Origin of the sequence: Campylobacter sp. IFREMER_LSEM_CL2151 (genome assembly GCF_025771725.1) — a bacterium.
In the GTDB taxonomy this organism is placed as follows: domain Bacteria; phylum Campylobacterota; class Campylobacteria; order Campylobacterales; family Campylobacteraceae; genus Campylobacter_D; species Campylobacter_D lari_C.
The window spans coordinates 1-57,671 of the sequence record NZ_JAKMQT010000008.1; the positions used below are offsets into that span (position 1 = coordinate 1).

A 57,671-nucleotide genomic window follows, 5' to 3' on the forward strand; every position below is an offset into this window, starting at 1 on the left:
AAGTACTTTTTCCTTATCTTCGTGGAAGATTACTACACCATCTTTATCATATACACCTGCATAAGAGCTTTCAGAATGTCCTAGAGCTAAAACATCTTTAGAGAAAGTGTTAAGGTTGTAATCTCCCCCAACTACAGCTAAAAGTTTATTATTTTTGTAAATTGGAGCTGTATAAGAAAGAGTAACCGAGCCATCTTCAATGCTTTTATAAGGATCAGATACTACAAGTTTTCCTGCTGCTTTAGCCTCTTGGTACCATGATCTTGTTCTTGCGTCAAATCCTGTATCTTCAGGGCTTCTTATAATTCTATTAGATTGATATAATTTACCATTACTTTCAAATCCAAGATAAACCACATCAAAACCAGCTGATTCTTTTATGGTGCTTAAAGCATCAAAAATTTCCATTGTATCCGCATTTGGATTTCTTTCTACAAATTTAACTATAGAAGCAATAGCAGTTCTTTTGCTATTAGAGTATATTTTATATGCTTCATTAACATCATACATAGTTTTTTTCTGAATTTCTTCAAGATAATAACTTGTACTTTCTTTAGATTGGTAATAGTTAATAACATTAACCACTATTAATATAACAGCTATTAAAAAACAAGCTATTATAGTCAGTTTATTAGATAAACTGTTAAATTTAAACATTCTTGCTCCTTTATTTTTTGTTTTTAATCAAGTATTTTACTTTTAAAATAATTAGAAAAAAATAAAATTTTAATCTTTTTAAAATGAAAAATAATAATTAAAAAACGAAAAAAATTAATGTTTTTATATATCTTTAAGCTTTAATAGATATAATTTCAATTTTAATGCGGGAATAGCTCAGGGGTAGAGCACAACCTTGCCAAGGTTGGGGTCGCGAGTTCGAATCTCGTTTCCCGCTCCATTATCACCCGCCCGGGTGGTGGAATTGGTAGACACAAGGGACTTAAAATCCCTCGGAATTTTTCTTCCGTGCCGGTTCAAGTCCGGCCTCGGGCACCACTTTTTGGTAACTCAAGGCGACATAGCCAAGCGGTAAGGCATGGGCCTGCAAAGCCTTGATCTCCGGTTCGAATCCGGATGTCGCCTCCAATGCGATGTTAATACTTGATATTTTTATTCTTTATACGGGAGATGGCTGAGTGGTCGAAAGCGGCGGTCTTGAAAACCGTTGAGGGTCACACCTCCAGGGGTTCGAATCCCTTTCTCCCGGCCACTTTAACATAATTTTTCATATTTTTGTTTTCACATTTAAAAAGATATTTCTTAATTTCTTAAAGAAATTAAGAAAATTATTCTAAGTCTAAAACTCCACCCTTGCTAGCATTACTTACAAGCTTTTGATACATTTTAAGCCATCTTGAATTTACTTGTTTATTTGGCATTTTAAAGTTTGCTTTGCGTTTGGTAATTTCATCTTGAGTTAAATTTGCATTGATACTGTAAGTATCTACATTAATCTCTATTTCATCGCCATCTTCTAAAAGCGCTATAAGCCCACCTTCGGCAGCTTCAGGAGAAATGTGACCTATACTAAGTCCTCTTGTAGCTCCACTAAAACGACCATCTGTTATAAGTGCAACTTTAGCACCAAGTCCCATACCTGTGAGCAATGAAGTTGGACTAAGCATTTCTTGCATACCAGGTCCGCCTTTTGGCCCTTCATAGCGTATTACGCATACATCACCTTCTTTAACTTTACCTTTTATAATGCCTTTAATGGCTTCTTCTTGAGAGTTAAAACAAACCGCTTTTCCTTTGAATTTACGCTCACCCATAATACCTGCAGTTTTTATCACACAGCCTTGCTTGGCTAAATTCCCAAAAAGTATAGCAAGCCCACCTACATTTGAATAGGCATTGTCTATTTTTCTTATAATATTTTCATCTTTAATGCTAGCATTCTCAATGCGTTCTTTTAAAGTTTTTCCACTAATATCTAGAGTATCAAGTTCTAAAATATGGCCTGGTTTTTTAGCTATTTCAGCCATTACTGCACTTACCCCACCTGCTTTATGTATATCTTCCATATAAACAGTATTTAAAGATGGGGCGATTTTAGCTATATGAGCTACATTAGCACTGATGTGATTGAGTTCTTTTATATCTAAATTTACACCTGCTTCATAAGCAATGGCAAGCATATGTAAGATAGTATTTGAGCTTCCGCCCATAGCCATATCAACAACTAAAGCATTGTTAATGGACTTTTTAGTGATGATATTACGAATTTTAAAACGCTCATCTAGAGCAATCTCACAAATTCTACGCGCAGCCTTTCTTAAAAGCTCTTCTCTTTCTTTGCTAAGTGCTAAAATAGTTCCATTTCCTTCTAGCGCTATGCCCATAGCTTCACATAAAGTATTCATAGAATTTGCAGTAAACATACCCGAGCAAGATCCACCGCTAGGACAGGCCTTGCATTCTATATCTTTTAAATCATCTTCATCGATTTTTTTAGCCTCATAAGCTCCCACTGCTTCAAAAACAGAACTTAGGCTGATTTTTTCTCCATGTTTATTTACTCCTGCTCTCATAGGCCCACCACTCACAAAAATAGTTGGCACATTAACTCTTAAAGCCCCCATGAGCATACCTGGAGTGATTTTGTCACAATTTGGGATACAAATTAGTGCATCAAGTTGGTGTGCGTTCATCACTGTTTCAATAGAGTTTGCGATGATTTCACGACTTGGTAAAGAATAAAGCATACCATCATGCCCCATAGCTATACCATCATCAACACCTATGGTGTTAAATTCAAAAGGAATGCAACCATTTTTGCGGATTTCATCTTTAATGATTTTTGCATATTCATTTAAGAAAAAATGCCCCGGGATGATATCTATATAGCTATTTGCCACACCTATAAAAGGCTTGTTAAAATCCTCATCATTTAAGCCACATGCTCTAAGCAAAGAGCGATTTGGTGCTTTTAAATGTCCTTTTTTGATCGCGTCACTTCTCATTTGTATCCTTTTTTAAAGTAAAAACTATCATTTTATGCTTTTATTTTGCAATTTTTGCTTAAATTTTTTAAACTTAAATGGTATTTTAAAGAAAATTATTTAAAATGTGAAATTATTTTGATTTAAGGAATGTAATGCTTTTAACTAATCCAGTATTTATAGGCGTTGTGTTAATGACGCTTTTGTGTTTTTTTAGGTTTAATGTTTTGCTTAGTGTTTTGCTTTCTGGGCTTTTTGTGGGCGTTTGGTCTAAATTTATGAATGTAGAGCATTTAACTTTGATGGAGTTTTTTACCCAACTTCCACAAGCTATGATGGATTCTATGAAAGTTTTAATTGACGGTATGCAAGGAAATTTACAAACAGCACTAAGTTATATTTTACTTGGAGCAGTGGCTGCTGCTATATCAAAAACTAATCTAACAGCATATTTGATTAAAATAGTTTCGCATTATATTTCACATAAAAAATACTTACTTATACTTTCTTTGGCGTTTATTGCTTGTTTTTCACAAAATTTAATCCCTATCCACGTGGCTTTTGTGCCTTTATTGATCCCACCTTTGTTAAAACTTTTTAATAAGTTAAAAATAGACCGTAGAGCCATAGCTTGTGCGCTAACTTTTGGACTTACAACTCCTTATATGGTAGTGCCTTTAGGTTTTGGACTTATTTTTCAAACTTTGCTTGTGGATAATTTAAATTCAAATGGAGTGCAAATTAGCCTAGGAGAGGTTTCTCAAACTATGGCTTTTGCGGCTATTTGTATGCTAGTTGGTTTGTTTTTGGCTGTGTTTGTATTTTATGCTAAGCCAAGAGAATATCAAGAAGAGCAAATTGCTAAAATGGACTTTGAAAATCTAAAAATGAGTAAAAAAGAATGGGGTGTTTTAGCTGGTCTTGGGCTGACTTTGATTTTGCAAATTTTAACGCAAAATTTACCTTTATCAGGGCTTTTAGGTTTTGTTTTGATGGTAATTTTGGGTGGAGTAGAGTATAACAAAGTTAATTTAGTTTTTGATGATGGGCTTAAAATCATGGGTTATATAGCTTTTGTAATGCTTGTTGCTTCAGGATATGGAGAGGTTTTAAAGCAAAGTGGGGGTATAGCTGAGCTTGTAAAAACAAGCGTGCCTTTTATGGAGCAAAGTCACTTTTTAGCTATTTTTATCATGCTAGCCATAGGGCTTTTAATCACCATAGGCATAGGTAGTTCTTTTGGGACTATTCCTATCATCGCTGCTTTGTTTTGTCCTATATGTATAGAGCTTGGTTTTTCACCTGCTGCGATTATTTTTATCATCGGTGTTGCTGGAGCTTTAGGCGATGCAGGATCGCCTGCTAGTGAAACAACTTTAGGAGTGAGCGTAGGGCTTAATGCAGATAAGCAAGGTGATCACATCAAAGATACTTGCATACCAACCTTTTTATGTTTTAATGGCTCTTTACTTATCTTAGGTAGTGTTATAGCATTTTGTTTGCTTTAATACATTAGCAAAATTCCACTTGAGAGTCTGCTTGAAGATTTATTATACTCAATAAGACTCTCACCATAACCATTAAAATACTGAGTGTAAATATACAAGCCATTGTTAGAAATTTTATAAGCTCCGCTTATTTCCACTGCACCGCGGTTATTAGCAAAATTTAAATTATTACGCCATAAGATATTGATAAAATAATCATCTTGAGTATAAGCAAGATTGATATCAAAATTGCCCAAGTATTTTTCTATATCAGGATTATCATCTTCTGAGCTTTTTTCAGGAATTCTTAGCCAAACTCTAGGTATAAACACAAAGTCCCCAAAAAACCATGCATTGCTTAGATAAATTCTATTCCAAGATCTTGATTTTGGATCATCTTGCCCGTTTGATTCGTGTAATAAACCAACGCGTACATTTTTTAAATTTTCAAAAGCTCCATGCCCACTTATAGGAAAATTGATGAAAAATTCAGGTAAATAATTAGTCTCTCTAAAAGGCGATGAATGTTCATAAAGTTGCCACCACGAAATTTGTGTATAAGCTATGTTGTAACTTTCATTTAAACCCAAAAGATTTTCAAAAAGAGTTTTTTTAAGACTTACTTGAAATTTAGTTTCAGTGCTTTTATAATCTCTTTTGCTAAAACTATAAGAAATAGGCATAAAATAGCTAAGATTATGCGTGCTAATACCAAAAGGATTATATGATTTTTCTGTGCCAAGGTAATTTGCCAAAGCTTCGCTTCTTGGGTTAAAATCATCTATTTTGCGTTCTTTTGTTGTATTTTGCTCATTATTAAGAGAAAGTTCCAAATTTTTTGTTTTTGCTGTATCTTTTAAAACTAAGCTTTTATAAATTTGCATAGCTTTTTTGTACTTACCTTGCCTTTCATATTCTAAGGCTTGATTGATTAAATCCTCATTTGCTAAAGCACTAAAAGCACATAGTATGGGTAGAATTATCCTTTTCATGAAGCCACTTTTTGTATTCGTTTAAATAATTTAAATTTATAAACTCATTTTCATTTTTAAAATCTATAAATTCTGCTTTCATTGTATCACAAAAAAGAGCTAGTTTATGGTTATTTTCTTGTAAAAATTGCAAAGTTTTTTCAAAATTTCTACCATGATAAAATCCACATAAATAATGCTTGTGTTTTTTTGTGCTTGCTAAGAGTATATTTTGTGATTTTAGATGATGAAAAAGTCTAAAAATACTTTCTTTGCTTATGTTTGGGCTATCCACGCTAAGGATAAATACATAGGTGTTTTGAAAATGTTTGAGTATGGAATTTAAGGCAATGAGCGGGGAGTAGTTGTTTAAATCCTCATCTAAAATAAGTGCTAAGTTTTTTTGATGAAATTTATCTTTTTTGGTGCTAATAAAAACTTGATTAAAAATCCTTGACATTTTTTCATATTGATAAAGAGTTAAGTTTTTATCATCTACTTGCAATAAGCTTTTATCTTCTCCCATGCGTGAAGACTTTCCACCACATAAAATCACACAAGGATAGGGAATTTTTTCACTCATAAAAACCTCATAAATTCATCAAAATATTTTATAATACATTTATGAAATATACAGATTTAATACAAATAAAAGATTATTTTAAACAATTTCAAAGGCTAAATTATCTCAAACGCCTTGATGATAATATCTTAGAGCTTAGCTTAGATCATCAAGCTTTTATACTAGATTTAACACGCGGAAAAAGTGGAATTTACCAAGATAAGCTCCAAGCAAAAGTCTATAACGCACCTTTTGATTTTATGTTAAAAAAATACTTTTCTAATGCAAAGATTTTAAATTTAGAAGTATTAGAAAATAATAGAATTTTATCTTTTGAAGTTTTATCAGAAAAATCTTACAAAGCTTATGGAGCTAAGATTTATTTTGAATTTACAGGAAAAAACACTAATGTAATCATCACAGACGCTAATGATATTATCATAGAAGCTTTACGCCATATAGATAAAAGCTACCGTATTGTAAAAATAGGCGAAAAACTTCAAGCTTTAAAAGCTTATGAGATCAAAGAAAAGTTTGTAAAGATTGATGATTTTAATGTGTATTTTAAAGAAAGTGCTAAAAAGTTACAGCAAGAGCGCTTAAAAGATATAAAAGAAAATAAACTTTTAAATGTAGATAAAAAAATCTTTACCCTTAAAGAGAGTATAGAAAATTTAGAACAAGAAAGCAATTTATTAAAAAAAGCTCAAGAATTAAGCCAAAAAGCAGATGTTTTATTTGCTAATTTAAATTCTTTAAAAGATTATCAAAGAGAATTTATTTTGCAAGATTTTAATGCAAATGAACTTGCTTTTAAACTCGAAGATACACCTAAAAATAGTGCGAATGAATTTTATAAAATGGCTAAAAAGCTAAAACAAAAGGCTAAAAATATCAATATAGAAAGAGAAATTTTAAGTGAAAAACTTGATTTTTTAATCAATTTAAAAGATTTAATCACTAAAAGCACTTCTTTGCGAGAATTAGAAGTTTTAATGCCTAAAAAAAGTAAAAAAACCAAAAAAGAAGAGTTAAATGCAGGGGTTAGTAGCTTTTATTTTGATGAGTTTAAAATCAGCGTAGGACGCAATGAAAAAGCTAATGAATACTTGTTAAAAATAGCTAAAAAAGATGATATTTGGCTACATGTGAAAGATTATCCTAGTGCACATGTAATCATTACTTCAAATAAATTAAAAATAAGTCAATTAGTGCTAGAATTTGCAGCAAAACTTTGTGTGGAATTTTCCAAGCTAAGCTCTGGAGCTTATTTGGTCGATTATACGAGTAAGAATTTTGTTAAGGTTAGAGAAAAGGCTTTTGTAAATTATACAAATTATAAGACTATAAGCATTTTAAAGGAGTGAATATGCCTATAAGTCCCATAGGTGGCGTTAATTATGCTAACCAAAATGCACCGGTACATTCAGCACAAGTAAGCAATGAGCTAGCAAAAGATTCTTTTGCGACTTTAGTGAATATGAGTGAGTTTCAAGCAAAAGAAAAAACAGTTGAAAAACTTGAAAAAGTCAATCAAACTCACGAAGTAAGCGATGAGGTAAAAGAAAGACAAGAGGAAGAAAAGAAGCATTCTAAACATCATCAAGAACAAGAGCAAGAAGATGAAGATGAACAAGAAGAGCAAGAAGTAGTTAAAAAAAGCTCTCATTTGCTTGATTTAAGTATATAGAAAGGATAAAAATGTTTTCAAAGACAAGAATTCTTAGTGCTATTGTGATGATAGCTGTGATAGCTGTTGTTGCTTTAGTGGATAATTTTTTGATTAATTTTGCTATTTTTGGTGTTTTATTGTTTTTGGCATTTAATGAAGCAAAAGCTATGTTTAAAAGCAAACACGCAAGTGCTTTTGTGGCTTTGTGTATTTTTGCAATAGGAGCATTTTTAGATAAACCTTTCTTTATAGGTCTTATGGCTTTGATTTTGATTTTGGGGTATTTAGTTTATAAAAAAAGTGAAAATTTAAATGAGCTTATGCCTTATATATATCCTACTTTACCTATTTTAATGCTTTATCAAGTATTAAGCTATGAGGGTATGTTTGTATTGTTTTGGCTTATAGTGATTGTTGTTGCTTGTGATAGTGGGGCGTATTTTATAGGAAAACTCATTGGCGAGAGAGCTTTTTCTCCAACAAGTCCAAATAAAACTTTAGAAGGTGTAGTAGGTGGCATAGTTTGTGCAGGGATTTTAGGAACTATTATAGGTTCTTTTGAATTTAGCTTAGTAAAAAGTATTTATATATCTTTAATCGTAGCTATTTTTGCTGTGATAGGGGATTTGCTTGAGAGTTATTTTAAAAGACAAGCAGGCATTAAAGATAGCGGTAATTTAATCCCAGGACATGGGGGAGTTTTAGATAGAATTGATGCTGTTATCATTGCAGCATTTGCAATGGCAACTTTAGTATGATTGTACTTGGAAGCACGGGAAGTATAGGGGTTAATACTCTTTTTATTGCTAAAGAAAAAAACATAAGCATAGAAGCTTTATCTTGTGGTAAAAATATCAAGCTTTTAAATGAGCAAATAGCTCTTTTTAAGCCTAAATTTGTATGTATACAAGATGAAAAAGATAAAACCTTAGTTGATCATGATAAGATTTTTTGTGCTCAAGAGGGCTTAAAAGCGATGATAGCTGAGTGCAAAAGCTCTTTAGTGGTAAATGCTATAGTAGGTTTTGCGGGGTTAAACTCAAGTCTTATGGCACAAAAGCTTGGTAAAACCTTAGCCCTAGCAAACAAAGAAAGCCTAGTAGTAGCAGGAAAATTTTTTGACACTTCTAAGGTTAAAGCTATAGATAGCGAACACGCAGCACTAAAGTGTTTGATAGATAAAAGAAAAGACATTAAAAAACTTTTCATCACAGCAAGTGGCGGGGCTTTTTATAATTATAAAATCAAAGATTTAAAAAATGTCAGCGTAAAAGAAGCCCTTAAGCACCCCAACTGGAGTATGGGAGCTAAGATCACCATAGATAGTGCTAGTATGTGCAATAAGCTTTTTGAAATCATCGAAGCTTATCATCTTTATGGCATTAAACAAATAGATGCCTTGATAGAAAGAAAATCTTTAGTACATGCTTTGTGCGAGTTTAAAGACGGTGGTATAAGTGCGTATTTTTCTCATGCAAATATGTGTTTGTCTATAGCTCAAGCGATTTTAGATGAGCATGATCAAAGCTTTATAGAAAATTTAGATTTGTTGGCTATACCAAGTTTAAAATTTGAAAAAATTAGTTTAAAAAAATATCCTATATTTTCACTCAAAGATGAACTTTTGAAAGAGCCTGATTTGGGTGTGATTATAAATAGTGCAAATGAATATATGGTGTATCAATTTTTAGCCCAAAAAGCACAGTTTTTAGACATAGCTAAAGGAATTTTTAAAGCATTAGATCATTTTGGTGTGCCAAAGATTAACCAAATTGAAGATGTTTTTGAGTACGATAAACAAGTAAGGCTTTATTTAGATAAGGAAATGAAGTGAGATATTTTTTAAGTGTTTTGATTTTTATAAATGCAGTTTTTGCTTTAGAATTTAGTGTGAAGGAAAATGGAAAAAGTTTAGATGATAATAACACAGTTTTAATCCTTGGAGGCATACAAGGAGATGAGCCAGGTGGATTTCATGCGGCTAGCTTGCTTTTGAGTGATTATAATATCACTAAAGGTAAAATTATCGTTGCGCCAAATTTGGCTTTTGAAAGTATTATTGCTAGAAATAGGGGAAATTTTGGAGATTTAAATAGAAAATTTGCCCATATAGATGAAAACGATCCTGATTTCCACACCATAGAGCGTATAAAAAAGCTTATTTTAGACCCTGAAGTTAATATGGTCATAAATTTACACGATGGAAGTGGTTTTTATAGACCACAATATGAAAGCAAAGATAAAAATCCAAACCGCTGGGGTAATACTAGCATTATCGATCAAAGTGAGGTAAATTCTACAAAATATGCAGACTTAGAAAGCATAGCTAAAGAAGCGGTAGAAAATATCAATAAAGCTTTGGTAAAAGAAGAACATCAATATCATTTAAAAAACACCAAAACCCAAGAAAGTAATGACAAAGATATGCTAAAGGCTTTAACTTATTTTGTGGTGTCAAATCACAAAGCAGCCTTTGCTAATGAAGCGAGTAAAAATTTACCAACACATTTAAGAGTGTATTATCATCTTTTGGCGGTGGAGTATTATCTAAAAAAGGCAAATATAGAATTTCAAAGAACTTTTGAGCTAACTCCAAATGGGGTTTATAGAGCCATTGAAAAGCCTTTGGAAGTAAGACTTTTTAATGATAAAATTTTACTTTATCTTGACAAACCCGCTAATAGAGTGAATTTTTTACCTTTTCCCACCAACCAAGCTTTAAATTATGAAGCAAGCAATGAAATTACAGCAGTGATTTCAAATGCCAATTCATACTCAGTCAATTACGGCAATCGCTTGCAAACTAGACTATACCCTGAATACTTTGAGTTTTCAAATGCCCTAGATAGTGTTGAAATGATAGTAGATGGAAAAAATATACAAACAAATTTTGCTCAAAAAATCATGGTAAAAAATAGTTTTAAAATTCCTCCTATTGTAGGTGTAAGGGTTAATGTCATAGGTTTTGATAGGGGTAATGATGAAAGCGGTATAGAAATAAGTAAAAATCAAATGCAAAGTCGTTATTCTTTAGATAAAAAAAGAAAAATTTATAGAGTGGAATTTTATGAGTTAAAAAATGCAAATTTAGCCGATCAAGCCTTAGAAAAAAAGACAAATTTTAAAGAAATCAAAAAAGCAAACATACCTGCAAAAGCCATAGAAAAAGCAGAAGAAAAAGACAAATTTATCGGCATGATTTTAGTGGAATTTCAATGAAAAGCCTAATCCTTGCCATAGAAAGCTCGTGTGATGATAGTTCTATTGCTATCATAGATAAAAACAGCTTTGAATGCATTTTTCATACAAAGATTTCTCAAGAAAATGCTCATAGTGTTTATGGAGGGGTAGTGCCTGAGCTTGCAGCAAGATTGCACAGTGAAGCCTTACCTAAAATCTTAGAAAAATGCCAAAAATACTTTGACAAACTTTGTGCCATAGCAGTTACAAATGAACCTGGTCTTAGTGTGAGTTTGATAGGTGGGGTAGCTATGGCTAAAATGCTTGCCATTAGTTTAAATTTACCACTTATAGCGATTAACCACTTAAAAGGGCATATCTACTCTATGTTTTTAGATAAAAAAGCTAGTTTTGATATGGGTGTATTGCTTGTAAGTGGTGGGCATACTATGGTGCTTTTTATTAATGAGCAAGGTAAAATCACAGAACTAGCAAGAACAACCGATGATAGCTTTGGAGAAAGCTTTGATAAAGTAGCTAAGATGATGGGGCTTGGTTATCCTGGTGGGGCTATCATAGAAAATTTAGCTAAAAATGTAAAAGAAAGCGATTTAGAATTTAGCATACCTTTGCTTCATTCTAAAGACCTAGCTTATAGTTTTTCAGGACTTAAAAACCAAGTGCGTTTGGAAATTTTAAAAGAAGAGTTAAGCTTAGAGCGTAAAAGCAAAATCGCCTTTGCATTTCAAAAAGCAGCCATAGCTCATATTTTAAACAAGCTAGAAAAAATTTTTAAAGAGTATAAATTTAAGCGTTTTGGCATAGTAGGCGGAGCTAGTGCAAATTTAAGCTTAAGAAGTCAAATAGAGCATTTATGCCAAAGCTATCAATGTGAGCTTTTGCTAGCTCCACTTGAGTATTGCTCAGATAATGCTTTGATGATAGCAAGGGCGGCTTGTGAAGCTTATGAACGTAAAGAATTTGTAAGTATTGAAGATGATCTTATAAGCCCTAAAGTAAAAAACTTACAAGGCGTATTATGAAAAAGGCTTTTACTATTATAGAGCTTGTGTTTGTGGTGATCATACTTGGGGTTTTAGCTGCGGTTGCTTTGCCAAAATTTAGCACAAGTAAAGATGAAGCAAGTACAGCTCAAGCTTTGGGAAATTTAAAAACTTTTATCAATGATATAAGTGCTTATGTGTTAAAAAATGAAAGTCTTTCAAGCATAGCTTTGATGAGTAATGTAGCAAATGTAAAAAATGAAGATTTATCAACTTTGCAAAATTCCACCAAAGAGCTTGATTTTAGTGTAGGAAATGATGAGCAGTGTTTTAAAGTACTTTTTGTGGATAAAGAAAGCATTTTGCTTTTAGCACTTATAGTAGATAATGCTCAAAAAAGCAAAGCCCAAAATATAGCAGATTTAAAAAATAAAGCTTTGAAAGATCCTAAAAATCAAAGTATAAAAACTCAACTAGATGAGGCTTTAAATGCTTTTAGTCAAAGCGAATTTTCAAGCACTTCAAAGTCTAAGGCTTGCCAAAGTCTAATCCACTCTAAAGCTTTTAAAGACTTAGCTACTAGGGTGTATTTTTTAAGTGGTAGTTAAAGTTGCAATTTATATTGATACTTTTTAAAGAAAATAAACTTAAAATCATTCTTTTTTTGCTTTTTAGTATTTTTACAAGCTTGCTAGGCGTATTGACTTTAGTTTTTATTAATGAGTTTTTATTAAAAACTAGCCTTGAAAACTCAAATATTATCGTGTATTTTGTGCTTTTATTGCTTGTATTTTTTGCGAGTTCTTCTTTTGTAGAAATTGCTCTAAGTTTGTTTGGGCAAAGTTTTATTTTTAAAATGCAAAGAAGGGTTGTAAAGCAAATTTTAGATACAAGTGTTTTGAGTATTTTAAACACTACTAAAGCAAAAATTTTAGCTTCTTTGAATAATGATGTGCGTAGTATTTCTTTCGGGCTTTTAAGGCTTCCTGAATTTATACAATCAAGTGTTTTGATCATTTGTGTAAGTGCTTATATAGCTTATCTTTCTTTAGAAATTTTCTTTTTGTGTTTAGCGTGGATAGTGTGTGTTTTTTTGGTGGATAATTTTTTGATGAGCAAGGTGTATTTTTATTTTAAAAATGCTAGGGAAAATGATGATGCTTTGCAAAAAAACTATCAAAATATTTTACAAGGACATAAGGAACTAACCTTAAATCCTTTAAGGGCGAAGTATTATTATGAAAATGAGTTTGAAAAAAATGCTCTGAAAAAGAAAAAAAGCTCTACTATGGGAAATATCTTGCATATTTTATCTAACAACTGGAGTAATAGTGCTATGCTAGCCTTAGTAGGAGTGGAGTTTTATATAGCTTTAAGCTATGAACTTGCTAGTTTGCAAAGTGCTACGACTATCGCTTTGAGTGTGCTTTTTTTAAGAGCGCCACTTGGAGCTATGATAGGAAGTTTTCCTACGCTTATGATGGCAAAAATCGCTTTAGATAAAATTTCAAATTTAAATTTAGAAAACTATTCTCATGAGTTTAAACTCAGTCAAAATAAAAAAACTTGGCAAAAACTTTCTTTTAAAGATGTGTCTTTTGCATACAATGAAAAATTTGCACTAAAACCTGTAAATTTTGAGCTTAAAAAAGGCGAATGTATATTTTTAATAGGTAAAAATGGTAGCGGTAAATCTACTTTTTCTATGATTTTAGCAGGGCTTTTTACAGATTTTAAAGGAAGTATTTTTTTAGATGATGAAAAAATAACTTCAGAAAATATGTATGAGTATAGAAGTTTAATTAGCGCGATTTTTAGTGATTTTCATTTATTTGAGCATGTTTTAGAAGATGAAAAATTTAGCAAAGAGGACTTAGCATACTGGCTTGAAATTTTAGAACTTAATGAAAAAGTAGAGCTTGTAGAAAATACTTTTAGCACTATAAAGCTCTCAGCTGGACAAAAAAAGCGTCTAGCTATGCTTAATGCTTTGCTTGAAAAAAGAGATATTTTGATTTTAGATGAGTGGGCTGCTGATCAAGATCCTATGTTTAGGAAGTTTTTTTATACTAAACTTTTGCCACTTTTAAAGCAAAAAGGTATTACTATATTTGCTATAACTCATGATGATGTGTATTTTGATATGGCTGATAGAATTTTACTCGCACAAAATGGTCAAATTTGTGAATTAAAAGGCGATATAAAAGAATTAGCAAAAAATGCGGTAGAAAAATTTTAAAGGAAAAAAATGAAAAAATTACTTATTTTATGTGTATTTTTAGGAGTAAGTTTGATGGCAAAATCTTTTGAGCTTGTAAAAGAGCCTGTGCTAACTACACAAATGGTTGAAGGGATTTTGGAGCTTGCAAAGAAAGAAGCAAGAAAAAATGGCTTTCATGTAAGTATTACCATAGTAGATAAATCTGGTCAAATTTTAGCGGTTTTAAGAGATGATAAAGCAGGTGTGCATACGCTTAATGCTAGTTATAAAAAAGCTTACACAGCCACTTCGCAAAAAAGAGAAACAGCTGTTATTTTTAAAGGTGTAAAAGAGGGTAAAATACCTGAGGATATTCGTTATTTAGATGATAAGTTTTCCATTATGCCTGGTGGGGTGCCGATTTTTATAGATGGAGTTGTTGTTGGTGGTATAGGTGTGGGTGGAGCACACTTAGATGAGGATGTAAAAATAGCTAAAGCAGGGATAGCATTTTTAAAATAGGCTTTGAAAATCAAAGCCTATGATTACTTAGCTTTTGCATAAATTTCTTTTTCAATGTCTATGTAAAATTGCGCGATAGCTTTGTAAGCTTCCTCCCAAGCTTTTAGTGTAGTTTCATCTGCATTTAGCACTACTTTAATAGCCTTTAAAAGACAAGCACCTACTATAGGGTAATGTTCTTCTTTGACATTTAATTTTGTATGAGTGATAGCTACTTTATCAACAAAGCTTCTCATATTTTCTAAATTTTCTACATTTTTTGCTGCCATTAAAATAGCCATTGCTAAAGCTTTTGGTTGCTCGCCTGAAGCTTGTTTTTCCATATTAAACATAGGTTTTACTTCAGGATATTCTTCAAACATGATTTTATAAAATTCTTTAGTTAAAACTTCGCCATTTTTTTGTAAAACCGGCACACAATCTTTGATGATTTGAATTTGTTCTTGAGTCATTTTTTCTCCTTTGTATATTGTATTTTTGATGATTATATAAAAATAAGATAAAAAATATCTTGATTTATGTTAATTTTGTATTATTTTATTTTAAAATGATTATGTGTATCAATTTAAGTAAATATAAAGTGAATTATTAATATAATAATCCTTATCAATTTCAAAATTTAAAATTAAGGAAATTTATAAAATGAAAGCAAAAGTAGTTTTACTATCTTTACTAACTGCTATGAGTTTAAGTGCTCAAGAGCTTACGATTTATTCTCATCGTCATTATGATTCTGATAAAGGAATTTTCAAATTATTTCAAGAAAAAACAGGCATTAGTGTAAATGTGGTGCAAGCTAAGGCTAATGAGCTTGCTAAAAGATTGGAAGTTGAAGGTAAAAATTCAAAGGCAGATTTGTTTATGACTGCTGATGCGGGAAATTTAGAGCAAGTTCGCACAAATAATCTTTTTGTATCAGTTAGCTCGCCTGAGTTAGAAAAACTTTCTCCAAAAGAATTAAGAGGTAAAAACAACGAATGGTATGCTTTTACAACAAGAGCAAGAATCATCATCGCTTCTAAAGATAGAATTAAAGATGGAGAGATTAAAACTTATGAGGATTTAACTGATCCTAAATTTAAAGGTAAAGTTTTAGTAAGAAGTTCAAATAATGTTTATAATATCTCTTTATTAAGTGCTATGATAGATACTTTGGGCAAAGAAAAAGCAAAAGAATGGGCTCAAGGCATAGCAAATAATCTTGCACGCACTCCAAAAGGTGGGGATCGTGATCAAATTCGTGCAATCTATGCAAAAGAAGGCGATGTAGCTATATCAAATAGTTATTATCTAGGTCATTTAGCAAATTCAAAAAATCCTAAAGATGTTGAAGCTGCAAATTCAGTAAAAGTGATTTTTCCAAACCAAGATGATAGAGGAACGCATATCAATGTAAGTGGTATAGGTGTTTTAAAAACTTCTAAAAATAAAGAAGCTGCGGTTAAATTTATCGAGTTTATGCTTTCAAAAGAAGCACAAGAAATTTTAACAAACCAAAACTATGAGTATCCGGTAAATAAAGAAGTAAAACCTGCTAAAATTTTACAATCATGGGGCGAGTTTAAAATCGAAAAACCAAATTTTGAAGCTTACTGGGGTAATGCTAAAGAAGCTTTAATGATTTTTGATGAAGTTCAATGGAAATAATTTTAAGGAAAAATAAAATTTGAAATTTTTAAGTCTAAGGTGGTCTTTTGCCACCTTTTTTTTCTGTAGTTTAATCATACTGCCTATACTTGCCATTATCTTACACCTTCCTTTTATAGATATTAACACCTTAAAACATTTGAGTAAAAATGTCTTGCCACGATATATTTTTGGTAGTGCTTTTATATTGTTTGGTACTTTAGTGCTGTGTTTGATTATAGGTTTAGTTAGTGCTTATTTGATAGCTTTTTATAAATTTTTTGGCTCGAAATTTTTTGAATGGTTTTTGATTTTACCTTTGGCTATACCTTCTTATGTGATGGGTTTTGTTTGGATTGATTTGTTTGAATTTCAAGGTTTAATTCCCACGCTTTTAGGGGTTGATAGGCGTATAGATATCATGAATGCATATGGGGTGATTGTGATTTTATCTTTTGCGCTTTATCCTTATGTGTATTTTTTTGCTAAAAATACTTTTGCTTATGGACTTGGAAATATCATTTTAAGTGCTAAAACGCTTAAGGCTTCTAATTTAAAAACATTTTTTAAAGTGATTTTGCCATTTTGCCGTGTGGGTATAGTGGGTGCTTTGCTGTTGGTGGCTATGGAAGTTTTGAGTGATTATGGCTTAGTGGCGTATTTTGGTGTAGATACTTTTAGTGCAGGAATTTTTAGAACATGGGGAAGTGGCGGTGATGAAGTCAGTGCTGTGGCTTTGAGTGTGGCTTTGCTTGTATTTATCGCACTTTTAATGCTTTTAGAAAAAATTCAAAGAGGTAAAAAAGGCTTTAATCAAAATGTATTTTTACCTACTCCAAAAGATGAGTTAAAAGGCTTTAAGGCATTTTTAGCCTTTTTGTGGTGCTTTTTAGTGGCATTTTTAGCTTTTGTCGTGCCTATTATATGGCTTGTTTATTGGGCTGGGTTTGATTTTATGCAAAATTTAAGCAATGTATTAACACCTGCATTTTATAGCCTTAGCGTGGCTTTGGTGAGTTCTTTTGCTATTGTGGGAGTGGCATTTTATTTGTGTTTTGTGGTACGTTTAAATGATACAAAAGCTTCTAAAATCATCCTTTGGCTTACGACTTTGGGGTATTCTTTACCTGGAGCTGTGGTGGCTGTGGGAATTTTAGTGATTTTGGGTGTGTTAAATTATATTTTTGATCTTTTATCTTTTGAATATGCCATAGGTGGTGGATTTTTGGTGTTGTTTTTTGGGTATTTTGTGAGGTTTTTAGCTTCAGGGATTTTTGCAACTCAATCAGGCTATGAGCGAATTTCTAAAAATATAGACTATGCAAATTTAACCTTAAAATCAAAACCATTTAAAATTTTCACTCAAATTCATTTTCCTTTGATGAAGCATTATTTAGCTTTAGCTGTGGTGATTATTTGTGTGGATATTTTAAAAGAATTGCCTATTTCGACTATACTTTCACCTTCAGGTTTTCAAACGCTTTCATCGCTTGTATTTGCTTATAGTGAAAATGAGTTAATTTACAATGTTTCTTTGCCATCTTTGATTATAGTGTTATTTGGGATTATCCCTACATTTTTAATGCATTATTTGCAAAATAAAAACAACCAAAAAGGACAATAATGGAAATCTTAAAAATTGACAATCTCTACAAATCTTTTGGAAAAACAGAGGTTTTAAAAGGAATTTCTTTGAGCTTAAAAGAAGGTGAGATTGTCAGTATTTTGGGAGAAAGTGGCTGTGGTAAGAGTTCTTTGCTTGGTTGTATAGCAGGTTTTTTTGAAATCAATGATGGTAGTATTTATATAGGGGATAAATTAGTTGCTTCTAAGAATGTGTATTTAGCCCCACAAGAGCGTGATGTGGGGGTTTTGTTTCAAGATTATGCTTTGTTTCCGCACTTAAATGTAGAAGAAAATATATGTTTTGGTATAAGCTCATTAAGTAAAAATGAGCAAAAACAAAGACTTGATGAAGTTTTAGAAATTTTAAATTTAAATACACTTTTAAAGCGCTATCCAAATGAGCTAAGTGGCGGGCAAGCCCAAAGAGTAGCACTAGCAAGAACCATAGTTGCAAGGCCAAAAATCATACTTTTTGATGAACCTTTTTCAAATTTAAATCACACTTTAAGCGTTAAAATGCGCAAAGAAATCAAAAATATCTTGAAAGAACATAAGCTTAGTGCTATTTTTGTCACACATGATAAAGACGATGCTTTTTATTTATCAGATAATATCGCTTTGATTAAGGATGGGAAAATTTTAGACTATGGAAGTGCTAAAGAGCTTTTTTATAAGCCTAAAAATATAGATAGTGCTTGCTTTTTGGGCGAGGCATTTTTTATAGATCCAAATACAATTTTAGATGAGAAATTCAAAGCATATTTGCAAAGTAAAAACGGCATTTTACGCCCTAATGATATACAAATTTCAACTTCACAAACCCCTTTAAAAGCCAGTGTTTTAGAATGCGTGTTTTATGGGGATTTTTATGAGATAAGTGTGAGTTTGGAAGGGCATATTTTTAGTATTTATCATCATAAAGAACTTAGTAAAAATGATGAAATTTATCTTAAGTTAAGCGAAACAAAAGAGTTTTAAGTCATAAATTTAATAAAGTTTATATTAAATATCTTATAAAATATAAACTTTAAAGGTTTAAAATGATACTTACAAATAAACTTGGTATAAAAAATCAACTAGAATTGGCCAAAGAAGAAGAAAGAATAAGCAAACTAAAGGCAAAAGCTTTATTTGAAAGTGGTTTTTTAGATACATTAAAAGCAGGAAGTTTTGAAAGCTTAAGGATAATTCATCAAAAATTATTTGAAGATATTTATGATTTTGCAGGAAAAATAAGAGAGGTAAATATTTCAAAAGGAAATTTTAGATTTGCTCCTGCTGTTTATTTACATGAGGCAATTAAAAAAATAGAACTTATGGAACAATCTTGCTTTGAACAAATTGTAGAAAAATATGTAGAAATGAATGTAGCTCATCCTTTTAGAGAAGGAAATGGCAGAAGTATGAGAATTTGGCTTGATTTAATACTTAAAAAAGAGTTGAAAAAGGTGGTTGATTGGAGTTTGATTGATAAAGATGATTATATAATGGCTATGCAAAGAAGTCCTATTAAAGATGTAGAGATAAAAATTTTACTTCAAAATGCTTTGAGTGATGACATTCATAGTTTTAATATTTTTGCAAGAGGGATTGACGCAAGCTATTATTATGAAGGATATACACTCTATAAAACAAAAGAGCTTTTTAGTTAAAATAATGATCAATAATATTTTTTCTTTATATAAGAAAAATATTTTGTATATTGTTTATTTTGTTCCAAAATTGAAATTTAGACAACTGTATTTATTTGTTAAATTGAGAGTTGTGTTTTAGTTGGGTAGAATGCTATAAAAGATAAATTTTTATTGTAAAAATTATAATTTTAATCTCATATTTAAATTTTTATAATATAAACTTTCTTAAAGTAGTGTTTTAGAATGTGTGTTTTGCGGTTTAAATAATTTGCGATATTAATTAATGCTCATTAAAACACAAGTTCTAATTAAAATAACATAAAATTTATAAAAATTAAAATTTTTTTTAAGATTGTTTATTAATTTTTATCGCAACTTTCGCATATCCTTCTTCAAAATCTCCAACTTCATCAAATTGTGGTTTTATTATAAAATCCCCATTTTTGTCTATAAATCCCCATTTTCCATCAATTTCTACTCCAGCAAACTCTTCTTTAAAGAATCTAACATCGTTAAATTTAGGTTTTATTAAAATCTCTCCAAGGCTATTTATAAGTCCCCATTCACCGTTTAGTTTTATTTGAAAAAAGTCCTCGCAAAACCACTCTATATTGTCAAATTGTGGCTCTATTATAAATTTACCATTTTTATCTATAAGTCCCCACTCATAATTTATTTTAACAGCTACAACTTTTTCAGAAAAATTTTTAATATCATCAAATTGTGGCTCTACTATAAAATTACCATTATTCTTATCTACAACTCCCCATTTGCTATCTGAAAGCACAAGCATTGTATCTTTTGTAAAATACCCAATATCATCAAAAAATGGCTCTATTGTGAAATTTCCTTTTTTATCTAAAAAGCCATATTTATGGTTTGTGTAATCCCATTCATATTTAAACCATGATATTCCATCGATAAAATCTCCAACTTCATCAAATTGTGGTTTTATTATAAAATCTCCATTTTTGTTTATAAAACCATATTTATCATTGAATTTTGCAACGGATAATCCATTATGAAAATCTCTAACTTCATCGTATTGCGGTTTTATTATAAAATCTCCATTTTTGTCTATAAATCCCCATTTTGTGTTATTTATTAAATCCAAATATTCCTCAAAATTATTCACAGTAGCCTCGTATTTATGTTGATGATAAGTTTAAAAATATTTTACAATAAAACATTAAATCATAATATCAAAATAAAATTTGCTAAAGATTATAAAATAAAGTAAAATCACAGCAAAAAAAGGAAATAAATGATTAGTGTAGAATTAGTAGAGCATATTTTTAAAGCAGCTTCTATATCAAGGTGGAATGATTATCCTAGAATGACAAATTTAGTCGAGCTTGATAAACAAGCACATAAATTTATCATTGCTTATTTTATTGCTAAAATGGAAAAAGATGTCAATATGCGCTTTATCATAGAAGCTGGGATTTTTGAGTTTTTAAGTAGGGTAGTAGTGACTGATATACGCCCTGATGTGTATCATGAGATAACGCGTGCAAAAAATGAGCAGGTAAGCGCTTGGGTGTTAAGTAAAATCGCACCGATGATTCAAGATATTGAAAATGGTGAGTTTTTAAAACGCTATGAGCTTTTTTTACAAGGTAAAGATTATGCGAAAGAAAGGCTTATTTTAAAAGCTGCTTCATATTTTGCGACAAGGTGGGAGTTTAATATAGTTTATCAAACTAGCTCGTTTTTAAGTGATATTGATGAGATTAAGGCTAAGGTTGAAGAAGAATTAGAAGATTATTATGAATTAATCGGTGCAAGAAAAATAGCTCTTAATCAAAAAATTTCTAAAATAATCGATCTAAGCGGACGCTTGCGTTTTCAAAAAAGATGGGCGCAAACTCCAAGGATTCCTGAAACTGCGGTTTTAGGACATATGCTTGTGGTAGCTATTTTGTCTTATTTTTATTCTTTAGAAGTAAAAGCATGCGATGGTAGAATAGAAAGCAATTTTTATTGTGCTTTGTTTCACGATTTGCCTGAAAGTTTAACTAGAGATATCATCTCTCCGGTAAAATATGGCATAGATGGTTTAAATGAAATCATCAATGAGTATGAAATGAAGCTTATTAATGAGAAAATTTTACCTTTTATACCACTATCTTTTAGAGAAGAATTTAGCTATATACTTGGTATTAGAGAAGGACAAAATGAAGAAAGTGCCTTTGTAAAAAATGAATTTGAAAATCGTATTTTTAATAACAAACCAAGTGTTTATAGTGGTAGTTTAGATGCGGTTAATGAGGATCGTTTTAAGGCTATTGATGGAAAGGCTTTGAAGTATTGTGATAAATTAGCAGCTTTTATAGAAGCAGCTTTATCGATTAGCTATGGAGTAAAGTCTAAAGAGCTTGAAAGTGGTTTTGTGGGAATGTATGAGTATTTTAAAACAAATCCGACTATTAATGGGGTAAATTTCTTTAGAATTTGTGAGGATATTAAAGGGTATTTTAAACTTTAAAAACCCTCTCCCAGATGACTGCGGCACACACTAAGTCTAAGTGCTCTGCTGTGTTCCCACCCTGAAGCGGTGCTTAAAAATAGCATTGCACAGGTCTAAGAGAAGGCAGTTGAAATAATACCTTAAAATATCTTAAAAAACATTGAGGTGAAGTATGTTGAGTATATTTGCAAACTTTTTATCTAAATTTAGAGAATTTTTTGTTCCTAGTCATTTGTCTTTAGAATTTAGAGCAAAATCTTTTGCTGCTATTATCGTGGCAAATAAAAATATAAAAGCAGAAATTTGGCAAGTTTTGGCTGATATTGCAAATGAAGTTTATCCAGATGATAAAAGCAGGCAGGCGATTTTAGTACAAACTTCTAAAGAATATGTAGATAGAGTTTTAAAAAATGAGCTTAGTTTAGATGCTTTACTTAAAAATATTGCTTTACTTTTAAAGAAAAATCCAAGATATGCAAAAAAGATTAATTTCCATAGGCTTGAGCGTTTAATGGATAAAAATGAAGAAGAAGCTTTAGTGCAACTTAGGGTGTATGAGTTTTTTGAGCAAGAAATAAAATATATTTTAGAAAAAAATTCAAAAGAACCATCATGAAAGGCTAAAATTAGCGTTTCATGTTGATTGCTTTTTGTATCATTTGATCAGCTGTTGTGATGCTTTTACTACTTGAATCATAAGCTTTTTGTAAAGTAATTAAATTTGTAAAAGCTACCGATAAATCTACATTGGATTGCTCTAAATAAGAGCCTTTAAAGGTTGCTGTGCTGAAATTTCCATTAGCATCAAGCAAAAAGGTTGGATTGCCACTGTTGCTAGTTTGTCCATAAAGATTTTCTCCTAGCTTTTCTAAGCCTTGTTCGTTTGTAAAATTAAACAAAGCAAGTTTTGCCATAGCTATTTGATCGCCGTTAGTAAAAGTGGCAATGATAGTACCATCTGTGTTAATAGAATAATTATTTAAAAACCCTTCGCCTTTACCATCTGTTTGTGTATGTACTGAAGGTTGTTTGTTTTGTAAGGCATGAAGTCCATCATAACCTGAATTTGGTATATTTGGATCATAATATGAACCAAGATTTATATTAACTCTTGTACCGTTGTTATCTACTGAATTTAAGGTGTTAGAAACTAAAGCTCCAGCTTCATTAAAGGTGATTAAGCCCTCGGTAGTTCCACCTATTTTATTTCCATCATTATCATACACTTGAGCAACAGCTTTGTATTCTAAGTCTGTGCCATTTTGTGGTAAAACTCTATCTAATTTAACTCTTACCCAACTAATAGAACCATCAGGATTGATTAATTTTGCAGAAAGTTCTGAGCTATCAGCTACTTCTTTTTCTACACTTAAATGAGATGATTCTAACTTAGCTGTTTCTAAATCTACTTTATCTAGTTTTTGATTATCAATACTAAAAGCTAAATTCTCATCTAAGGTAGCTTGTAGTGTTTGACTAGCACCTTTTTCATCGGTAATTTTAAAATATATAGTATCACCAGGTTTTAAGCCATAAATTTGCTCATCTTTTACACTACCTGAAATTTTTACACTACCATCTTCATTTTTACTAAATTCAAATTTAGAAGCATCTACATCTACATTTACTGCTTCTGTTTTGGTGCTTGTATCTAAATTGCCACTCCAAGTGATATTTTGCGTCGGTTGAGGTGGCAAATAAAGATTTTTAGGTACAGAAATAGGTCCTTGAGTATTAACTCCACCCATTTGGAAATTCTGTCCAGGTGTTCCACTCCAAGCTGTGGTAACTTTTTGTCCCATAACTTGACCAAACATATTTGAAACTCTATCACTTAGTTGAATTTCTTTTAATGATGGATTCATAGTTCCAAGCACATAATTTCCGTTTGAATCTACTAAAAAGCCATTTGCATCAGGTTTAAAAGCACCATTTCTAGTATAATAAACCCCATTGCCATTGCTTACACCAAAAAAGCCTTTTCCGGCAATAGCCACATCAAATTCATTATCAGTAGAAACTAATGGTCCTTGTTCAAAAATATCATTAGTAGCTCCTGCTACGCTACCATAACCAGTTTGACCTTTATTATAGGATTGCGTTGTTATGGTGCTATAAAATACATCTTTGAAAGCTACATCGGAGTATTTAAAACCGACTGTATTGACATTGCTTATATTATGAGCAGTATTATCTATACCATAACTTTGGGATTTTACTCCATTTACCCCATTATAAAATGCTGTAAACATGATTTTATCCTGTAATTTCTTTAATATCTTCCCATTTAACCCAGCTACCGCCCATACCAACTAGAGCTTCGCCATCTTCAAATTTAACACCGGTAATCGGGTATGCACCATAAGTTGAGTTTACTGTCGTTCCATCTTCGCCTATATAGCTTGCTCTTACATAGTATTTGCCAGATGGTACAGGATTTCCACTATCATCGGTTCTATCCCAAACAATTTGCTTCATACCAGCAGTCATATCTTTAACTTTCATTGTTCTTACAGGATCTCCTGCTTCATTATAAATAGTAAATGTTACAGGTTCACTATCTGATTTATAAGCTGAATCAATCTTAGCTGTTTTGATATCAACGCTTGGAGTATGTCCTATAACCTTAAAGGTTTGATCTTCTCCAACTACTGCTTTAACAGTTTCTTCTTGGCCTTTATCATCAACTAATTTTACATATATAGTTTCTCCAGGCCCTGCTATTTCTTTATCTACCTTACCCGTGATATCTAGTTTATCCTCGCCATTTTTCTTAAGTTCAAAACCTTCAATATCAATATCAGTCTTTTTACCTTTTTGTGGTTCTTGTGGTAAATACATATTAATTTGAAATTGTATATCATCATCTGCCACTACAAGATAATTATCCTTAACCGTTGCAAGTTTTCCAACCGCAGCTAATGCACTCATACCAGTACTTGCTGCAATAGAATTTTGTAATTTAGTCATTGCTACTACAAGCTGAGTCATAGTTTTATTAGTATTATCTTGCATTTCAAGTGCTGAAAGTTGTGCTGTTTGAGTAAGCATTTTTTCAGTATCCATAGGATCAGTTGGATCTTGATGTTGAAGTTCTATCAAAAGAAGCTTTAAAAATGCATCCTTGTCAAGCTCTGCTCCAGGGTTATAAATCAACCCACTATCGCCTTCCCCAGCTCTAGCATTTCCTTTAGCATTTGGCATATCTTTGGTGTTAAGTGCTGCTAAAGGACCTTGAAGAGTTTGTGTATTTATATTTGACATAAAAATCCTTTTTTATATGTTTTTAAAGCTTAAAGCAAAAAATATTCCATACTAAAAATATTTAGCTAAAACCATCTCTAAGCTTGGTTTTTCTTGAATTTCTTTTTCAAAATTCACCTTATCTTCTTTATTGTTGTTATTTTTTTGTTTTTGTGGATTATTTTGCTCTTTTCTTTCTTGGTTGTTAAAATTCATTTCTAAATTTGTAAAGCCCATATTTACAAGAGCATTTTTAAACTCAGCTTGATGTTGTATGAAAAGATTTAAAGTATTTTGATTAGAATTAAAGCTGATGTTTAGATTAGATCCTCTTTGGACTAAAGTTACTTCTACTTCCCCGAGATTGTGCGGGTTTAGAGTTATACTAAAGCGTGTTATAGGCGCTTTATAACTTTCTAGTTTTTCTTTAAATTCTTGAGCAAAATCATTGAAAGTTTCTTTCATAGGAATATTTTGATTTTTTACAAAATTATTAGAAACTCTATTCATTTCTTTCACGTAAGAATTTAAATTTTCCTCGCTATGATCTTTTTCATCTTTTATAACTTCTTTAGTGCTTTTAAAAATATCACTAAAACTGTCTGTGTTTTGAGTATTTTTATCTGTTTTTAATTGTTTTTCTTGAGTGTTTAGTAAATTTTCTAAGTTAATTTTCAAATCTTGATTTTGATTTTGTAAATTTTGGATATTTTTTGTATTTGTTAGTTCGGTTTTTAAATCTTTTGAATTTTCTAAAACAGAACTTATTTTTTTACTAAAGCTATCTTCGCTAGTGGTTAATTTTTCATTTTTTAATATTTCTTTAAAATCTATCTTTTCTTTGTTTTTAATTTCTTTTTTTAAGTTTGGATTTTGAGTTAGATTGATAAGCTCAATATCATTTAGTTTATCATTTTTACTAATATTTTTTATATTTTTTGTGTCTTTGATTTCTTTGCTATCTTGTATTTTTTCTACTAGTTTTTCTTTAAAATCTATGTTTTGAATATTTTCTTTTGCTTTTACATCTTTTTTTGGAAGTTCTATGTTTTTTAAAGCAGAAGAAAGCAAAGAAACACCTTCATTTTCTTTGCTTTTTGCATTTTTGCTTGTATTTGGTTCTTCTTTTAAAAGTTTGGTAATTTTTTGATTGATTAAATCTTGAAAAACATTAGTATTGTTTTGTTTTTGTGGTTCAATTAAGTCTTTATTATTTAAATTTGGTGTTTTAAAAAAACCTTTTTTGTCAAGATTTGGAAAGGCTTCTTTTAAATCTTTAATTTGCTCAAATTTTATATTTTTGATATTTAATCCAAGCTCTTTTACTATATTAAAAAGCTCATTAATATTTTTGATATTTTTAAGCTTGTGTAAGTTTTTTTCAAGAGCTAAAATAGCAGTATTATCTTGGACAAGTTTATTTAATTTTATATCCTTGCTATCGCTTTGTAAAACCTCTAATAAAGAAAGAATTTGCATAAAACTTGCACCTTCAAAAAGCTTTATAGCATCTTTTTCATCTAGTTGAGCTTTATCATCAATGGCTTCTTTTAAGCTCTCGTTTTTATTTTCTTTTTGTGGTGCTTTAAAGTCTTTTGGTAAACTTCCATCTTTTTCGTTTATTGCTTGCAATAAGGAATTTAAAAATTCCTCTCCATCGCTTTGTGAATTAGTACTTTCTTTGCTAGGATTTTCATTTTGTGGAGCGATGCTTAGTAAGTTTAAAGCATCGCCTGCTTGGATATTTGACATTAATTAACCTACTAAAAAATTATTTTTTGCTAAATTTGGAAATAAATTTTGTAATTGTGCTGCACAATCAAGTTTTAAATTTTCATGAGAAAGATTAAAGTTTTTAAATATTACTAACAATTCTTCTATATTTTTAGCATTTAAAACTGCATTTTCATTATGAGCATCATCTAAAATTTCACTTACTTTGCTTGAAAGCTTTGCATAGTTTAGTTCTTTTTCTTCGTTTGAATTTACAACTTCTAAATAATTTAAAAGTTCCATAAAATGCTTACTATTTAAAACTGAAGTTCCTTGTTTTTCTAAGTTAGCGTTAAAGATTTGAGTATTTAGGTTTGACATATTTTTCTCCTTAAAAATAATTCTTATCCAAGACAAAAGCAACAAGTGTTCCAATTTGCTAATCTTAATTTTTAAGCATTTTTTTTATATAATATTAGATTTTAAATTTAAGACTTTGGAGAAAAACTTGGATAATATTAGAAATATAGCCGTTATAGCTCACGTTGATCATGGTAAAACAACAATGGTAGATGAGCTTTTAAAGCAATCAGGAACTTTTAACGAGCGTGAGCAAATAGCAGAGCGCGTAATGGATAGCAACGATATAGAAAAAGAAAGAGGTATTACTATACTTTCTAAAAATACTGCTATTAATTATAAAGGCACCAAAATAAACATCATAGACACTCCAGGCCATGCTGATTTTGGTGGTGAAGTTGAGCGTGTGTTAAAAATGGTTGATGGAGTTTTGCTTTTAGTTGATGCGCAAGAAGGGGTTATGCCTCAAACTAAATTTGTGGTAAAAAAGGCTTTATCTTTAGGGCTTAAACCTATTGTTGTTATTAATAAAATCGACAAACCAGCTGCTGATCCTGAAAGAGTAATCAATGAAATTTTTGATCTTTTCGTGGCTTTAGAGGCAAATGATGAGCAACTTGATTTTGCAGTGGTTTATGCAGCTGCTAAAAATGGTTATGCAAAACTTGCACTTGAAGATGAAAGTACTAATATGGAGCCGTTGTTTAAGACTATACTTGAGCGCGTACCTGCTCCAAGTGGTAGCGATGAAAACCCTTTACAGCTTCAAGTTTTTACTCTAGGTTATGATAATTTCGTTGGTAAAATAGGAATTGCAAGAATTTTTAATGGTAAAGTAAAGAAAAATCAAAATGTAATGCTTGCTAAGGCAGATGGTTCTAAAATCAATGGAAGAATTTCAAAACTTATTGGTTTTATGGGTCTAGAAAAAATGGATATTGAAGAAGCAGGGACAGGCGATATTGTAGCGATTGCAGGTTTTGAAGCTTTAGATGTAGGAGATAGCGTTGTAGATCCAAACAACCCTATGCCACTTGATCCTTTACATATAGAAGAACCAACTTTAAGTATAGTATTTTCAGTAAATGATGGCCCTTTAGCGGGTACTGAAGGCAAGCATGTAACTTCAAATAAAATCGCAGAACGCTTAGAAGCTGAAATGAAAACTAATATTGCTATGAAATATGAAAGCACAGGTGAGGGTAAATTTAAAGTAAGCGGAAGAGGCGAACTTCAAATAACTATCTTGGCTGAAAATATGCGTAGAGAAGGTTTTGAGTTTTGTATGGGAAGACCTGAAGTTATCGTTAAGGTAGAAGATGGGGTTAAAACAGAGCCATTTGAGCATTTAGTGATTGATGTGCCTGATGATTTTACCGGGGTTGTGATTGAAAAACTAGGTAAAAGAAAAGCTGAAATGAAAACTATGACACCAACCGGAGATGGTCAAACAAGACTTGAGTTTGAAATTCCTGCGCGCGGGCTTATAGGATTTAGATCACAATTTTTAACAGATACCAAAGGCGAGGGTGTGATGAACCATAGCTTTTTAGAGTTTCGTCCATTTAGCGGGGCAGTTGAAAAAAGAAATAATGGCGCGTTAATTTCTATGGAAAATGGTGTTGCACTAGGGTATTCTTTATTTAATTTACAAGATAGAGGGGTATTGTTTATCGATCCTCAAACAAAAGTATATACAGGTATGATTATAGGTGAGCATTCACGCCCAAATGATTTAGATGTTAATCCGATTAAAGGTAAAAATTTAACGAATGTTAGAGCAAGTGGAAGTGATGATGCAATTAAGCTTGTACCACCTAGAAAATTAAGCCTTGAAAGAGCATTAGAGTGGATAGAAGAAGATGAGCTTGTAGAGGTTACTCCACAAAATATTAGAGTTAGAAAAAGATATCTTGATCCTACTCAAAGAAAAAGAATGGAAAAGGCTAAGTCTTAATGGATTTTGAAGCCATAAGACAAGCTTTAAACAAAAGACTCAAAGCTTTGCAAATTTTAGCATTTGCTGAAGCTTTGGTTATATTTTTTCTTGCTTTTCAATTTAGTAAAGATGTAATTATAGCTTTGTTTTTTGCTGTTTTAGCAGGAGTTTTGTTTTTTAGAATTTTAGGAAGAAAGCTTATGTGGGGACGCAATGAGCTTGTGTTTAAAATGTGTGAGGAATTTTTAAAACAAAACAATGCTAAATTTGACAAACAAGGTTTTGATCAAAAAGATTTTGAAAAAATTGCTTTTGATTTTTCTTTAAAAACTTATCATTCTCAAAATTCTTTTGTTTTTGATGATTTTATTCTTTATGATGTGAAATTTAAAGATGAATTTGGGAATTTCTTTTGTGGAATTTTGCTTTATAGTAAGAAATTAAAAGAAGATATCAACTCAAATGAAAGTATTTTTGAAAAAGTAAAGGATAAAGAATTTTCTACACAAAGAGTTTTAAAAAAAGATGATTATTTGCTCATAGCAAGTTTGAAAAATCCTTTTTTTGCTGATTTAAAAATTTCAAGCGAGTTAAATTTTAAACTTTTTAGAACTAATTTAGAAAAAATTCAAGCTTTTATACATGATTAAGTTTAGCTTACTTAATCATTTTGTTCTAAATTATTAATTTCTTGTATTTTTAAATTCTCATTTTTTCCCATTAAATTTTGTATGGTTTGGGTTTGCTCTTTAGAGGCATAGCTTATGTCTTTTAAAACTATCCAAGTGATTTTTTGATTACAAGGCTTGTTGAGTTTGTTTTTAAAGATATAAAAAGATTGAAGGTTATTTGGCAATAACTCATTAGCACTTAAGCCTTGAACATAAAGTTTATCGCCTTCTTTTTTAGGAAAAGCACGAATGATTTTTTTAATAAAAGGATTTTCCGTACCTTCTTGTAAAAACAGCACAACTACTACTATATCGCCTTTTTGACTTACATGGCTAAAATGAATTTCTAAAGGATAAGATTTTTTATCAATAGAAATTTTTGATGGACTATGGAAGTGAAAATGAGATAAATTATAAGCTGTATTATCTAGCATGATATGACTTCCATTGCTTGCAAAATGCATTTTTATGGTATAACCATCATTTATTAAGCCAAAAGAATCATTTGAGTAGTTAAATTCTAAAGAATGATTTTTGTTTGTAGCCTTTTTACTGTTTATATTGATAAAATCTTGATTTAAACCACTTTCACAGTAAATCCAGTTTTTATCTAAATTTTTCCATTTGTCTTTGTCTATGAAATTTCCATGTGAGGCATTTTGAGGCATTTGCTCATAGGCAAAAAGCATGCTAGTGGTAAATAAACCAAAAAGTATTTTTTTAAAACTCATAATATTCCTTTTTTAGCATAATTATAAAAAAACATCCCCTATAAAAAGCTTATGTTTAAAAATAATTATATTAAAATTAAATATTTATCTTAAAAATTAGCAAGATTATTCTTTACCATCTTTAATAGGCACAAAAAGGCATTCATCTAAAACTTCTTTGCTAATCTCGCCATCTTTTTTGGTAAATTTAGTAATAAATTGTTGATTTCCTATGAGTAAAGGAGCTACTAAAATTCCATTGTTTTCAAGTTGATCAAATAATACATTTGGAATATGCTCTATATAAGCTGAGAGTAAAATTCTATCATAAGGTGCATAATTTTTCCAACCATTTTGCCCATCATCAAATTTTACATGAATATTAGCATAGTTTAGTTTTTTAAATTTTTCTATAGCGCTAATCGCAAGTTTTTCAATGCGCTCTATGGTAAAAACTCTTCTAATAAGCTTACTTAAAATCGCAGCTTGATACCCGCTACCACAACCTATTTCTAAAACACTATCAGCATCTTTAAAATCAAGCGCCATAGTCATTTTAGCCACGGTTAAAGGCGAGCTTATCCATTGATTGCCCATTAAAGGAAGCGCATCAAGTCTATAAGCATGCATTTTTAAAGGTGAGAAAATTTCTCTTGGAGTAGAACAAAAAGCTTCAAATAATTCTTCATTGATGAAAGTATTTTTGCGAATTTCTTCTGCCATGGTTTGGCATTGTTTTTGTTCAAATATATGAATCAATAAGCACTCCTTGATAAAAAGCGTTATTTTATCTTAAATTTTATTTATCTAGCTTTAAAATCCTTAAGGCGTAAAAACGCCTTAAGATTAATCAAGTGTATAAAGGATGTTTGATCCATCTTGATAAGATAAGATGTGCATTTTGCCATCTTTAAAGAATAAGCTTCTTGCATTAGTTATATTTTCTGGATAAGAAATAGTTTTTACAACTTCTTCTTTATCTAGATCAATTACAGCAATAACATTATGTTTTTTACTTAATGCATAAATTTTACCATCTTTAAATGCCATTGAAGTTATATAAAGATCGCCTAAAGTTTTTCCTTCTTTTAAGTTAGCTTTAGGAGTAAATTCAGCTGAAAGAACTCTATCTGCTAAAGAAATTTTAGAAATTACAAAAGTTTTTGCGTCTTTATTGTTTGGAACAGTTGCTGTGTACATATATTTTCCATCGGTAGTTGTACTTAAGATATGGTGGAATTTAGCTCTAACTGTATCAATTCTACCACGACCCAAATCCTTGCCAGTTCCTTCAAATTTATCTGCACCTTTCATAAAGTGTGCATATTGTAAAGCATCATCTGCGTTAGGATTTTGAGCAAATCTTAAGAAAGATTTATTAGAACCCATTAAGATGTATTTGTTATCTAAATAAGGGATAATTCCTACGATAGGGTTGATTGTAGCTGAAAAATATGGATCTAAAACAAAATCAACTTTAGTGCTAAAATTATTATCTAGGAAAAATACTTCCCATTTTGAACTTGCAACATACTCTCCATTGATATAATCAAGTGTATTGATAGCTTTAGGGAATTCTATTTTGGTTTCGCTAGCTATTTTTAAGCTCTCATCGATATTTGCAAATGGAGCATTACTAATATTATTATCAAATTGAATACCTAGTTTCTCGCTAGCAGGTGCAAAAGCAAAATCAGGTTCTTTTACATCGCGTGCTCCAAGTATAGAGAAACTTTTCCAGCTTTTACTCCAACCTGAATCAGACCAAATGATGTATTTAGGATTTAAACTAAAACGAACTGGATCGCCTTGTCCGCTATATGGGATAGGACCAGTACTTACAAAAGCTTGGAATACATTTGAAGCTACGATAAAAGCAACAATAACCATAGCAGCTAAGTTAAATTTGGTTAGTTTTCTAAAGCTAGCTCCTTCCATTTCTTTTTCAAAAGAACCAAATTTTGGAGCAAAAGCAAAAATAACACCAAGCAATAAAACTACAGCCCAAAATACTACTTCAGCCCAAAAATAAGTATGTAAGCCAAAAATAGGTAAGCCAAAACCTTGATCAAGATCACGATGCGCATGCCAACTAACATGGTTGAATGATTGCCATAAACCAAAAGCAGTTGCGATTAAAAGGAAAGCTAAAAATTTACCTTTCACACCATAGCGCACAATAAATAAAGCCGCTACACCGATGAAAATCATTGATTCTCTTTGACCCCAACAAGAAGTACAAGGGCTATCACCTAGCATATAGCCAAAAATCAAGTTTGCAGTTCCAACAGGCATTAAGATAACTAAAAAGCCTGCTAAACACATTAAAAAATAAAAGAATTTAGTTTTGTTAATATCACACATATTTGCCACCTTATAGATTCATTAGGCCTAAGATTGCGCCTGATTTGCGACCTAAATAGTCAAATACCATAATAGCCCATGAAATTACAAGTATAGAAAAAGCTAGTTTTTCTTTTTCTGGTTTAACTATCATGAGAACTATGGCGATAAAGATTAACAAAAGTTCTAAAAACTCCATAATTACTCCTTATAAATAAAATAAAAACCGCCGATTTTACTATATTAGAATAAATAAAAATAAAATATTAAATTAAAAAAGAGATTTGATTTAAAAAGTATAAAAAAATGAGTAGTTTTGTGACTTAGAAGTCATCAAAACTTAAGCTTCCTTTGGAGTAATTTGTAACTTTGCTTTCAAAGAAATTGCTTTTTTGATCATTAAATTTAGAAAAATCATCCACCCATTTAATAGGATGTTTTGCATTATAAATTTTATCAAGATTAATAGCAATTAGTCTTTGATCAACAAGATAATGAATATATTCTTCTATAATATCATCTGTAAAGCCCATGATTTGATTTTGAGTGATGTATTTACCCCATTTGATTTCAAGTTCGCCTGCTTTTTTAAACATATCATAGATTTTACTTACATTAGTGTCATTAAATAAATCAGGTCTTTCTTTGCGTACAGAATTAATCATATTTTGAAATAATAACAAATGCGTGATCTCATCTCTTTGTATAAAGCGTATCATTTGTGCTGAACCTAGCATTTTTCCTGCACGTGCTAAAGCATAAATAGCAGTAAAACCACTGTAAAAATATACCCCTTCTAAGATTTGATTTGCTACCATTGCAAGCAAAAGTTTATTATCATCCACTTCACCGGCTAATTCTTCATAAATGCTTGAAATGAAATCATTTTTTTCTCTTAAAGTTTCATCATGTTTTTCCATTTCATAAATTAAGTCTGTATTTTCACAGATTGCTTCAACCATTACCGCATAAGATTTTGAATGGTTTGCTTCTTCATAAGCTTGTCTTGCTAAAACTGCATTGATTTCAGGTGCTGTGATGTAAGGATTAATATTATCAGCAAGATTGTTTGTTTGAAAACTATCCATTGAGATAAGTTGAGACCAAACTAAATCATACATTCTTTTTTCTGCTACGGTTAGATTACAGCGATAATCAAGCGCGTCTTTGGTTGTATCTACTTCTTTTGGAAACCAAGTATTTGCCTCCATTAAATCCCAAAGTTTTAAAGCCCAAGTGTATTTTGCTTTAGTAAAATTTAAAATCCCATGAGGATTACCATTAAATACTTTTCTATCATTTAAAGTTTCGTTTGATTTTGGGTTGTAAATTCTTTTTCTATTCATTTTTCTACCTTTGTGACAATAACGCTTTGACTTAAAATATCATGCAAAGCCAAAGTATCTTTTCTTAAAAAACTTACCAAAAAGCCGATTAACAAACCAAAACTTACGATAAAAATCATATAGCGTAAGAGTATTCTAAAAAAATTAAGTTTTTGGCCATTTTTAAGATCAATTAAATATAAATCATAAGCTTTAAGTCCAGGACTTTGAGCTTTTTTTGCTAAAAATAAGGCTTGTAAAAGCCCAAAAAGCAAAGAACATAAAAAAATTATAAGTTGATTGTTTAAAAAGGCTTCTTTAGAGCCAAGTGTAAAATAAAATAAATATAAAACAGGCACATAAAGCAAAAATAGATCAATCAAAAAAGCTTTAAATCTTAAAAAGCGAGTAGCTATTTTTGCTTTAGTTTTCATTAGTTTCCACGACTACCAGGTTTGATAGCTTTGGTGCCTTTTTCACAAAGTGGACAAGCATCTGCTTCATAAATATCAAATTCAAAATTTCCTAGTGCAAAAAGTGGTAAGTTTTCAGGCAATTTTGCATTTTCTTTTCTTGGATTATTTAAATTTTTTACCGCGCAAAAACCACGATTTGCTAAAGCTGCAAAACCTACTACTTCTCCACCTAAACTTTCGATGATTTTTGCACTCTCAAGTGCAGAACCACCTGTTGTAATAATATCTTCACAAACGATAAATTTCTCGCCTTTTTTTACTTCAAAACCACGTCTAAGACTCATCACTCCTTCTACGCGCTCAGTGAAAATAAAGCGTTTATCGCAAGCCCTAGCAAGCTCATAACCTGCTAAAATTCCACCCAAAGCAGGAGAACAAATGCTATCAAATTCAATGTTAAAACTAGCAATAACTTTTGCAAGCTCATCACAAAGATCACCTGCTAGTTTTGGATTTTCTAAAACTTTAGCGCTTTGAAGGTAAAACTCAGAGTGTTTTCCTGAGCTAAGCAAGAAATGTCCTTGTAGGTATGCTCCACAATCTTTATAAATTTGTTCTAAGTTCATTATCAAACCTTTAAAAGTTCTGCTTCTTTATTTTTAACTAATTCATCTACTTTTGCTGTGTAGCTATCAGTTTGTTTTTGAACCTCATCATAAGCTTTTTTAGCTTCATCTTCTGAAATTGCTTTATCTTTTTCTAGTTTTTTAACTGCATCATTTGCGTCTTTTCTAATGTTTCTAATGGCTACTTTAGCTTTCTCTCCCATAGCTTTGGCATTTTTAGCATTTTCTTCTCTTTGTTCTCTTGTCATAGGTGGGAAGAATAATTTTACACTTTCACCATCATTGTTTGGATTTACTCCTATATTTGCTGCGGCTATAGCACTTTCTATAGCTTTTAGCATTGATTTTTCCCAAGGAGTAATGCTAATGGTTGAAGCATCGGTTGCTAAAACTGTTGCTACTTGATTAAGTGGGGTTGCACTACCATAATAATCTACATGAATATGATCAAGTATATTGATATTTACTTTACCAGTTCTTATAGTGGTAAAATCTTTTTTTAAAGCCTCTAAGCTTTTATCCGATTGTTGTTTTTGCTTGGTATAAATTTCATTTAGCATGATTTTTCCTTTTATTTGCTAGTATTGCTTTCGCTAATTGGGGCACTTGGTGCAACTGGAATGTTAGTTGTATTTGTCTCAGGTGCTTTTGGTAAAATTTGTTCTGCTTTTTCAGCAAGTGAGTTAGAGTTAGCATTATTATACATATAGCTAAGGGCAATTGTATTAGCAATAAGTAAAACACCCATTACAAAAGTAAATTTAGCCAAAAATCCCGCAGGACCTTTTGCTCCAAATAAACTTTCATTACTTCCACTATAAGCTCCAAGTCCTATGCTTGAACTTTTTTGTAATAAAACTGCAATACAAATAATCACAACAATTGCAAATTGCAAAATAATTAAAAGAGTAGTCATGAATTTTCCTTATTGAAAATAAAATGAGTATTTTAACTTAAAAAGTTTGATAAAAACTTGAAAGAGGTAAAGAAAATTTGCGAGAAAAAATCTCGCAAATTTTTATCTGCTATTAAAGCTTCTTAAAATATTAAGAAGAGAGATGAAAAGGTTGATAAAATCAAGATAAAGAGCAACTGCGCCTTCGATTGGTGTTTCATAGTTTCCTCTAATGATGTTTTGAGTATCATAAAGGATGTAAAAAGAAAATAAAATCGCACCAATACCAGAAATAGCTAAACTTACAAGTGAGCTTTGGAAAAATAGATTAATTAAAGAAGCCACTACGATAACGATTAAAGCTATAAAAAGCATTTTTCCCATCATAGTAAAATCTCTTTTTGTATTCATAGCAAATACACTTAAAGCACCAAAAGCTACTGTTGTTAAAGCAAAAGCTTGAGCGATAATGCTAGCTCCTGCAGGAAGTGCTAAAACTGAATATAAAAGTGGTGTTAAAGTAAGCCCTGAAACAAAAGTAAAGGCAAAAAGTAAAATTAAATTAAGCGGAGCTTCTCTTTTTTTCCATTGTAATGCAAACAATAAACCAATTTCAACAATAAATAAAATCCAAAAAGTTGCTTGAGATTGTGCAAATAAATGCGCTAGGGCAAAAATTCCTATGTAAGCGCCCGCTGTTGCAGCTAATAATGAAGCAGCAAAAAGCTGATAAGTTTGTTTTATAAAAATGCTTAAATCACTTCTAGCATAACCTTCAAATTCTTGAGTTTTAGAGTTAGAATAATCTCTATCATAAAGACTCATTAAAATCCTCCAATAATTTTTAAAACTAAAATTTACAAAAAAAAGATAAATGAAAGATTAAAACCACATAAAAATACAACAAAAAATAAATTTATAGATTTATTTTAAGTAAAAATAATTTAGTATAATGTTTTATTAAAACCAAAAAAGGACTTTTCTTGAAAGACTTGATCGAAGGTGCTTTAAAATTTATGCAAGAAGATTTTAAAGAGCATGCAGAGCTTTTTGAAAGTTTAAAAAACAAGCAAAATCCTCATACGCTTTTTATAGGTTGTGCTGATTCAAGGGTGATACCAAATTTAATCACTAATACAGGGCCAGGGGAGCTTTTTGTTGTTAGAAATATAGGCAATATAGTCCCACCTTATAGAGTAGGGGATGATTTTTTAGCAACAACTTCAGCTATTGAGTATGCTTTTAATTCTTTACATATAAAAAATATTATAGTTTGTGGTCATAGTAATTGTGGAGGCTGTGCGGCTTTATATGCAAATGAAAATGATTTAAAAAATATGCCTAATGTTAAAAAATGGCTCACCTTACTTGAGCCTATAAAAAATAAGGTTTTAAAAGTTGCAGGTAATGATTTAGCTATGCGTGCTTGGATGACTGAAAAAATGAATTTGGTAAATTCTTTGCAAAATTTATTAACTTATCCAGGTGTTGAAGAGGCTTTAAATAAAAAAGAAATTGAACTCCATGCTTGGTATTACATCATAGAAACGGGTGAAATTTATGAATATGATTTTAATTTTGAAAATTTTGTTTTAATTCAAGAGAGGGTAAAAAAAGTATGAAAAAGATTATTAGTATTGTTTTATTTTTTTTATTTATTAATACCTTACATGCGCAAGAAAAAAATATTTTAGAGGATAAAAATAGCATTTTTGCCCTAGTGCAAAATTATATAGAGCTTAATTTACTTTTGGAAAGCTTTAAAAATAGTGATACAAATAGCACTGAATTTCAAGATAATATTAAAGAAATAGAAAAACAAAAAACCGCGCTTTTAACCACTTTGCCTTTAAAAATGGTATCTCAAAAAATTGATGATAAAGAAGCAAAAGACTTTTTAAAAACTAAAAATGCTTTGCAAAAAAGTGTTGAAAATGCTCAAGCTAAAAAAAGATATTATGATTATGTGGATAATAAAATCAAACTTTTAAATTTAACCTCTGCGGAGCATTTTTATTTATGTATTTTTGAATTAGAAAAAGTTTTTATCGAAGGAGCGCAAAGTCAGACTATAAGAAGTATTATTGATAAAAGTATTGATGTACTTAAAGAAGATATGGTGTTTAATTTTACTTTAGATAAAGAAAAAATTAATGATATTGCTCAGCTTAGAACCTTAGAAATCAATGAAAATAATTTAAGAAATGCTATAAAATCTTATAATGAAATTTTAGTTTATCTAAGAAACAATGCTAGTTTGCTTGAGACTAACTTTTTATTTACAGGTTTAGGCTTGCAAAATGCAATTAATTATATTAACGAACAAACTTCTATTAGTAGTGTAAATGTTGGAAAAATAGTTATTTCTATTGTTGTAATTGTCTTTTTTTATTCTTTGAAATTTTATCTAGCAAAGATTTTATATTTTATACTCATACGCTTGTTTGGAAAAAATTCAGCTAATATGGAGATAAAAACTCATTTTCTAGAAAAACTTCAAGGGCCAGTGGGTTGGTTTTTATTTGCTTATGCTATAGGAATTTGTTTTACTATTTTTTACTATCCTGCACCTGTTGATATAAGAATTAGTAATATTTTATCCATTGCTTATGTTATTTTAACTGCTTGGCTTGTGATAAATATCTTTGATAGTTATGGTATGGTGATTGTTGCAAAGCTTGCTGAAAAAAGTGGCAAACGCGAAGTGGTTAATTTAATCATTAAAATTTTATATTTTATCATTATAGTGATAGCTGTTTTATTTGTTTTAGCGCATTTAGGGTTTAATATTTCAGCATTGATTGCATCTTTAGGTATTGGTGGTTTGGCTGTGGCATTAGCAGCTAAGGATATTATCGCAAATTTCTTTGCTTCTGTGCTTTTGCTTTTTGATAATAGTTTTAATCAAGGCGATTGGGTGGAAATTTCAGGTATAGAAGGAACCATAGTAGAGATTGGACTTAGAAAAACCACCATTAGGACTTTTGATAATTCTTTAGTATTTTTACCAAACTCAACCATCATGGGAACAAATATAAAAAATTGGAGCAAAAGAAAAATAGGACGTCATGTAAAATTATTTATCGGTGTAACTTATGATGCAAGACCTGAGCAACTTGAACAATGCGTAGAAGATATAAGATATTTATTAGCAACTAGTCCTTTGATAGCCCAAGTTGATGATAGTGCGTTAAATCATGGCGGAACGCGTGCTAGATATAGACAAAATTTAGTTTCAGTAAATGACTTAGAAGGGTATAAAAATAGTACTTATGTGGCTGTGAGTGGTTTTGGTGCAAGTTCTATCGATATAGAAGTGTATTTTTATACTAAAGCAGTAGATGCTGCAGGTTTTAGAGAGGCAAGACAAAGTATTTTACTTGAGTTGATGAAAATTGTTGAAAGAAATAAACTTAGCTTTGCTTTTCCTTCACAAAGTCTTTATATAGAAAAAATCAATAAAGAAGACAAAGAAGAGTTATTATCTTAATAAGCTCTTCTTTGATCATCGCATTCAACTATAATTTTTTCAGCGATGATAATACTTCCATTTTTACTACCTTTAATTTTAACAAGACTTCCTTTTTTTAAATCTTGTACATTAGCTTGTTTTTTATTACTTCCAAAAATTCCACAACTATAAATATCAATGCGTGTTTGGGGTAAAACAGTGATGATTAAATTATTGTCAAAACTTGTTTGAATACTCAATGTATTTGCAGTGGTGTTTTTTAAGATACCTTGAACTTTATAAGCAAATGCAAAAGTGCTAATGCAAATTAATATAAGAAAAAAACGCATTAAAATAACTCCTTTTTAGGAGTTATTTTGCTTAATAAGCTCTTTTTTTGCATTCGATTTTGATTTCTTTGGCAGTTATATTTTGAACTTGATTTGGCGTTTGTGGATTTGGTGTTGTTTGAGCATAGCCATGGAAAACTTCAGCTTCTATAAAAGTTCCTACTTTTAAATCTCTAAAAGTACCATATTTATCCATACCAAAAATACCACAATCATCCATATCAATTTCAGTATTTGGTAGAATTTTTACATTCATTTTTTGACCATAAGTGGTGTCAATTAAAATAGTTTTTGCACCATCATTTACATCTACTATCACACCATAAATTCCATCTGCATAAGCAAGACTTGAAAGGCTTAAAGCCGTTAATAATGTAGCGATTTTCTTTTTCATTTTTTCTCCTTTATTTTTTATGCAAGAATTATATAATTTTTTGAGTGAAGCAAGAGTGAATTTAGATATAATTTGAAAAATTTACTAAATGAGGTTTATATGAGAAGATTTTTACATTGTTTTTTTACTTTTTTACTTGCAAGTTTATTGTTTGCTTGCTCTAAAAATGAGGATAAAAGTTCTGCTATAAGAGCTTATGGTTTTAATGAAAATACACAAAGTATTTTTGTAGAGTTTAATACTAATATTATTAATCAAGAAATAGGTGTTATAAAAGAAAGAGAGATTATTGTTAATAATCAAAAGACAAAAGTAAAATATGAGCTTGAAACGTCTACAAGATTAAATATTTTTACAGCTTTAAAAGCAAATCAAAAATACGATATTTTTATAGACTTAAATGATATTTTAGCAAATGAAAAAGTACAATTAAAAGTCCAAACTCCTTTTGAAAAACTAGATATTAAAGGATATTTTCAAAATATTTCAAATGATGAGAGTGTATTAATTTTAAATATTCAAAGTTTTTATACTCTTAATAAAGATGAATTGTTAAAAGCTATTAAGATTACTGCACAAGAAAAAGAAATTCAAATAGATAAAATCATCATTCAAGGTGATATGGCAAGTGTATATTCTAAAGCACTAAGTATCAAAAATACTAATACTAATGTAAAAGTGGTTTTTAATAAAGACATTTTAGGCTTAGAAAACAATGTAGATTTAGAATATATTTTGCTTGCAAAGAGTGAATTTGTTTTTCAAAATGCAAATATAGTTAATAAAAACATAGAATTACTTTTTTCTCAAAATATTTCGCAAGATCAAAATTTAAAAGAATTGATTTTTATTACTCCCAAAGTAGATTTTAAAGCATTAGCTTTTGGAAATAAAATCAAACTTACAGGTGATTTTTCTCCAAATAAAACTTATGAAATTCAACTTGCTCAAGGGATTAAAAGTGCTGATGGAATTAGCACAAAAGAAAATTATAAAACTCAAGTAAGTTTAAAAGACTATGAGCCTGCTATAAGTTTTACAAATCAAGGGGTATTTTTATCTAGCAAAGCGAGTAAAAAAATAGCTTTTAAGAGTATGAATGTTAAAAAAGTTCGTTTGGAAGTTCATCAAGTATTTTCAAATAACTTAAGTGAATATTTAAGATATAAAAATCTTCAAGGTGCTAAAAATTTAAGCGATTATGATAGTGATATTTTTTCAGAGAGTGATTATACTAGTGAAATAGTGTTAAAAAAAGATTTTGATATAAAAAATACCAAAAATCAGTGGCAAGAAAATGAGATCGTATTAGATGGTTTAAAAGATTTAAGTGGTGTGTTTATAGTCAAGCTTTATTTTAAAGAAGAAGATGTTGATTATGTTTTTGATGAGGGAATGGAGAGTTGGAAAAAATATAGATTTTTTAACCAAAAAGCAAAAGTAAGTAAGAACTTAATTTTTTCAGATATAGCTTTGATTGCTCAAAATTTAAATAAAAAGCTTTTTGTAGATGTGAGAGATTTTACCACGCAAAAGGCTTTAGGTGGGGTTAAGGTTGATGTTATTAGTAAAAGCAATCAAGTTTTAGCTTCTAAAATGAGTGATGATAATGGTTTGGCTGTCTTTGATGATATTGATGAATCAAAAGCTTTATTTATCATTGCTTCAAAAGATAAACAAGCTTCTATCTTGCGCTTAAGCTCACCTTTATTATATGATGGTTTTGATGTTGATGGTTTTGATTTAACTTCTCAAAATAAAGTATTTATTTACACAGAAAGAGGGGTTTATAGACCAGGTGATGATATCTATTTAACTATGGTTGCAAGAAATGATAAAGGAGCTGTTAATCATCCTATATTTTTAAGTTTTTTTGATCCACGCAATAAAAAGCTTTTAGATAAAATCAAGCTTGAACCTTTGAGTAATGGAACTTTTTATAAAAAGATTTCACTTGATCAGCAAGCTTTAAGTGGAGTGTATTTAGCTAGGGTTGAATTTGCAAATATGGTTTTTGATAAAGAAATTTTAGTGCAAAATATAGTGCCAAATCGTATAAAAGTATCCATGCAAGCTCCAAAAAGTATAAAAGAAAATGAAAAATTAGATTTTAATATTAGCTCAAAATATCTTTTTGGAACACCAGCAAGTAATTTGCAATATCAAGCTGATTTATTTGTGAGTAAAAAAGAATATAAAAATTCAAAATACCCAGAATACATTTTTTCAAATCCTAGTGTTTTAGTACAAAAATATCAAGATAATTTAAAAGGTATGTTAGATGAAAATGGCTTTACAAAGCAAGAATTTGCTTTAAATGACTTTTTAAAAAATACCCCATATAATTTAGAAGCTAGCATAAGAGCTAGGGTTTTTGAAAAAGGTTCAAGATCAGTTGAAGCACTTGTAAATTCACAAGTGATATTGCATGAATATTTTGTAGGTATTAAGCGTTTAAAAAATCGCTATTTAAGCTCAGGTTCTATTATCAATTTTGAAGCCATTGTAAGTGATTTAGATGAGAATTTGATAGCAAATAGGGAAATTAAATATACTATTTATGCAAATGATTATTCTTGGTGGTGGGATTATGATAATTATGATGATTTTTTAAAATCACTCAAAAAAGATAAAAACACACAAATCATTACTCAAGGAAGTATTTTAAGTAAGGATAAACCGGTTAAAATAGAATTTGATCCAAAAGAATACCATGGTGAAATGTTTATAGAACTTGAAGATGTGCAAAGTAAAACAAGCACAGGAGAGTTTTTTTATATTAGTAGTTTTGGTGCGCCAAGTAATGCCGATATAGTGAGTTCTTTAAAAATAAAAAGTGATAAAAAAGAATACAAGCCAAATGAAACAGCTTTTATAGAATTTGAAAGTGTTAAGGGTGCAAAAGCTATTGTTACTTTAAATGATAATGCAAAGGTTTTAAAACGCTTTGTGATAGATACGCATGAAGATATTACAAAGGTTGAAATTCCTATTCTTAAAGAATATATGCCAAATGTTTATGTGAGCGTGATTTTACTTCAAGATTATGATCAATATACCAACGATAGAGCCTTAAGACTTTTTGGCGTGGTGCCTTTAAATGTAGTAGATGAGCAAAGTAAAATCGAGCTTGATTTAAAAGTACCGGATAAAATCATGCCAAAACAAGATTTTGAAGTAGAAATTCAAAGTAAAAACAAGCAAAGTTATACTTATACTGTAGCTATTGTAGATGAGGGCTTGCTTGATGTGAATGCTTTTAAAACCCCGGATATTTGGGGATATTTTTATCAAAAAACACGCTTTAATATGAGCATATATGATACCTATGATAAAATCATTGCTAAAAATATTTCTAATGCTTCTAAGGTATTAACTACGGGTGGTGATGTTTTCTTAGAAAGTAGAGCAAATAAAAGCAAAAATGATGAAAAAGCAAGACGCTTTAAACCTGTTGTGTTGTTTCAAGAGCCAGTACAAAGTGATGAAAATGGTTATGCAAAATTAAAATTTAATATGCCATCATACTTAGGTTCGGTTAGAGTTATGGTAGTGGCAAACAACTTAGCAGGTTTTGGTAGTGCTTCTAAAGATATCCAAGTTAGCGCACCTGCTGTAATGCTTGAAACATTGCCAAGGGCTTTAAGGCTTGATGATGAGTTTAAGCTTTTGGTACAAGTATTTAAAGTAGATGATGATGTAAAAAATGCAAAACTTAAATTAAAAACAAAAAATTCGCTCATAAATTTTGAAAACGATGAAATTTTAATTGACTTTGGTAATGAAAAAAGCAAAGATATTTATGTTAATGCAAAAGTAAATTCAAACAAGCTTGGAGTAGAAGAAATAGAGTTAAGTTTAAATGCAAAAGATTACACCTATACTCAAAATACGCAAATTGATATAAAAGCGCTAAATACCATTACTTATGAGGGTAAATCTTTTAAAATTCCTGCAAATACTTCTATGGAGTTTAAAATCACACAAGATTATATTAATCCAGTGGCGTTTTTAAGTGTGAGTTCTAAGCCTATTTTAAATATAAATCATAGATTAAAATACTTGCAAAATTATCCTTATGGATGTATAGAGCAAAGCACTTCAGCAGCTTTACCACAACTTTTTTTGCAAAAACTTGATCAAGGAGCAAATGAGCAAAAAAATATTAACAATATCAATGCATTGTTAAGCAAATACGCAAATTTTCAAACTGCTAATGGTGGCTTTGCTTATTGGCAAGGACTTAAAGATTCTGATGCTTGGGGAAGTAATTATGCGGGTATGTTTATGATTTTAGCTAAAGAAAGAGGTTATTATGTGAGTGAGGGTATGTTTAAAGCATGGCTTGATTATCAAAAACGCTATGTTTTAAAAGCTCAAACAAATAAAGAAATTAGAATAAATTCTTTATATCTTTTAGCCTTAGCTAAAGAGCCAAATTTAAGCATAATGAATGCTATTTATGAAGATAGTACTTATTTGCAAAGCCTAAATAATGTAAGTCTTTGGCAACTTGGCGCAGCTTATAAATTAGCAGGTTTTGATGAGGTAGCTTTAAATATAGCTAAAAATTTAAGCACAAAGCCTGATGGAAAAGCTAATTATACTCATACTTATGGATCTTTTCTAAGAGATGAAGCTATTATTGCAAATGCGTATAAAATAATCTATGGTAAAGATAATGATGAATTATTAGATGATATTAAAAAAACTTTAGAAAGCCAAGCTTGGCTTAGCACTCAAAGCACAGGCTATGCTTTATATGCTTTGGCAAATAGTTTTAGTGATGAAAGTTCTAAAACCATCAATGCAAGAGTAAAAATTAATAGTGAGAGTAAAAAGCTCAATACAAGTTTTTCTAAATTTGAATTTAATCAAGGCGGTGCTTTGATAGAAGCTAAAGAAGATACTTTTGTACATTTTGGAGTAGAGGGTATTAAAAAAGGTATTGCTGAGCCTTTTGCACAGCGTATGTATATAGAAAGAAGTTTTTATGATGAAAATGGAAACGAAATAGATGAAAGCGCTATAAAAAGTTCTCAAATTTTTTATATGAAATTAAAAATATCAAATAAAAATTATCCAGGCACTTCTAATATAGCTTTAACTCAAATTTTACCAAGTGGATGGGAGATAGTGCATGATCTTTTAGATGATGAAGCTCCTGATTTTGTGAAAAATTCTTATTATGACTTTGTCGATATAAGAGATGATAAAATCATGTATTTCTTTCCTTTATATTCTGATGAATCAAGAGAATTTTTTGTGAAATTAAGTGCTGTTACTCCAGGTGTTTATACTTTGAGTGGAGCTTATGCTGAAGCAATGTATGATAATGCTTATAAAGCTTTAAGTGAGAGTAAAAGAGTCAAAGTAGTGCAGTGAAAATCAAAATAAGCCTTGCGATATGCTTTTTAAGCCTATGTTTTTACATAGGCTTAGTTTATTTTGGTTTTGATAGCAAGGATTTATTTAAAGGCACTTATAGCAAGGTTTTGCTTGATAAAAACAAAGAAATTCTTAGTGTATTTTTAGATGCTAATGAACAATGGCATTTAGAGAGTGATTTTATACCACAAAAATTAAAAAGTGCAGTTATTTTGTATGAAGATAAAAATTTTTATTCTCATTATGGAGTAGATTTTTTAGCACTTATAAGAGCTTTTAAAAATAATCTTTTTTCAAGTAAAAGAAGTGGTGCAAGCACGATTTCTATGCAAACAATCAAACTTCTAGAGCAAAATAAACGCACATATTTTAATAAATTTAACGAAATTATCAAAGCTTTTGCTTTAGAAAGTGCTTATGAAAAAGATGAAATTCTAAAGCTTTATTTAAACAATGCTCCCTATGGAGGAAATTTAGTAGGTGTTGCAAGTGCGGGTTTGTTTTATTTTGAAAAAGATTTAAAAGATCTTACTTGGAGTGAAGCAGCCTTGCTTGCTGTGCTTCCTAATAATCCAGGTTTGATTAATCTTGAAAAAAACAAAGATAAGCTTTTAAAAAAACGCAATGCTTTGCTTGATAGGCTTTTTGAAAAGGGATATTTTTCTAAAGATATCTTAACTCTTGCAAAGGCTGAAAAACTTCCTAGCTTTAAAGCAAGAAAAAACTTAGCTCCACATTTAGCGCGCAGGCTTTTAGCGGATAAAGAAAAAATCATTTCTAGTATAGATAAAAAAATTCAAATCAAATTCGAAGAAAAAGCTAAAGAATATTCTTATAAATTAGAGCAAAAGGGTATAAAAAATTTAGCTATATTATTAGCAGATACTAAAACAAATAAAGTTTTAGCTTATGTAGGTTCTAATGATTTTTATGATTTTGCAAGTTTTGGTCAAGTTGATGGAGTGATAGCAAAGCGTAGTGTGGGTTCAACTTTAAAACCTTTGCTTTTTGCTTTTGCGATAGATGAGGGGCTTATAGCACCTGAATCTTTAATGCTTGATGTGCCTACATTTTTTTCTAATTTTGCCCCGCAAAATGCAAATAAAAAATATCATGGCCTTATTAGCGCAAAAGAATCTTTACAAAAATCACTTAACATTCCTTTTGTAAGCTTGCTTGCAGAATATGGGTATGAGAAGTTTTTTTATAAACTCAAAGATATTTTAGATTTTGAAGATGAAAATTTTAAAAAATACGGACTTTCTTTGATTTTAGGCACAAAAGAATTTAGCTTAGAAGATATGGTAAAAATTTATCTAGGGCTTGGAAATTATGGAAATTTTAAAGAACTTTTATATGAAGAAAATGCATTTACTAAAGAAGATAAAAAGCTTATTAGTGATGGAGCAAGCTTTTTAACCTTACAAACCTTAAAGGATTTAGATCGAGCAGGTTTAAGACAATATGATTTTAATACCATCATTTCTTGGAAAACAGGCACAAGTTATGGGAGAAAAGATGCCTGGGCTATAGGAACTTCTCCTAAATACACTTTAGGAGTATGGGTTGGAAATTTTAATGGCGAAGCAAATGCAAATTTATATGGTGTAAATATAGCGGGGGAATTGTTTTTTGAGCTTTTAGCCTTACTTGAGGGGGTTAATTTAGAATTTGAAAAACCTAGTGATTTAGTTACTATCAAAATTGAAAATCAAACAGGATATAGATATGATTATAAATTTGATTTTAAAGAAGTACTTTACCCACAAAGTGCAAATGTTTTAAGGACTTCACCATTTTTAAAAGAAGTTTTTATGTATAAAAACAAAGAAGTTGATTCTTTAGATGAAAATTTCATCCATGCAAAGAAAAAGATTATATTAAATTTACCTTCTAATGCACAAGCATTTTTTGCAAAAGAAAAGCAAAATTTACAAAGCTCTAGCCAAAATTTAAAAATCATATATCCGCTAAATAATCTTAATATCATTTTGCCAAAAGATTTAAAAAATAAGCAAAAATTGTTAATTAAGCTTATAAATCCTAAAAAAGAAAAACTTTTTTGGTATTTAAATCAAGAATTGATTTTTGAAGGAAAAGAAGAGCTTTTATCTTTAGATTTAAAAAAGGGTAAATATACTCTTAATATTATTAGTGAAAATGGGCAAAGCGATTTTATAACTTTTAATATATTTTAAATAAAACTCATAAAAATCACTAAATAAAATTCATTTCCCCCCCCCCATAATTATAGATATTTGTGCAATATAATTAAATATTTAATATTTTTTTATTTTAGTTAATATTTTTTTATTTTTATTTAATGATAAGTTTTTATAATTATAAAAAATATCTTACTTTATTTAAGGAGTACTTAATGTGGAAGCAATTAAAACTTAGTACAAAAGTTATCGCTATTGTAGTGTCAACTGTTGTTTTAATTTTGGCTAGTTTGTCTTTGTTGATTATACAAAAATCTACAAACACTTTAACTCAGCAGATTGACAAAACGCTTGTTACTTCAGTTTTTCGCTATACAAATTCTGCTGAAGCTGCTATAAAATCATTTTTTATTTCTGCTATTGGAACACAAAAAATCTTCAACACCTTACTTGAAGAGGGTCCTATATCAGAAAAAAGAATAGAAAATATTCTTGGTGAGACTATAGATGCTAGCTCTACTATTGCGTATGGGTATTATTATTTAAAAGATGGGTCAACTTATAAAAATATGGGTTTAGATAATAAATACTTCACAAGTAAGAATGAATTTATGGTGTTAATGAAAGACTCAGATGTATTGAACCCTGGTGGTATGAAAACTATACAAGCAAGTGAAGATTTATCGTCTTTAAGGGGTATTAAACATATTATGGGTGGCGATAAATTATATTTTGGAGAACCAAGATGGTTTAATATTAATGGCGAAAAAATATTTGGTTCAAATATAGCCACACCACTTGTAGACAAACACGGAAAAGTTTTGGGTGTGCTTGGTATGATATTTGATATGAAAGTATTAGCTAATGATTTTAATGATCCTTCTAGATCTGTATATGAAGGCGATAGAAGAATATTATTATCTAATGGTGGTGTTATAGCTACACATCCAAATGCAGATTTTGTTACAAAAAAAATAACTGATATAAATAAAAATGCAAGTAATGTTATTGAGGTAATTCAAAAAGCACAAGTTAAAAGTATTGATTATATTGCAGATGATGGTTCGAAATATCATGGCGCAATAAGAGTTTTTGAAGTATGGCCTAATACAGGAATTTTATGGTCTATGCTTGCTGTTGCACCGCAAAAGGTTATTGATGCGCCTATTGCTGAATTAAGAAATGTTATACTAATAAGTGGTTTAGTTGCTATAGTTATTATAATATTAGTTCTTGGAATTAGCATGAAAACTATAATAACAAATAGAATTGCAAGATTACAAGAACACATGATGAAATTCTTTAAATATTTAAATCATGAAATTTCAACAGTAGAGGTTGTGAAACCTAGATATAATGATGAAATTGGTAAAATGGCCGGTGTGATTAATGATAATGTTCAGTATATTCATACTTGTTTAGAAAAAGATGATATCACTGTGCAAAACATCTTAGAAGTTTCTTGTGAAATAGAAAAAGGATATTTCACTCAAAGGATAGAAGCAAATCCTGTAAATCCAAAACTTGTAGAATTAAAAGAAGTATTAAACAAAATGCTTGATGATATGCAAATGAAAATTGGTAAAGATTTAAATGAAATAGAAAGAGTATTTGCAAGTTTTCAAAATCTTGATTTTTCAGATAAACTTGAAAATGCAGAAGGTGAGATAGAAAAATCACTTAATGCGGTAGGTGCAGAGATTAGAAAAATGCTTCAAGCTTCTCTAAGTCAAGGCGAAATGCTTCAAACTAAGGCTGATTCTTTAAAAGAAAGCGTATTAAAACTTAATGAAGGTGCGCAAAAACAAGCTGATTCTTTACAAGAAAGTGCCGCTGCAGTTGAAGAGATGAGTGCTTCTATGAATGCAGTAGCAGCAAGAACTGAAGAGGTTATTAAACAAAGTAGTGATATTAAAGATGTAACTGATGTTATTAGAGATATTGCAGATCAAATTAACCTACTTGCATTAAATGCAGCTATTGAAGCAGCACGTGCAGGTGAGCATGGACGTGGCTTTGCTGTTGTTGCTGATGAAGTTAGAAATCTAGCTGAAAGAACTCAAAAGTCTTTAGGTGAGATTGAAGCTAATACTAATATCTTAGTTCAATCTATTAATGAAATGGGTGAGAGTATTAAAGAACAAGCTTTAGGAATTTCACAAATTAATCAATCTGTTTCAGTAATTGATGGTTTAACTAAAGAAAACTCACAAATTGCCCATGCAACTAATTCTGTAGCAAATGAAGTTGATTCTATGTCAGCTGATATTGTAGCAGAGGTTAGAAGAAAGAAATTCTAAAAAACTACCCTTTAAAGGGTAGTTTAATTTATAAAATATTCTTGAATTTTATTTTTATCTTCAAAAGCCATACTTTGGAAAATTTTATCTTTAAAGCCTATTTTGTATTTTGTATTATTTTGAGTTTTAGCATAAGTTAGTGCTATGCTTAGAGCAAGTTCAAGATCTTGTGGATTAATATTTTCATCTACTAAAGAATAAGCACCTATTAAATCAAAAAGTTTTAATTCTTCGTATTTTTGAGTTTTTAATTCTTTTAAAAATTGATTTTCTAGCTCATTTCTACCTACTATCATTTTAGAGCCATTTGGAAGTCTTAAGTGGCGTCCGTATTTTAAAAGTTGAGCGTCATTAACTTGCATATTTTTATCAAATTTAATGAAATCTTTGATTTTATTTGAAAAACTCTCAAGTGTGAGCAAACATCCACCACCTGGACTTTCAAAATCTTCAAAACCAAATTTGGCGGCTAGTTCAAGTTGTCTTTTTCTGCTTCTTCCACTTATATTTTCTAGTTTTTCTCTATCAACCCAACCTTCACGCTCAGGTTTGGTTAGAGGTAAATTTTTAGCACACATTGGACGCAAGATTAAATCTTCTTCATCAAGTGCTAGTTTTTTAACCTTGGCCATAGCATCATTTCTTTGGCTCATTGGGCGTTGACCAACTACTTCTCCTGTGATGATAAAGCTTGCATTTTCATCTTTTAACATTGAAAGAGCAGTTTTAAACATAAAAGCATGACAATCTATACAAGGATTAAAATGCTTTCCATATCCATATTGAGGGTTAAATAAAACTTCTTGTAAATAAGCATTTCTTACATCTATCATTTCAAAACTAGCCCCTGCCATAGCAGCGCGTTTTGCCATGAGTTCGCTTTTATCACTTGTGCCACCAAAGCCTATGTTTATATTTAAAGCTTTTACTTCTATGCCTTGAGAGCTTATGAGTTTTATAGCAAGCATAGAATCAAGCCCACCACTAAAAAGTGCTAATGCTTTCATTTTTTCCTTTCGAAATTTTTGGCATATTGTAATGAATATTTTTTAATTTTTGTGCAAGTTTTTATTTAAAAAACTTCTTCTTCAAAGTTATAATGAATTGCTTTTTTATCTTTGATATTTTTTTGTAGTCTATTTAAAAATAATTCCAAGCTTTCCTCATCATCTAAAAAATGCACGCTTTTTAAAACTTCTATTAAATGGTTTAAAAAAACTTCATCATTTTGATAGCTTTTTTTGATTTTTTCTAAATTTTGATTGAGTAAATTATAAATTTGTTTTTTAAAGGCTTGTTTTAAATTTAAACTTTTTAATTTATTAAAATATGCAAGGTTGATCTTACAAATAGCATATAAAAATTCTTCTAAATTGCTTAAGTTTTTGATATTTTCAAATTCATAAAGCTCTCTTATGCTAGGATCTTCAAAGTTTTTTTGCTCTAAAATAGCTTTAGTAATATCTTGGTGTAAAAAATATTCTTTTGCGCTTAAAAGTTTAAAAAGCCCTATGGTTTCATTATTTTCATATAAAAATTTCAAAAGCTCTAACTCGCTTATATTATTGATTTTACTTTGTTTGATGGGATTAGTAAAGTTTATGTTTTTTCTTGTATTTTTAGAAAGTTTAATATCATTAATATTTACACCCAAAAGATTTGCTACTAAGGTAGTGTAAGAATTTGCTACTAAAGACTCAAGATTAAAAGTGTATTTTTGTACCTCTTCTAAAGCCTTTTGTTTGCTAAGTGCTGAGCTTAAATCACAACTTGCAATCAAACTTCTTATATAAAATTCTCCAAGCTCTATGCCTTTTTCTAAAATATTAAAAAGTAATTTTTCTTGATGGCTTGCTACAAGTTCAGCCGGATCTTTTCCACCTTCTATTAAGACTACTTTTCCATCAATTTTTGCTAAACTTAGCAAATGTGCTGAACGCACAGCAGCATTAAGCCCTGCATTATCATTATCAAAACACAAAATCACTCTTGCTTCTAATCTTTTTATCAAAGGTATGTGATTTTCACCCAAAGCGGTTCCCAAAACTGCTACAGCATTTTTAAATCCTGCTTTATGAAAGGCTATAGCATCCATATAGCCCTCGCAAATTATCATTTCTTTTTGTTTGTAAATGGCGTCTTTTGCTAAATTGAGTGCATAAAAAACGCGTGATTTATCAAAAAGTTTGCTTTGGGGAGAATTAACGTATTTAGCCATATTGTTTTCATCTAAAGTTCTACCACCAAAGCCTATGAGTAAATTTTTATGATCATAAATGCTAAAAGTAATGCGGTTGATAAAACTTGCATAAGCGCCATTTTCATTTTGTTTTATCGCACCTACCTCTAAAGCTTCTTCTTGAGTGATTTGCTCATTTTGTAAAAGTCTTAGTGTTTCATTGGAACTTGGCGCAAAGCCTAGCTCAAAGGTTCTAATATCCTCATCATTTAAGCCTCTTTTATAAAGATAAGCTAAAGCTTCTTTGTTTTTAGCTAGGTTTTGTTTATAAAAAGCATTAAGAGTAGGCAAGATATGAATGATGGATTTTTTATTATCTTGTTTTTGCGAGGTATAAGTAAGTGAAAAATTACTCCATGAAGCAACTTTTTCCACTGCTTCAACAAAGTTTAATTTCTCATAATCCATTACAAATTTAAAAACATTACCCCCAGCCTTGCATGCAAAACAATGATAAAATCCTTTAATAGAATTAATATGCATACTAGGATTTTTATCATCATGAAAAGGACAAACGCAAACATAGCTTGAGCCTTGTTTTTTTACTTCAACATAATGAGCTATGATATCAACAATATCTGTTTTTTGTAAAAGTTGTTCTATACTTGCTTGTTCTATCATCTTTAAACCTTAAAGAAAATTATATAAGCATTTAGCTATAATTGTTATAAATTTGAAAATTAAGTTGTAAGGTTATGGATTTTTTCTTTGTAGAATACCGCGATCCTTTATTTGGTCTTATTGTTTTAACTGCTTTGGTTTTTATCATAGCTAGCTCACATTATATATGGCGTATTTTTGCAAGTAAAGACCAAAAAAGCAAACTTGATCGTTTTGTAAAAAAATTTGAAATTAATTCTACACACCAACAAATTTTAAAAAATGCTAATTTAAGTATAGAAAATTTAAATTTCTTAGCTCAAATTTTTACCAAAAGTGGTGAATTTGAAAAAGCTGTGGGGATTTATCTCATAGCTTTGCAAAAAGCAAATGAAGCAAGCCAAAAAGAATTTATCTTTTTTTCACTAGCACAAGTTTATTTAAAAGCAGGGTTTTTAGAGCGTAGTGTAGAGGCTTTATTGAATGCTTTAAAAATCAAAGCGCGCAATAAAGAAAGCTTAAAACTTTTAAAAATTGTTTATTTAAAACTCAAAGATTATGATAAGGTTTTAGATGTTTTAGAGTGTTTGTTTGAGCTAGGAGAAAATATATATGCAGAAAAAGCTTTGATAAAGGCTTTGAAAATTCAAGCAAGTTCTAAAGAGCAAGAGCAAAAACTAAAAGAAATTTTAGCTTTGAGCAAAGATAATGAGTATATTTTAAGACTTTGCTTTTTGCATTATAAAGATAAATTTACTCAAATGCCTCAATTTGAAAATGTCATTGATTTGCTTAATGAATGCAAAAGTCCGCTTAATCTTGAAGATGAAAAATACCATGAGTTTTTTTATGCAAAAAATTTAAGCACAAAAGCTATTTCTATTAAAAATCATAAACTAAAAATTTTAAAAATTTTAAACGATAATGAGCTAAGTGCAAATCTTAGCTTTACTTATGTGTGTAATAATTGTAAAAATCAAAGTCCTTTGTTTTTTTATCATTGTCCATTTTGTTATGAATTTGGAAAATGCGAGATTTATTATGAGGTAAAAGCTTGAAAAATATTGAAATTTATACTGATGGTTCTTGTTTAAACAACCCTGGCTTTGGAGGGTGGGCTTATGTTTTAACTTATAAAAATCATCAAAAAGAACAAAGTGGGGCGTGTGAGAATACAACAAATAACCGCATGGAGTTAATGGCTATTATAGAGGCTTTAAAAGCTTTAAAAGAACCATGTGAGGTAAAATTATACACAGATTCAAATTTAATGGTGCAAAGTATTAATGAATGGCTTGAAGGTTGGGTAAAAAAAGATTTTAAGGGTAAAAAAAATATTGATCTTTGGAAAGAGTATTTAAATGTAGCTAAAGATCATAAAATAACTGCTTTTTGGATCAAAGCACACAATGGCCATGAATTAAATGAGCGTTGCGATGAATTAGCAAGAAATGCAGCCTTAAAGCTCCAAGAAGAAAGGTCAATAAATGCTTAAAAAACTCCAAGAAAGACTAAATTATCATTTTAAAAATGAGCAATTACTCATCGAAGCTTTGACGCATAAAAGCTATAAAAAGCCTTATAATAACGAAAGATTAGAGTTTTTAGGCGATGCTGTGATGGATTTAGTGGTAGGGGAGTTTTTGTTTTTTAAATTTCAAAAAGACTCAGAAGGAAATCTTTCTAAACTTAGAGCAGCTTTGGTAAATGAAAAATCTTTTGCAACTTTAGCGCAAAAACTTGATCTTGGAGCATGTATTTTTATGTCTATCGCAGAAGAAAATAACGATGGACGCAATAAACCTTCCATACTTTCTGATGCTTTTGAAGCACTAATGGGGGCTTTGTATTTAGAAATAGGTTTTGAAAAAACCAAAAATATAGCATTAAATTTGCTTAATGAAGTTTATCCTCATATTGACACACAAAGTTTATTTAAAGACTATAAAACAAGACTTCAAGAAATTACACAAGCAAATATGGCAGGTACACCTGAGTATGTAGTGGTGAAAGCTTTTGGGCCTGATCATAAAAAGCAATTTGAAATCGCAGTGAAAATTCAAGGCATAGAAGTAGCAAGATCTACAGCAGGTAGTAAAAAAGAAGCCCAACAACAATGTGCTAAAATCGCACTTGAGAAATTAGGAAAACTATGAATAGTTTTGGAGTAAGATTTAAATTTACAAGCTTTGGTGAATCTCATGGTCAAGCTATAGGTTGTATAATAGATGGTATGCCAGCAGGAGTGAAGTTTGATTTTGATTTTTTACAAGAAATGCTAGATAAAAGAAAACCTGGTCAAAATAAATTTAGCACCCCTAGAAAAGAAGAAGATAAAGCTCAAGTTTTAAGTGGGGTTTTTGAGGGTTATACAACAGGAACCCCTATAAGTGTTTTGGTGTATAATGAAAATACACGTTCAAAAGATTATGAAAAAGATGTATTTCGTCCAGCGCATGCCGATTTTACCTATTATCATAAATATGGCATTAGAGATTATAGAGGCGGTGGAAGAGCCAGTGCTAGAGAAAGTGTAGCAAGAGTAGCAGCAGGAGCTGTGGCACAAATGCTTTTAAAAGAATTTGACATAGAGATAATGAGTGGGGTTTTTGGGGTAGGAAGTATTGATAGCAAACTTAGTAATGATGAGTTTGATTTTGATTATGCTAAAAATAGTGAAGTTTATGCTTTAGATAAAAATTTAGAGCAAAGTTTTAAAGATGAAATTTTAAAAGCTAAAAAAGCTAAAAACAGCATAGGTGCTAGAGTTTTTACTAGAGTAAAAAACCCTATAAAAGGCTTAGGTGAGCCTTTGTATGATAAGCTTGATTCTAAACTTGCTCATGCAATTATGGGAGTCAATGCGGTTAAAGCTATAGAAATAGGAAGTGGCATTCAAAGTAGCTATATGTATGGAAGTCAAAATAATGATGAGCTAAAAGATGGGGTGTTTTTAAGCAATCATAGCGGTGGGATCTTAGGTGGAATTTCTAATGGGGATTTTATTGATATAAAAACATATTTTAAACCAACCCCTTCTATATTTTTACCCCAACAAACACAAAATATTCAAGGAGAAAATATTATACACGAGTTGCAAGGTAGACATGATCCTTGTGTGGGTATAAGGGGTAGTGTTGTAGTAAATGCTATGGTGGCAATTTGCATGGCTGATGCTTTGCTTTTAAATGCAAGCTCAAATTTGCAAAATTTACAACGAGTTTATGTAAAAAATAAATAAAAATTTAATACTTATTTAGATATGATGATAAAATATCTTTAAAAAGGGAGAAATATGAAAAAAAATATTGTGTTTTTTGAAGTTAGAGGTGGTAGCGATAAAGGTGAAGATGGCCACAGAAAAGACACTATGCCTATGGTAAATGCCTTAAAAGAACAAGGTTGGAATGCTGAGGTTATCTTTTTTGAAGTAGAGAAAAAAGATGAAATTTATGAATATGTAAAAAACAATGCTGATGCTTATGTTTCTAGAATCAACCCAGGAAATTTAAAAGAAGAAAATGAGTATTTTGATATGCTTAGAAAACTTTGTGCAAATGGTGTTATAGGTATGCCTCATCCTGATGCGATGATAGGATATGGCGCTAAAGATGCACTTACTAAGCTTAATAAAACAGCTTTAGTACCTGAAGATACTTATGCGTATTATGATATTAAAACTTTTAAAGAAAGTTTCCCAAAAACTTTAGCAAAGGGTGAGAGGGTTTTAAAACAAAATCGTGGCTCAACGGGTGAGGGAATTTGGCGTGTGAGATTGATAGATGAGCTACCAGCAGGAGCTGTGAGCGTGCCATTAAATGCAAAAATCAAATGCACAGAAGCAAAAGATAATCACACAGAAGAAAGAGAACTTGGTGAGTTTATGGACTTTTGTGAGCAATACATTATAGGTGACAATGGTATGCTTGTAGATATGACTTTCTTATCGCGTATTAAAGAAGGTGAAATTAGAATTTTAATGCTTTATCATACTCCAATTTATGTAGTGCATAAAAAGCCTGCAGAAGGTGCTGATGCGTTCTCTGCTACACTTTTTTCGGGTGCAAAATACAGATATGATGAGCCAAAAGATTGGCAAGAATTAGTAGATTGGTTTTTAGCAACCTTACCTGAAATTCGTTCAAAACTTGGAAATTATGATATTCCTTTGATTTGGACTGCCGATTTTATCTTAGATACAGATGAGAATGGTAAAGATAAATATGTTTTAGGTGAGATTAATTGCTCTTGTGTAGGATTTACCTCTCCTGCTGAATTTGTTGAGCCTATTGCTAAAAAAGTAGCTCAAAATATCATTGATATCGTAAGTAAAAATTAACCCTTGTTTTAACAAGGGTTTTTTTTAAACTCATTATGCTTTTAACTATACTTTATATTATCGGAATTACTGTTGATGCGATGACAGGAGCTATTGCTGCAGGAAGACATAAAATGGATCTTTTTGGAGTGATATTTATAGCTTTGGTAACAGCTATTGGCGGAGGTTCGATTAGAGATATTTTACTTGATCATCATCCGCTAACTTGGATTAAAACTCCTGAGTATGTGATTTTAATTTGTGTTGCAGCTATGATTACAACAAAAATTGCTAAATATGTTATAAGGCTTGAAAAACTTTTTTTGATTTTA

General features: G+C 30.4%; 52 protein-coding genes, 4 tRNA genes, 1 other RNA gene and 2 pseudogenes (1 of these 59 running past the window's edge). 34 read left to right on the forward strand and 25 right to left on the reverse strand.

All coding sequences use genetic code 11. The features are described from left to right. Window positions 1-657, reverse strand: a 657-nt coding sequence (locus L8V82_RS06555; RefSeq protein WP_263724421.1) for a cache domain-containing protein, incomplete at its 3' end; no start/stop codon positions are given. Between the two features lie 166 nt (window positions 658-823). Between L8V82_RS06555 and L8V82_RS06560 the strand changes: the two genes are divergently transcribed. From L8V82_RS06560 to L8V82_RS06575, 4 genes are all read left to right on the forward strand, one after another. Further along, window positions 824-898, forward strand: a tRNA-Gly gene (locus tag L8V82_RS06560). 9 nt (window positions 899-907) lie between these two features. Then, a tRNA-Leu gene (locus L8V82_RS06565) sits at window positions 908-996 on the forward strand. A gap of 16 nt (window positions 997-1,012) precedes the next feature. Beyond that, a tRNA-Cys gene (locus tag L8V82_RS06570) sits at window positions 1,013-1,086 on the forward strand. Between the two features lie 36 nt (window positions 1,087-1,122). Beyond that, window positions 1,123-1,210, forward strand: a tRNA-Ser gene (locus L8V82_RS06575). Between the two features lie 76 nt (window positions 1,211-1,286). Here the strand turns inward: L8V82_RS06575 and ilvD are convergent. Then, a complete protein-coding gene (ilvD, locus tag L8V82_RS06580) occupies window positions 1,287-2,963 on the reverse strand; it encodes a dihydroxy-acid dehydratase (RefSeq protein ID WP_263675035.1) in 1,677 nt (558 codons plus the stop codon). A 134-nt stretch (window positions 2,964-3,097) separates the two neighbouring features. On the opposite strand from ilvD, the gene L8V82_RS06585 reads away from it, so the two are divergent. Beyond that, window positions 3,098-4,450, forward strand: a complete 1,353-nt coding sequence (locus L8V82_RS06585) for a Na+/H+ antiporter NhaC family protein (protein ID WP_263724422.1) — start codon at window positions 3,098-3,100, stop codon at window positions 4,448-4,450. Here the strand turns inward: L8V82_RS06585 and L8V82_RS06590 are convergent. Beyond that, window positions 4,447-5,421, reverse strand: coding sequence for a phospholipase A (locus L8V82_RS06590; RefSeq protein ID WP_263724423.1), 975 nt, complete (start codon window positions 5,419-5,421; stop codon window positions 4,447-4,449). The two genes, L8V82_RS06585 and L8V82_RS06590, sit on opposite strands and share 4 nt — an antisense overlap. After that, window positions 5,384-5,983: an NTP transferase domain-containing protein gene (locus L8V82_RS06595; protein ID WP_263724424.1), complete on the reverse strand. Its 600-nt coding sequence runs from the start codon at window positions 5,981-5,983 to the stop codon at window positions 5,384-5,386. The genes L8V82_RS06590 and L8V82_RS06595 overlap by 38 nt, the downstream gene beginning before the upstream one ends. 41 nt (window positions 5,984-6,024) lie before the next feature. Here L8V82_RS06595 and L8V82_RS06600 point away from each other — a divergent pair, with 41 nt between their 5' ends. From L8V82_RS06600 to L8V82_RS06640, 9 genes are read left to right on the forward strand one after another with little or no spacing between them, the layout of a single operon-like run. Next, window positions 6,025-7,329, forward strand: coding sequence for an NFACT RNA binding domain-containing protein (locus L8V82_RS06600; protein ID WP_263724425.1), 1,305 nt, complete (start codon window positions 6,025-6,027; stop codon window positions 7,327-7,329). A 2-nt stretch (window positions 7,330-7,331) separates the two neighbouring features. Continuing rightward, on the forward strand, window positions 7,332-7,652 hold the full coding sequence (locus L8V82_RS06605; RefSeq protein WP_263707378.1) for a hypothetical protein: 321 nt from the start codon (window positions 7,332-7,334) through the stop codon (window positions 7,650-7,652). Between the two features lie 11 nt (window positions 7,653-7,663). After that, on the forward strand, window positions 7,664-8,392 hold the full coding sequence (locus L8V82_RS06610) for a phosphatidate cytidylyltransferase (protein WP_087700494.1): 729 nt from the start codon (window positions 7,664-7,666) through the stop codon (window positions 8,390-8,392). Beyond that, entirely contained in the window at window positions 8,389-9,468 is a 1,080-nt protein-coding gene (gene dxr, locus L8V82_RS06615) for a 1-deoxy-D-xylulose-5-phosphate reductoisomerase (RefSeq protein WP_263724426.1), read from the forward strand. Before L8V82_RS06610 ends, dxr begins: the two co-directional genes overlap by 4 nt. Continuing rightward, window positions 9,465-10,853 carry a M99 family carboxypeptidase catalytic domain-containing protein gene (locus tag L8V82_RS06620; protein ID WP_263724427.1) on the forward strand — a complete coding sequence of 463 codons (1,389 nt, stop codon included), beginning with the start codon at window positions 9,465-9,467 and terminating at the stop codon, window positions 10,851-10,853. Before dxr ends, L8V82_RS06620 begins: the two co-directional genes overlap by 4 nt. Further along, on the forward strand, window positions 10,850-11,857 hold the full coding sequence (tsaD, locus tag L8V82_RS06625; RefSeq protein ID WP_263724428.1) for a tRNA (adenosine(37)-N6)-threonylcarbamoyltransferase complex transferase subunit TsaD: 1,008 nt from the start codon (window positions 10,850-10,852) through the stop codon (window positions 11,855-11,857). The genes L8V82_RS06620 and tsaD overlap by 4 nt, the downstream gene beginning before the upstream one ends. Beyond that, window positions 11,854-12,426: a type II secretion system protein gene (locus L8V82_RS06630; RefSeq protein WP_318529674.1), complete on the forward strand. Its 573-nt coding sequence runs from the start codon at window positions 11,854-11,856 to the stop codon at window positions 12,424-12,426. The genes tsaD and L8V82_RS06630 overlap by 4 nt, the downstream gene beginning before the upstream one ends. 2 nt (window positions 12,427-12,428) lie before the next feature. Next, window positions 12,429-14,057, forward strand: a complete 1,629-nt coding sequence (locus L8V82_RS06635) for a multidrug ABC transporter permease/ATP-binding protein (protein WP_263724429.1) — start codon at window positions 12,429-12,431, stop codon at window positions 14,055-14,057. A gap of 9 nt (window positions 14,058-14,066) precedes the next feature. Beyond that, entirely contained in the window at window positions 14,067-14,540 is a 474-nt protein-coding gene (locus tag L8V82_RS06640; protein ID WP_039619439.1) for a GlcG/HbpS family heme-binding protein, read from the forward strand. A gap of 23 nt (window positions 14,541-14,563) precedes the next feature. Here L8V82_RS06640 and cgb read toward each other — a convergent pair whose 3' ends face one another. Beyond that, window positions 14,564-14,992 (reverse strand): single-domain globin Cgb, encoded by a 429-nt coding sequence (gene cgb, locus L8V82_RS06645; protein WP_039619438.1) that lies wholly within the window; start codon window positions 14,990-14,992, stop codon window positions 14,564-14,566. Window positions 14,993-15,182: 190 nt separating this feature from the next. Here cgb and L8V82_RS06650 point away from each other — a divergent pair, with 190 nt between their 5' ends. The 4 genes from L8V82_RS06650 to fic all read left to right on the forward strand — a co-directional run bounded on the left by L8V82_RS06650 (window position 15,183) and on the right by fic (window position 19,444). Next, window positions 15,183-16,187, forward strand: coding sequence for an extracellular solute-binding protein (locus L8V82_RS06650; RefSeq protein WP_263724430.1), 1,005 nt, complete (start codon window positions 15,183-15,185; stop codon window positions 16,185-16,187). Window positions 16,188-16,206: 19 nt separating this feature from the next. Continuing rightward, window positions 16,207-17,790 carry an ABC transporter permease gene (locus tag L8V82_RS06655; protein ID WP_263724431.1) on the forward strand — a complete coding sequence of 528 codons (1,584 nt, stop codon included), beginning with the start codon at window positions 16,207-16,209 and terminating at the stop codon, window positions 17,788-17,790. Continuing rightward, window positions 17,790-18,770 (forward strand): ABC transporter ATP-binding protein, encoded by a 981-nt coding sequence (locus L8V82_RS06660; protein WP_263724432.1) that lies wholly within the window; start codon window positions 17,790-17,792, stop codon window positions 18,768-18,770. The genes L8V82_RS06655 and L8V82_RS06660 overlap by 1 nt, the downstream gene beginning before the upstream one ends. Window positions 18,771-18,832: 62 nt before the next feature. After that, on the forward strand, window positions 18,833-19,444 hold the full coding sequence (gene fic / locus L8V82_RS06665) for a protein adenylyltransferase Fic (protein ID WP_263724433.1): 612 nt from the start codon (window positions 18,833-18,835) through the stop codon (window positions 19,442-19,444). A gap of 328 nt (window positions 19,445-19,772) precedes the next feature. On the opposite strand, the gene L8V82_RS06670 is transcribed toward fic, so the two are convergent. After that, window positions 19,773-20,540, reverse strand: coding sequence for a WG repeat-containing protein (locus L8V82_RS06670; RefSeq protein ID WP_263724434.1), 768 nt, complete (start codon window positions 20,538-20,540; stop codon window positions 19,773-19,775). A 150-nt stretch (window positions 20,541-20,690) separates the two neighbouring features. Between L8V82_RS06670 and L8V82_RS06675 the strand changes: the two genes are divergently transcribed. Continuing rightward, window positions 20,691-21,914, forward strand: a complete 1,224-nt coding sequence (locus tag L8V82_RS06675; RefSeq protein ID WP_263724435.1) for an HD domain-containing protein — start codon at window positions 20,691-20,693, stop codon at window positions 21,912-21,914. A gap of 4 nt (window positions 21,915-21,918) precedes the next feature. Here L8V82_RS06675 and ffs read toward each other — a convergent pair. Further along, window positions 21,919-22,016: signal recognition particle sRNA small type (gene ffs, locus L8V82_RS06680), an RNA gene on the reverse strand. A 52-nt stretch (window positions 22,017-22,068) separates the two neighbouring features. On the opposite strand from ffs, the gene L8V82_RS06685 reads away from it, so the two are divergent. After that, window positions 22,069-22,512 (forward strand): hypothetical protein, encoded by a 444-nt coding sequence (locus L8V82_RS06685; protein ID WP_263675018.1) that lies wholly within the window; start codon window positions 22,069-22,071, stop codon window positions 22,510-22,512. A 10-nt stretch (window positions 22,513-22,522) separates the two neighbouring features. Here the strand turns inward: L8V82_RS06685 and L8V82_RS06690 are convergent, their stop codons facing one another. Genes L8V82_RS06690 through L8V82_RS06710 form a run of 4 tightly spaced genes read right to left on the reverse strand, consistent with a single transcriptional unit; the run spans window position 22,523 to window position 27,233 of the window. Then, window positions 22,523-24,148: a flagellar hook protein FlgE gene (locus L8V82_RS06690; protein WP_263677507.1), complete on the reverse strand. Its 1,626-nt coding sequence runs from the start codon at window positions 24,146-24,148 to the stop codon at window positions 22,523-22,525. Window positions 24,149-24,152: 4 nt separating this feature from the next. Next, the gene (locus L8V82_RS07805) at window positions 24,153-25,160 is read right to left on the reverse strand and encodes a flagellar hook capping FlgD N-terminal domain-containing protein (protein WP_412175268.1); all 1,008 of its coding nucleotides are present in this window, start codon (window positions 25,158-25,160) and stop codon (window positions 24,153-24,155) included. A gap of 51 nt (window positions 25,161-25,211) precedes the next feature. Continuing rightward, entirely contained in the window at window positions 25,212-26,891 is a 1,680-nt protein-coding gene (locus L8V82_RS06705; protein ID WP_263724436.1) for a flagellar hook-length control protein FliK, read from the reverse strand. 3 nt (window positions 26,892-26,894) lie between these two features. After that, complete coding sequence (locus L8V82_RS06710; RefSeq protein ID WP_039619431.1) at window positions 26,895-27,233, reverse strand: hypothetical protein; 339 nt, start codon at window positions 27,231-27,233, stop codon at window positions 26,895-26,897. Between the two features lie 127 nt (window positions 27,234-27,360). Between L8V82_RS06710 and typA the strand changes: the two genes are divergently transcribed. Both typA and L8V82_RS06720 read left to right on the forward strand, forming a co-directional pair. Beyond that, the gene (typA, locus tag L8V82_RS06715) at window positions 27,361-29,169 is read left to right on the forward strand and encodes a translational GTPase TypA (RefSeq protein WP_220567072.1); all 1,809 of its coding nucleotides are present in this window, start codon (window positions 27,361-27,363) and stop codon (window positions 29,167-29,169) included. After that, on the forward strand, window positions 29,169-29,801 hold the full coding sequence (locus L8V82_RS06720; protein ID WP_263724437.1) for a poly(A) polymerase: 633 nt from the start codon (window positions 29,169-29,171) through the stop codon (window positions 29,799-29,801). Before typA ends, L8V82_RS06720 begins: the two co-directional genes overlap by 1 nt. An 11-nt stretch (window positions 29,802-29,812) precedes the next feature. Here the strand turns inward: L8V82_RS06720 and L8V82_RS06725 are convergent, their stop codons facing one another. From L8V82_RS06725 to L8V82_RS06770, 10 genes are all read right to left on the reverse strand, one after another. Beyond that, entirely contained in the window at window positions 29,813-30,553 is a 741-nt protein-coding gene (locus L8V82_RS06725; RefSeq protein WP_263724438.1) for a carbonic anhydrase family protein, read from the reverse strand. Window positions 30,554-30,658: 105 nt separating this feature from the next. Beyond that, the gene (locus L8V82_RS06730) at window positions 30,659-31,288 is read right to left on the reverse strand and encodes a protein-L-isoaspartate(D-aspartate) O-methyltransferase (protein ID WP_263664091.1); all 630 of its coding nucleotides are present in this window, start codon (window positions 31,286-31,288) and stop codon (window positions 30,659-30,661) included. 90 nt (window positions 31,289-31,378) lie between these two features. Further along, window positions 31,379-32,896 (reverse strand): disulfide bond formation protein B, encoded by a 1,518-nt coding sequence (locus L8V82_RS06735; RefSeq protein ID WP_263692707.1) that lies wholly within the window; start codon window positions 32,894-32,896, stop codon window positions 31,379-31,381. A gap of 10 nt (window positions 32,897-32,906) precedes the next feature. Continuing rightward, window positions 32,907-33,074 (reverse strand): hypothetical protein, encoded by a 168-nt coding sequence (locus tag L8V82_RS06740; RefSeq protein WP_039619427.1) that lies wholly within the window; start codon window positions 33,072-33,074, stop codon window positions 32,907-32,909. 124 nt (window positions 33,075-33,198) lie between these two features. After that, window positions 33,199-34,221 carry a ribonucleotide-diphosphate reductase subunit beta gene (locus L8V82_RS06745; RefSeq protein WP_173786944.1) on the reverse strand — a complete coding sequence of 341 codons (1,023 nt, stop codon included), beginning with the start codon at window positions 34,219-34,221 and terminating at the stop codon, window positions 33,199-33,201. Beyond that, window positions 34,218-34,634, reverse strand: coding sequence for an RDD family protein (locus tag L8V82_RS06750; protein WP_263724439.1), 417 nt, complete (start codon window positions 34,632-34,634; stop codon window positions 34,218-34,220). The genes L8V82_RS06745 and L8V82_RS06750 overlap by 4 nt, the downstream gene beginning before the upstream one ends. Then, window positions 34,634-35,242: an orotate phosphoribosyltransferase gene (pyrE, locus tag L8V82_RS06755; RefSeq protein WP_263724440.1), complete on the reverse strand. Its 609-nt coding sequence runs from the start codon at window positions 35,240-35,242 to the stop codon at window positions 34,634-34,636. Before pyrE ends, L8V82_RS06750 begins: the two co-directional genes overlap by 1 nt. A gap of 2 nt (window positions 35,243-35,244) precedes the next feature. Beyond that, the gene (gene frr / locus L8V82_RS06760; RefSeq protein WP_257397221.1) at window positions 35,245-35,802 is read right to left on the reverse strand and encodes a ribosome recycling factor; all 558 of its coding nucleotides are present in this window, start codon (window positions 35,800-35,802) and stop codon (window positions 35,245-35,247) included. A gap of 11 nt (window positions 35,803-35,813) precedes the next feature. Next, entirely contained in the window at window positions 35,814-36,158 is a 345-nt protein-coding gene (secG, locus tag L8V82_RS06765; protein WP_012662194.1) for a preprotein translocase subunit SecG, read from the reverse strand. Between the two features lie 102 nt (window positions 36,159-36,260). Further along, window positions 36,261-36,962 carry a Bax inhibitor-1/YccA family protein gene (locus tag L8V82_RS06770; protein ID WP_039619421.1) on the reverse strand — a complete coding sequence of 234 codons (702 nt, stop codon included), beginning with the start codon at window positions 36,960-36,962 and terminating at the stop codon, window positions 36,261-36,263. Window positions 36,963-37,120: 158 nt separating this feature from the next. Here L8V82_RS06770 and L8V82_RS06775 point away from each other — a divergent pair, with 158 nt between their 5' ends. Next, window positions 37,121-37,759 (forward strand): carbonic anhydrase, encoded by a 639-nt coding sequence (locus L8V82_RS06775; protein ID WP_263692703.1) that lies wholly within the window; start codon window positions 37,121-37,123, stop codon window positions 37,757-37,759. Then, a complete protein-coding gene (locus tag L8V82_RS06780; RefSeq protein ID WP_263692701.1) occupies window positions 37,756-39,627 on the forward strand; it encodes a mechanosensitive ion channel family protein in 1,872 nt (623 codons plus the stop codon). Before L8V82_RS06775 ends, L8V82_RS06780 begins: the two co-directional genes overlap by 4 nt. Here L8V82_RS06780 and L8V82_RS06785 read toward each other — a convergent pair. After that, window positions 39,624-39,938: a hypothetical protein gene (locus L8V82_RS06785; RefSeq protein WP_263724441.1), complete on the reverse strand. Its 315-nt coding sequence runs from the start codon at window positions 39,936-39,938 to the stop codon at window positions 39,624-39,626. The genes L8V82_RS06780 and L8V82_RS06785 overlap by 4 nt on opposite strands. A 31-nt stretch (window positions 39,939-39,969) precedes the next feature. Continuing rightward, entirely contained in the window at window positions 39,970-40,332 is a 363-nt protein-coding gene (locus L8V82_RS06790; RefSeq protein WP_263677494.1) for a hypothetical protein, read from the reverse strand. 99 nt (window positions 40,333-40,431) lie between these two features. On the opposite strand from L8V82_RS06790, the gene L8V82_RS06795 reads away from it, so the two are divergent. The 4 genes and pseudogenes from L8V82_RS06795 to L8V82_RS07815 all read left to right on the forward strand — a co-directional run. Beyond that, a complete protein-coding gene (locus L8V82_RS06795; RefSeq protein WP_263724442.1) occupies window positions 40,432-45,717 on the forward strand; it encodes an Ig-like domain-containing alpha-2-macroglobulin family protein in 5,286 nt (1,761 codons plus the stop codon). Continuing rightward, window positions 45,714-47,918, forward strand: coding sequence for a penicillin-binding protein 1C (gene pbpC / locus L8V82_RS06800; protein ID WP_263724443.1), 2,205 nt, complete (start codon window positions 45,714-45,716; stop codon window positions 47,916-47,918). The genes L8V82_RS06795 and pbpC overlap by 4 nt, the downstream gene beginning before the upstream one ends. A gap of 179 nt (window positions 47,919-48,097) precedes the next feature. Further along, a pseudogene (locus L8V82_RS07810) lies at window positions 48,098-48,733 on the forward strand (PDC sensor domain-containing protein); the annotation flags it as partial. 1,068 nt (window positions 48,734-49,801) lie between these two features. After that, a pseudogene (locus L8V82_RS07815) lies at window positions 49,802-50,182 on the forward strand (methyl-accepting chemotaxis protein); the annotation flags it as partial. Between the two features lie 23 nt (window positions 50,183-50,205). Here L8V82_RS07815 and L8V82_RS06810 read toward each other — a convergent pair. Further along, window positions 50,206-51,189 carry an MnmA/TRMU family protein gene (locus tag L8V82_RS06810; RefSeq protein WP_214135261.1) on the reverse strand — a complete coding sequence of 328 codons (984 nt, stop codon included), beginning with the start codon at window positions 51,187-51,189 and terminating at the stop codon, window positions 50,206-50,208. A gap of 65 nt (window positions 51,190-51,254) precedes the next feature. Next, window positions 51,255-53,042, reverse strand: coding sequence for a DNA primase (gene dnaG / locus L8V82_RS06815; RefSeq protein ID WP_263724445.1), 1,788 nt, complete (start codon window positions 53,040-53,042; stop codon window positions 51,255-51,257). Between the two features lie 74 nt (window positions 53,043-53,116). Here dnaG and L8V82_RS06820 point away from each other — a divergent pair, with 74 nt between their 5' ends. The 6 genes in view from L8V82_RS06820 to L8V82_RS06845 are tightly spaced (at most 54 nt apart) and all read left to right on the forward strand, a layout consistent with a single transcriptional unit that may run on beyond the window. Further along, window positions 53,117-54,079: a hypothetical protein gene (locus L8V82_RS06820; RefSeq protein ID WP_263724446.1), complete on the forward strand. Its 963-nt coding sequence runs from the start codon at window positions 53,117-53,119 to the stop codon at window positions 54,077-54,079. Next, on the forward strand, window positions 54,076-54,516 hold the full coding sequence (gene rnhA, locus L8V82_RS06825; RefSeq protein ID WP_039668930.1) for a ribonuclease HI: 441 nt from the start codon (window positions 54,076-54,078) through the stop codon (window positions 54,514-54,516). The genes L8V82_RS06820 and rnhA overlap by 4 nt, the downstream gene beginning before the upstream one ends. After that, the gene (gene rnc / locus L8V82_RS06830) at window positions 54,509-55,177 is read left to right on the forward strand and encodes a ribonuclease III (protein ID WP_257904746.1); all 669 of its coding nucleotides are present in this window, start codon (window positions 54,509-54,511) and stop codon (window positions 55,175-55,177) included. The genes rnhA and rnc overlap by 8 nt, the downstream gene beginning before the upstream one ends. Beyond that, the gene (aroC, locus tag L8V82_RS06835; RefSeq protein WP_263724447.1) at window positions 55,174-56,262 is read left to right on the forward strand and encodes a chorismate synthase; all 1,089 of its coding nucleotides are present in this window, start codon (window positions 55,174-55,176) and stop codon (window positions 56,260-56,262) included. The genes rnc and aroC overlap by 4 nt, the downstream gene beginning before the upstream one ends. A gap of 54 nt (window positions 56,263-56,316) precedes the next feature. Beyond that, window positions 56,317-57,360, forward strand: coding sequence for a Cj0069 family protein (locus L8V82_RS06840; RefSeq protein WP_263724448.1), 1,044 nt, complete (start codon window positions 56,317-56,319; stop codon window positions 57,358-57,360). Between the two features lie 35 nt (window positions 57,361-57,395). Next, window positions 57,396-57,671, forward strand: partial view of a trimeric intracellular cation channel family protein gene (locus L8V82_RS06845; RefSeq protein WP_263724449.1) — the 5' portion only. 351 nt of this gene lie beyond the right edge of the window; the window shows 276 of its 627 coding nt (coding positions 1-276); it begins with the start codon at window positions 57,396-57,398; its stop codon lies beyond the right edge, outside the window.

Coding starts and splice junctions, on each gene's coding strand:
- L8V82_RS06840 (WP_263724448.1), top strand. CDS start 56,317: ATGAAAAAAAATATTGTGTTTTTTGAAGTTAGAGGTGGTAGCGATAAA.
- L8V82_RS06675 (WP_263724435.1), top strand. CDS start 20,691: ATGATTAGTGTAGAATTAGTAGAGCATATTTTTAAAGCAGCTTCTATA.
- L8V82_RS06820 (WP_263724446.1), top strand. CDS start 53,117: ATGGATTTTTTCTTTGTAGAATACCGCGATCCTTTATTTGGTCTTATT.
- L8V82_RS06610 (WP_087700494.1), top strand. CDS start 7,664: ATGTTTTCAAAGACAAGAATTCTTAGTGCTATTGTGATGATAGCTGTG.
- L8V82_RS06790 (WP_263677494.1), bottom strand. CDS start 40,332: ATGAAAAAGAAAATCGCTACATTATTAACGGCTTTAAGCCTTTCAAGT.
- L8V82_RS07805 (WP_412175268.1), bottom strand. CDS start 25,160: ATGTCAAATATAAATACACAAACTCTTCAAGGTCCTTTAGCAGCACTT.
- L8V82_RS06605 (WP_263707378.1), top strand. CDS start 7,332: ATGCCTATAAGTCCCATAGGTGGCGTTAATTATGCTAACCAAAATGCA.
- L8V82_RS06585 (WP_263724422.1), top strand. CDS start 3,098: ATGCTTTTAACTAATCCAGTATTTATAGGCGTTGTGTTAATGACGCTT.
- dxr (WP_263724426.1), top strand. CDS start 8,389: ATGATTGTACTTGGAAGCACGGGAAGTATAGGGGTTAATACTCTTTTT.
- L8V82_RS06600 (WP_263724425.1), top strand. CDS start 6,025: ATGAAATATACAGATTTAATACAAATAAAAGATTATTTTAAACAATTT.
- L8V82_RS06780 (WP_263692701.1), top strand. CDS start 37,756: ATGAAAAAGATTATTAGTATTGTTTTATTTTTTTTATTTATTAATACC.
- L8V82_RS06735 (WP_263692707.1), bottom strand. CDS start 32,896: ATGTGTGATATTAACAAAACTAAATTCTTTTATTTTTTAATGTGTTTA.
- fic (WP_263724433.1), top strand. CDS start 18,833: ATGATACTTACAAATAAACTTGGTATAAAAAATCAACTAGAATTGGCC.
- L8V82_RS06795 (WP_263724442.1), top strand. CDS start 40,432: ATGAGAAGATTTTTACATTGTTTTTTTACTTTTTTACTTGCAAGTTTA.
- L8V82_RS06770 (WP_039619421.1), bottom strand. CDS start 36,962: ATGAGTCTTTATGATAGAGATTATTCTAACTCTAAAACTCAAGAATTT.
- L8V82_RS06810 (WP_214135261.1), bottom strand. CDS start 51,189: ATGAAAGCATTAGCACTTTTTAGTGGTGGGCTTGATTCTATGCTTGCT.
- pyrE (WP_263724440.1), bottom strand. CDS start 35,242: ATGAACTTAGAACAAATTTATAAAGATTGTGGAGCATACCTACAAGGA.
- aroC (WP_263724447.1), top strand. CDS start 55,174: ATGAATAGTTTTGGAGTAAGATTTAAATTTACAAGCTTTGGTGAATCT.
- ilvD (WP_263675035.1), bottom strand. CDS start 2,963: ATGAGAAGTGACGCGATCAAAAAAGGACATTTAAAAGCACCAAATCGC.
- L8V82_RS06785 (WP_263724441.1), bottom strand. CDS start 39,938: ATGCGTTTTTTTCTTATATTAATTTGCATTAGCACTTTTGCATTTGCT.
- L8V82_RS06745 (WP_173786944.1), bottom strand. CDS start 34,221: ATGAATAGAAAAAGAATTTACAACCCAAAATCAAACGAAACTTTAAAT.
- secG (WP_012662194.1), bottom strand. CDS start 36,158: ATGACTACTCTTTTAATTATTTTGCAATTTGCAATTGTTGTGATTATT.
- L8V82_RS06720 (WP_263724437.1), top strand. CDS start 29,169: ATGGATTTTGAAGCCATAAGACAAGCTTTAAACAAAAGACTCAAAGCT.
- cgb (WP_039619438.1), bottom strand. CDS start 14,992: ATGACTCAAGAACAAATTCAAATCATCAAAGATTGTGTGCCGGTTTTA.
- L8V82_RS06690 (WP_263677507.1), bottom strand. CDS start 24,148: ATGTTTACAGCATTTTATAATGGGGTAAATGGAGTAAAATCCCAAAGT.
- L8V82_RS06660 (WP_263724432.1), top strand. CDS start 17,790: ATGGAAATCTTAAAAATTGACAATCTCTACAAATCTTTTGGAAAAACA.
- frr (WP_257397221.1), bottom strand. CDS start 35,802: ATGCTAAATGAAATTTATACCAAGCAAAAACAACAATCGGATAAAAGC.
- L8V82_RS06640 (WP_039619439.1), top strand. CDS start 14,067: ATGAAAAAATTACTTATTTTATGTGTATTTTTAGGAGTAAGTTTGATG.
- dnaG (WP_263724445.1), bottom strand. CDS start 53,042: ATGATAGAACAAGCAAGTATAGAACAACTTTTACAAAAAACAGATATT.
- L8V82_RS06630 (WP_318529674.1), top strand. CDS start 11,854: ATGAAAAAGGCTTTTACTATTATAGAGCTTGTGTTTGTGGTGATCATA.
- L8V82_RS06710 (WP_039619431.1), bottom strand. CDS start 27,233: ATGTCAAACCTAAATACTCAAATCTTTAACGCTAACTTAGAAAAACAA.
- L8V82_RS06725 (WP_263724438.1), bottom strand. CDS start 30,553: ATGAGTTTTAAAAAAATACTTTTTGGTTTATTTACCACTAGCATGCTT.
- rnc (WP_257904746.1), top strand. CDS start 54,509: ATGCTTAAAAAACTCCAAGAAAGACTAAATTATCATTTTAAAAATGAG.
- L8V82_RS06750 (WP_263724439.1), bottom strand. CDS start 34,634: ATGAAAACTAAAGCAAAAATAGCTACTCGCTTTTTAAGATTTAAAGCT.
- L8V82_RS06740 (WP_039619427.1), bottom strand. CDS start 33,074: ATGGAGTTTTTAGAACTTTTGTTAATCTTTATCGCCATAGTTCTCATG.
- L8V82_RS06705 (WP_263724436.1), bottom strand. CDS start 26,891: ATGTCAAATATCCAAGCAGGCGATGCTTTAAACTTACTAAGCATCGCT.
- L8V82_RS06590 (WP_263724423.1), bottom strand. CDS start 5,421: ATGAAAAGGATAATTCTACCCATACTATGTGCTTTTAGTGCTTTAGCA.
- L8V82_RS06595 (WP_263724424.1), bottom strand. CDS start 5,983: ATGAGTGAAAAAATTCCCTATCCTTGTGTGATTTTATGTGGTGGAAAG.
- L8V82_RS06650 (WP_263724430.1), top strand. CDS start 15,183: ATGAAAGCAAAAGTAGTTTTACTATCTTTACTAACTGCTATGAGTTTA.
- tsaD (WP_263724428.1), top strand. CDS start 10,850: ATGAAAAGCCTAATCCTTGCCATAGAAAGCTCGTGTGATGATAGTTCT.
- L8V82_RS06685 (WP_263675018.1), top strand. CDS start 22,069: ATGTTGAGTATATTTGCAAACTTTTTATCTAAATTTAGAGAATTTTTT.